The organism is Anaeromyxobacter sp. Red801 (assembly GCF_049201065.2).
In the GTDB taxonomy this organism is placed as follows: Bacteria; Myxococcota; Myxococcia; order Myxococcales; family Anaeromyxobacteraceae; genus Anaeromyxobacter.
The window spans coordinates 674,620-729,522 of record NZ_CM181236.1; the positions used below are offsets into that span (position 1 = coordinate 674,620).

Here is a 54,903-nt window from a genome sequence, read left to right on the forward strand (position 1 = left end):
CCTTGGCCGCGAACGACGCGTAGGCGCCGGTGCCGTCGAGCACCGTCCAGCGGCCCACCACCGGCAGGGCCGCGCCCTTGCGCGCCGTCGTCAGCCGCATCCGCAGCGTGCCGCGCCCGCCCTCCAGCACCCGCTCCACCACGCCGCCGCCCGCGGGGAACCCGCCCATGTCGCGCGCCACGCCCTCGTCCAGCGTGGCGCCCGAGGCGCTGCGCAGCCGGAACGTGCCGGTGTACTGCCAGTCCGGGAACACCACGTCGATCTCGATCCGCTCCGCGCCGGGCGGCGGGAGCTCGGCGGCGGGCGGCGGCTCGCGGCGGCGCTCGGGCGCGTCGGCCCGCGCGCGGACGGGGAGGGTGGCGGCGAGCGCGGCGAGCGCGAGGGCGGCGAGCGCGTGCGGTCGGCGGACGGTCATCGCGGGCTCCCCGGCGCGGCGGGCGGCGGCGGGACGCGGCCGTGCGCGATCTCGCACGCGGCGAAGCGGCGCTCCGCCTCGGCGCGCGCCTCGCCCAGCACCTGGACCCGGTGCGCCACCGGCAGGCAGGCGGAGGTGGCGCCGCGCAGGGCGGCGCGGAGGCGGGACCAGTCCACGGTGGAGACGCGGGCGGTCCCGTCGGCCGAGACGGTGGCGAGCTCGGTGCCGTCGGGGCTGAAGGCGGCGTTGCCCACCGCGCCCTCGTGGGCGCGGAGCACCAGCGGGTCCCCGCTTCCGTCGCGCGGGTACACGCGCACGGTGCCGTCGCTCGAGGCGAGCGCCCAGCGGCGCCCGTCGCGGCTCACCGCCACGGAGAACAGCCCCTCGGGCAGCGCCGGGAAGGGCGCCCGCTCCTCGCCGTCCGGGCCGAACAGGCGCAGCGTCCCGCCCTGCTCCGGGACCACCAGGGTGCCGTCGGGCGCCACCGCAGCGCGGAACACCGGCCGCCCGGCCCGGACCACCCGCGGCGGCGAGCCGTCGAGCGGCCACACGTGGACGGAGGCCTCGTCCTGCGACGACGAGACCACCGCCTTGCCGTCCGGCGTCCAGGTCACCGCCGTGAGCACCGCGCCGTGCCCGCGGAACACGAGCGGCGTCCCGGTGCCGTCGGCGCGCCACACGCGCACCGTCTTGTCCAGCGAGCCGCTCGCGATGAGCGTGCCGTCCGGGCTGAACGCGGCGGACAGCACCGGACCCTCGTGCCCGCGCAGCTCGCGGACGAGCGCGCCGGTCCGGGCGTCCCACACGCGCACGGTGCGATCCTCGGACGAGGTCACGAAGGTGCGCTCGGTGGGATCGAGATCGGCGGAGTGGATCACGTTGCCCGGGTCGCGCACCGTGAGCGCCGCGCCGCCGTGCACCGGCCAGAGCCGGGCGGTGCCGTCGTGGCTGGCCGTCAGCACGCGCGTGCCGTCGCGCGTCCACTCCACCGTGTCCACCAGCGCCTCGTGCCCCACCAGCTGCCCGCGCTGGCGCGGGTCGTCGGTGCGCCACACCCGGATGACGTCGTCGGTGCCGCGCGTGAACAGGCGGCTGCCGTCCGGGGTGGGCACGCCGTCCACGACGGTGTGGCCGCGCAGCACCACCGGCGAGCCCTCACCGTCGGCCGGCCAGATCCGCACCGTGCCGTCGGTCCCGCCGGTGATGACGCGCCGCCCGTCGGGCGCGAACGCGGCGTACGCGACGGCGCCGCGGTGGCCGCGCAGCCGGATCTCCGGCCCGGCGACGCCGAGCCGCCACACGCGCGCCGCCCCGTCCTGCGAGCCGGCCACGACCCGCGTGCCGGCGCGGTCGAACGCGACCGAGGACACCGCCATGCCGGGCGCGCCCAGCGACTGGCGGACGCGGCCGTCGAGCCCGAGCAGGCGCACCACGCCGTCCTCCGAGCCGACCGCGATGACGCGACCGTCCGGCGACCAGGCCACCGACCACACCACCCCGCCCGGCAGCGGCGCCGACGCGAGCACCGCGCCGGTGGGCGACGCGATCACGCGCACGAAGCCGTCCGCGGTGCCGGTGGCGACCCGGGTGCCGTCCGGGGAGAACGCGAGCGCGAGCACGGCGCCGTCGTGCACCACGGGCCGCGGCGGCGCGTCGCCGGCGAGGTCGGCCAGCCAGAGCCGCCCGTCCGGCGCGCCGGCCGCCGCGATCCGGCCCGCCGGGTCGAGCGCCAGCCGGAGCAGCGGCACGTCGCCGGCGGGCAGGCTGCGCGGCGGGGCGCCGCCGTCGAGCGTGAACACCCGCAGCGTCCCCGCGTGATCGGCGGTGACGAGCCGCCGCCCGTCGCGCGTGAAGGCGAGCCCGTCGGTGCGCGCCGGGCCGTCCGCGGCGAGCACGCGCGGCGCCCCGGTCCCGTCGGCGCGCCAGAGCTTCGCGCCGCCACCCTCGCCCCCGGCCGCGACCCAGGCGCCGTCCGGGCTGACCGCGACGCCCTCGCCCTTCGGCACGCCGTCGAGCACGGTCTCCGGGATGGGCTCCGCGAGCAGGCGCTGCGCGATCGCGACCGCGCGCGGGGGCGGGTCGTCGGGCAGCTCGGCCATGAGCAGCGCGGCCACCAGCGGATCCGAGGCGCCGTCGGCCGTGCCGGCCACGCGGGCCGCCCGGAGCGCCCGCTCGGCCCGGGCGCCGCTGCGGATGGCGAGCGCCGCGGCCGCGGCGAGCCCCAGCACCACCAGCCCGGCCACCGCGGTGGCCGTCCGGCGCAGCCGCCGCAGGCGGGCCGCGCGGGCCTGCGCCGCGGCGCGGCCGGCGTAGGCCTGCTCCACGCCGGCGAGCCCGTCGAGCAGGCCGAGCGCGGTCTGCGGGCGTCCGGTGGGCGCCTTCGAGAGCGCCGCCGTGAGCAGCGACGCGAGCGAGGGCGGCGCGTCCTCGAGCGGGAGCCGCGGCGGCGGGCCGGGGTCGAGCACGGTGCTGCGCCCGTCCACGAGCGGGAAGGGCAGCTCGCCGGTGAGCATCTGCCAGAGCACCACGCCCGCGCTGAACACGTCCGCCCGCGCGTCGCCGGGCTCGCCCCGGAGCTGCTCCGGCGCCATGTACGCGGGGGTGCCGCCGGCGAGGCTGGCCCGGTCGAGCAGCCGCGCCAGGCCGAAGTCGAGCAGCTTCACGCCGCCCGCCTCGGTGAGGAACACGTTGCCGGGCTTGAGGTCGCGGTGGAGCACGCCGCGCGAGTGCGCGTGCACGAGGCCGCTCGCCACGTCGCGGGCGATGCGCACCGCCTCCTCGGGCGGCAGCCGGCCGCGCTTGAGCCGCTGCTGGAGCGTCTCGCCGCGGAGCAGCTCGAGGATGAGGTAGGGCGTGCCCTCGTGGATCCCGAAGTCGTGCAGCGTGACGACGTTCGGGTGGTTGAGCCGCGCCGCCGCCTCCGCCTCCTCGCGGAGCGGCTTCTCCAGCGCGGCCGGCTCGGCGCGGGAGGGGCGCATCGCCTTGAACGCGACCAGCCGGCCCAGCTCGCGGTCGCGCGCCTCGAACACCAGGCCGAACCCGCCCCGGCCGATCTCGCGGAGCAGCTCGAAGCGGCCCACCACCATGCCGGCCTCGAGCGGCGCGGCGAGCTGGGACGGATCGCGGGCCGGCGCGGAGGCGAGCTCCAGCAGCAGGTCCGAGAACTCCTGGCTCTCGCCCTCCAGCTCCGGGGGGACCACGCGGGGTGCCTCGCGCATCGGGGTGCGGCCGCTACTCGAGCAGCCCCTCCTCCCGCGCCATGCGCGCGAGCTTCTCCTTCAGGCGCTCGAACCGCTTGCGCAGCGCCGGCTCGTCCACCGCGTCGCCCTCGTCGGCGAGCACGGTCGCGACCTCGCGCCAGGAGAGCCCCCGGTCGAGCCGCAGCACCAGGAGCGTCTGCTCGTCCGGCTGCAGCCGCGCGCGCAGCCGGTCGATGCCGCGCTGCCGGGCCTCGCGCCGGCCGAGCAGCGCCGACGAGCGGACCTCGTCGGCGATGCGCGACAGCTCGTGGGTCTCGAGGCGGCGGCCCCGGCCGCGGTACGGATCGCGGAGGTGCCGCGCCGCGGCGTGCCAGGCGAGCCGGTAGGCCCAGACGCGGACCGGGCACTCGCGGCGGAAGCCGGGGAGGCCGCGCCAGAGGTCCTCGGTGAACTGCGAGAACACCTCGGCCGCGTCGGCGTCGTTGCGGAGGATGGAGGAGAGGTAGCCGAGGAGCTGCGGGCCGTACTCGCGGAGGACCGCCTCGGCGGCCCCCCGGTGATCGCCGGCTTCGAGGAACGGTGCGGCGCGTCCGTGGTCGGTCATCCGGGCGAGGGGCTCCGGGGCGCGGACCGGCCGGACGGCCGGGAACGGGCCGGGAGAGGGCCGACCATAACGGACGGTGCCGTTTGCCGCAATCGGCGTGGCGCGCACGGTGGGGCCCTCCGCGTGGACGTTCCGGACGAGGGAGGGGCGGCGGGCGCGGGCGTGACCGGGGCGGCGCGCCTCAGCGGGACAGCTCGTGCACGCGCTCCCGGAGCCGGTGCGCCTCGTCCCGGACGCGCGCCTCCACGCTGTCGTCCGACCGCAGCCCGACCAGCCAGCCGGCGGCGAACCCGATCGCGGCGGCGAGCAGGAGCGCGGCGAGGGCGGTCCGGGCGCGGAAGGACACGTCAGATCCCGAGCTGCTGCACCTGGTACCCGCGCTCGCGCAGCGCCTGGAGGAGCTCCTGGACGTGCTCGAGGCCGCGGGTCTCCAGGGTGAGCTGCAGGGTGGTGTCGCCGAACCGCGTCGCGAAGGCGCGCGTGTGGTGGACCTCGATCACGTTGGCCCGGTGGTGCGCGATGATCGCCGACACCTTGGCGAGCTGCCCCGGCTTGTCGGTGAGCGCGACGCTCACCCGCACCAGGCGCCCGTCCTTCACCAGGCCCCGCTCGATGATGCGCGCGACCAGGTTCACGTCGATGTTGCCCCCCGAGACGATGGCGGCGGCGCGCCGCCCCTCGAGCCCGGCCGCCCGGCGGTTCATGAGCGCCGCCACCGCGACCGCGCCGGCCCCCTCCGCGACCGTCTTCTCCTTCTCGAGCAGGTACAGGATCGCGCTCGCGATCTCCTCCTCGGAGACGGTCACGATCTCGTCCACCAGGCGCCGGACGTGCTCGAAGGTGAGGTCGCCGGCGCGCTTCACGGCGATGCCGTCCGCGATGGTGCTGGCCGGCTCGAGCGTGACCGGCCGGCCCGCCTCGAGCGCCGCGAGCATGCTGGGAAGGACCTCGGTCTCCACGCCCACGATCCGAACCTCGGGGCGCAGCGCCTTCGCGGCCACGGCCACTCCGGAGGCGAGCCCGCCGCCGCCGATGGGCACCAGGATCGCGTCCACCTCCGGGACCTGGTCGAGGATCTCGAGCCCGACCGTGCCCTGGCCCGCGATGATGCGCGGGTCGTCGAACGGGTGCACGAAGGTGAGCCCCTCGGCCTGCTCGAGCCGCCGCGCCTCGGCGTACGCCTCGTCGTAGTTCGCCCCGTGGAGCACGATGCGCGCGCCGTGGGCCCGGGTGTTCGCCACCTTCATGATGGGCGTGGTCTCGGGCATCACGATGGTGGCCTTCACCCCGAGTCTGCCGGCGTGGTACGCGACCCCCTGCGCGTGGTTCCCGGCGCTCGCCGCGATCAGCCCCCGGGCGCGCTCGGCCTCCCCCACGAGCAGCAGCGTGTTCAGGGCGCCGCGCTCCTTGTAGGAGCCGGTCATCTGCAGGTTCTCGAGCTTGAGGAAGGCGCTGGTGCCGCTCAGGCGGGAGAGGGTCTCGGTGCGGGCACAGGGGGAGAGGTAGATCCGGTCGCGGATCCGGCCGAGCGCGGCCTGGACGTCGGGGAGCGTCACCATGGCGGATCGCGAACGCTACCGCCCCGCGGCCGCGAACGGCAAGCGCCGCCCGCGCGCGTGATCCGGACGAGGAACGGGCGTCGCGGCGGCGCGGGGCGCCGCCGGAGAGGCCCGGCGCGAGCGGCCCGCGGCCGCCCGCCGCTAGTGCTGCACCAGCCTCCGCGCGAGCTCGACGCGATTCCGCACGCCCAGCTTGTCGAAGATGGTCTTGAGGTGGCTCTTCACGGTCTGGGAGGCGATCCCGAGCCGCTCGGCCACCTCGCGGGAGCGGAGCCCGTCGGCCACGAGCAGCGCGACCTCCCGCTCGCGCTGGGTGAGGCCATCGGCCGGCGTGGCGGTGGCGGCCTCGGGACCGGCCTGCAGCGGCTCCGGGAGCGGCTCACGCCAGAGGTGGAGCTGCGTCTTGCCCTTCCCGACGGCGGTCACCTCGATGCGGAGCCGCTCGCCGTGGCCCTCCATGACCAGCGTGCGGCGCACGCCGGGCGGCCCGTTCTGGGCCCCGTCGGTGAGGCCGCGGAGCTCGGACGGCATCAGCGCGCCGTCGGCGGCGTCCGCGAAGAACACCTTCAGCATCTCCTCCGCTTGCCGGTCGGCGCGCAGCAGCCCACCCGCGTCGCAATGAGCGGCAGCCCCGCGCGGAGCGGGAACGCGAACGTTCGCTCGCATCATGGCCAGCACCCCCTTTGCCTCCGTGTGGAGACAGGACCCACATACTACAGCCCTGCGAACGAGTGGTCACTCGCATCCCGAGCGGTCGCGATCTCCTTCGGGGTTCCGGGGGTTTATGACGCATCTGCGTCGGAGGGGGTGGGCGCATCGGGTCCGGTCCTTCCTGGTGCGACGGAGGTGGCAACCCATGCCCTGAAATCGGAGGGATGCACCGCCCGTCCGGTGGCGCGGATCACCCGGAAGACGAGGCAACCCTGATGAGCGCCCCGGCACAGGGACGTTGACGCATCGTGCGGGACCGGTTGGGCCGCTCCGTCCACCCCGCCGCAGCGGGGCGGGTGCGAGCGGCGAAGGAACGGGCAGGACATGCGCGGCGGCTCCGCCCGCAACGTACGCACGCGGGCCGGGCCGGGCCGCGCCCCCGCGCGACGGCGCGACCCGCGCGGTCGGCGCCGCTCAGCGGAGCGCGGCGTGGACCGCGGCCGCGAGCAGCGCGAGCAGCACCACCGAGGAGGCGGCGCCGAAACGGCGTTCACCCACCGCGAAGAAGCCGCCGGCGGCGACGGCGAGCCGGAGCGGCGGCGTGACGAAGAGCGCGATCACGCCCAGCCGCGCGAGGTGGCTCGCCGCCTCGACGTCGAGCGCGTACGCGAGCGTGGCGGCGCCGCAGAGGCCGACGCCGGTGAGCGTGCCGGCCCAGAGCGCGAGCGACACGGAGCGGTTCACGGCAGCCCCCGCAGCACGTCCCACACCATGCGGCCGCCCAGCAGCACCAGCAGCGCGGAGAACGCCGCCTGGAGCCGCGCCGCCGGGATCCGGCCGAGCAGCGTCGCGCCCAGCCGCGCGCCGGCGAACACGCCCACCACCACCGGCGCGGCCACGGCGACCTCGAGATCGCCGCGCGCGTAGTACACGTACGCGCTGGCGGCGGCGGTCACGCCGATCATGAAGTTCGAGGTCGCCACCGCGACCTTGAACGGCAGCTCCATCGCCAGCGTCATCACCGGCACCTTGATGAAGCCGCCGCCCACGCCGATGAGGCCGGAGATGGCGCCCGCCACCGCGCTCGCGCCGAGGCCGGTGCCCCATCGACGCACGGTGTAGGGCGCGCCCTCCGGCGCCTGCGGGCCGGCCGGGCGCCGGCGCCACATCACCAGCGCCGAGTACACCGCCACCGCGGCGAACAGCGCCTTCAGCAGGCCCACCGGCGCGAGGCCGGCGACGGCGCTCCCCAGCATGGCGCCGGCGACCGTCGCGAGCTCCAGCACCACGCCGACGCGCATGTCGGAGAGCTTGCGGTCCACGTAGGAGGCCGCCGCGGAGGAGGAGCTGGCGATGATCACGACCAGCGAGACCGCCACCGCGTGGCGGAACGGGAGGCCGAAGCCGGCCGTGAGGATCGGGACGACGATGATGCCGCCCCCGATGCCCATGAGGGCGCCGAGGGTGCCGGCGCCGAGGCCGACGGCGGCGAGCAGGAGAGCGGTCACGGGGCGGCCACTCTAGCGTACGGACGGGCGCCCGGAAACCGGCCCTTCGACTCCGGCCGCCCATCCCGGCCCTTCGACTCCGGCCGCCCATCCCGACCCTTCGACTCCAGCTCGCTCATCCCGAGCGTAGGACCGCGAAGCGGTCCGGAGTCGAGGGACGCTCAGGGCGAGCGGGTTCGATTCCGGCGCTCATCCCGACCCTTCGACTCCGGCTCGCGCGCTCATCCCGAGCGTAGGACCGCGAAGCGGTCCGGAGTCGAGGGACGCTCAGGGTGAGCGGTGCGTTCCGCTCGGTCGGGGGACGCTCAGCGCAGCTCGACCTCGAAGCCGAGGCGGCGCGCCGACTCGAGCAGCTCGTCGGCGGGCTGCACCTTCAGCGGCACCGCGATGGTGGTCTCGGTCTGCTCGGGGATGACCGCGCGGACCGTCACCGGGCAGCTCCCGGAGAAGCGCCCGAGCAGCGCCTTCAGGTCGCCCGCGCGCGCGGCGGTGAGCCGGTCGGCGTCGATGCGGAGCGCGATCTCGCTGGTCTTCTGGTTGCGGACCGCGGCGAGCGGCTCGATGTCGAGCGCGGTGATCTCCGCCCGCGGGTTCTCCTCCTCGCGGTTGTTGATCCGCACCTCGCCGTGCACCAGCACCGGCTCGTCGCCCTTCACGAAGTGCTCCCAGTCCGACCAGCCCTTCTGCGCGGGGCGGCCGTTCTGGGCCGGCCGCGAGGCCCAGCAGATGACCTCGGTCGTGCCGGTGAGGTCCTCCAGGGTGAGGAAGCCGAAGCGCGTGCCCTTCTCCTTGTTCATGCGCTCGCGAAGCGACGCGACCACGCCGACCACGGTGACCTTGTCGCCGTGCCGCTTGTGCGCGACCGCGGCGCAGGTGGAGGAGGCGTAGCGGCGGACCTCGCGCTCGTAGCCCATCAGCGGGTGGCCGGTCAGGTAGAAGCCGAGCGCCTCCTTCTCGAACGCGAGCCGGACGCGCTCCGGCCACTCCTCCACGCTCACCTCGCCCACGGCGTCGCCGGGCCGAGGGTAGCGCGGCTTCGCCTCGGTCGCCGCGGAGGCCGCGAGCGCACCGAACAGCGAGGCCTGGCCGCTGGCGCGGTCGGCCTGCGCCGACGCGCCCGCCGAGATGGCGGCGTCGATGCCGAAGAAGAGCTGCCAGCGCGGCACGCCCTCGAAGTCGAGCGCGCCGGACTTCACCAGCGCCTCCAGCACCTTCTTGTTGATCTTCTTCGAGTCCACCCGCCCGGCGAGGTCGAACAACGACTTGAACGGGCCCGACGCGCGCGCCTCGACGATGGCCTGCACCGCCGAGTCGCCCACGCCGCGGACCGCGCCCAGGCCGAACCGGATGCGGCCGCGCGACCCCTTGGGCGACTCCGGGCCGGGCGGGAACGCGCCGAACGCGGCGTCCGACTCGTTGACGTCCGGCGGGAGCACCTCGAGCTGGCTGGCGCGCGCCTCCGAGATGTGGAGCACCACCTTGTCGGTGTTGGAGGCCTCGCTCGAGATGAGCGCGGCCATGAACTCCACGGGGTAGTGCGCCTTCAGCCAGGCGGTCTGGACGGTGAGCAGGCCGTACGCGGCGGAGTGCGACTTGTTGAAGCCGTACGCCGCGAACTTCTCCATGAGGTCGAAGATGCCGCCGGCGACCTTCTCGTCCACGCCGTTCGCGACCGCGCCGGCGAGGAAGCCGACGCGCTCCTTGGCCATGACCTCGGCCTTCTTCTTCCCCATGGCGCGGCGGAGCAGGTCGGCCTGTCCCAGCGAGTAGCCCGCCAGGACCTGCGAGATCTGCATCACCTGCTCCTGGTAGACGATCACGCCGTAGGTCGGCTCGAGGACCTGCTCCAGGCTGGGGTGCGGGTACTGCACCTTCTCGCGGCCGTGCTTGCGGTCGATGTAGACGTCCACCATGGTGCGGCCGTCCTCGAGCTTCTGGTCGAGGGGGCCGGGCCGGTAGAGCGCGCCGGCGGCGATGACGTCCTCGAAGCGCGACGGCTTCATCTTCACCACCATCTCGGTGAAGCCGGAGGACTCCATCTGGAACACGCCGCCGGTGTCGCCGCGGCTGATGAGCTCGTACACCGCCGGATCGTCGATGGGGATGTCGCTCGCCGCGAAGTCCTTCATCTCCGGGTGGTTCCGCTTCACCATCCGCAGCGCGTCGTCGATGACGGTGAGCGTCTTCAGCCCGAGGAAGTCGAACTTCACCAGGCCGGCGGCCTCGACCTCCTCCTTCGCGAACTGCGACACCAGCATCTCGGACTTGTCGTCCTTGTACGCCGGCACGTACTCCCACAGCGGCTTGTCCGCGATCACCACGCCGGCCGCGTGCAGGCCGGCCTGGCGGTTGAGGCCCTCCAGCGACATGGCGATGTCGAGCAGGTCCTTGGTGGTGACCTTGTTCTGGACGCCCTTGTCGTCCACCCACTGCGAGATCACGGTGGGCTTGTCGTAGAGCTCCTTCAGGCGCGGCTCGGCCGGCATCTTGTCCGAGCCGAACACCAGCTCCTTGAGCGGCGGCGTCTTGCCCTGCACCGGGTCCGGGACGAGCTTCGCGATCCGGTCGCCCTCGGCGAACGGCAGGCCCATCACGCGCACCACGTCGCGGATCACCGAGCGCGCCTTGAGCGAGCCGAACGTGATGATCTGCCCGACGTTGTCCTGCCCGTACTTGCCGCGGACGTACTGGATGACCTCGTCGCGGCGGTTCTGGCAGAAGTCCACGTCGAAGTCCGGCATCGAGACGCGCTCCGGGTTCAGGAAGCGCTCGAAGAGCAGGTTCCAGCGGAGCGGGTCGAGGTCGGTGATGCGGAGCGACCAGGCCACGATCGAGCCGGCGCCGGAGCCGCGGCCCGGGCCCACCGGGATGCGGTGCTCCTTCGCCCAGTTGATGAAGTCCTGGACGATGAGGAAGTAGCCCGGGAACCCCATCTTCTTGATGACGCCGAGCTCCATCTCGAGGCGCTGGCGGTACAGGTCGCGGTCGTGCGGGTACTTCCCGTCGATCTCGCGGAAGCGCCGGTCGAGCCCCTCCCGCGCGAGCTTCACGATGTACTCGTCCTCGCTCATCCCCTCCGGCAGCGTGAAGGAGGGCAGGAACGTCTTCCCGAGCGGCAGCTCGACGTTGCACATCTCGGCGATGCGCAGCGTGTTGTCGAGCGCCTCGCGGAAGTCGGGCAGCGCCGCCGCCATCTCGTCGGGCCCGGCGACGAACAGGCCGTCGGTGTCGTGGCGGAGCCGCTTCGGATCCTGGAACGTCTTGTTGGAGGCGATGCACATCAGCACCTCGTGCGCCTTCGCCTCCTGCCGGCTCACGTAGTGCGCGTCGGCGGTGCCGACGAGCGGGATGCCCTCGTCGCGGCCGAGCTGGGCGAGCTTGGCGTTGACGTCGAGCTGCTCGCGCATGCCGTTCGACTGGACCTCGAGGAAGAACGAGCCCGGCTCGAAGATGTCGCGGTACTCGCGCGCCACCCGCCGCGCGCCGTCCATGTCGCCCTGCCGCGCCAGCCGCGGCACCTCGCCCGCCAGGCAGGCGGTCAGGCCGACGAGGCCCTTCGAGTGGTCGCGCAGGAGCTGCTTGTCGATGCGCGGGTCGTAGTAGAAGCCCTCGGTGAACGCCTTGGACGAGAGGTAGCGCAGGTTCGCCCAGCCCTCGGCGTTCTTCGCGAGCAGGATGAGGTGGCGGCCGACGCGCTCGGAGCGGTCGGTGCGCCCCTTGTCGCCCGCGACGTACGCCTCCATGCCGAGGATGGGCTTCACCCCGGCTTCCTTGGCCTTCTTGTAGAAGTCCACCGCGCCGAACAGGTTCCCGTGGTCCGTCACGGCCACGGAATTCATGCCCTTCGCCTTGACCGTCTTCAGCAGGTCCTTGATGCGGATCGCGCCGTCGAGGAGGGAGTACAGGGTGTGCAGGTGCAGGTGGACGAAGTCGGGCATCGGGCCCGATGTCTAGCAGGCGGGGGTGACACGCGGAAGGCGCCGGAAGTGGGCAGCGGAAAAGAGGGAATTCCGCGCCGTCGCAGGTGGCGGCGGGCCTCGGCCGGCCCCCGCCGCTCACAGCGGCAGCCGGTAGATCCGCGTCGGCTCCATCCCCGCCGGCGCGAGCTTCCCGTCCTTCCACCCGTCCACGTGGCTGTTGCCGATGTAGACGAACGCGCCGGGCACCAGCGCGCCGGTGGTGGGCACGCGCCAGCCGGGGTTGGCGGTCTCGAGCACCTCGGCCGTCCGCACGCCCGCGGCGCCGGGCTCGAGCTCGAGCCGGATGATGCGCGGGGTGCCGGCGCCGTTCTGGACGGCGACGAGCGTCCGGCCGGCGGCGGAGAGGCCGTCGATGCCGGTCAGCGGGAAGCGGCCGGGGCCGCGCAGGCGGCGGGGCGCGCCGCCGTCGCGCGGCAGGTCCCACAGGCGGTCGCGTCGGCGACGAGGAGCCGGCCGTCGGCGATGGCGATCCCGTTCGCGTAGACCCAGCGCCGCCCGCCGCCGGCCGCCACCAGCGCGGCGGCGCCGGGGTCGAGCCGCCACACCTCGCCGCCCTCGCTGTCGGTCGCGTAGACGGTGCCGTCCTCGCCGACGGCGAGGTCGTTCAGCATGTGGCCCGGGCCGTCCAGCCCGGCGCTCCGGCGCGGCGCGCCGGTGGCGAGGTCGAACGCGAGGAGGCGCGTGCGCGCGGGCGTCCCCGCGGCCGCGTCCGCCCGCGCGAGGGAGGCCGCCCAGAGCAGGCCGCGCGCGGCGTCCACCTTGATCCCCAGCACCTGGTCCAGCCCGGCGCCGGGCGGGACGAGGTCGCGCACCGCCCCGCCCGGATCGACGCGCACGATCTTCCGCAGCCGCATGCTCCCGACGTAGAGCGCGCCGTCCCGCGGGTCGGCCGCGATGCCCTCCGCCACCAGGCCCGGCTCGGCCAGCGTGGCCGCGAGCGGCGCATGGGGCGTCGCCGGCACGCGCGCGGCGAAGCGCGCGGCGAGCGCCTTCAGCTCGGGGCGGTCCGCGAGCGCGGGGAAGTCGGCGGGATCCATCCCGTTCGACCAGCCGGCCTCGTCGAGCGACCGGAGCAGCGCCAGGGCGCCGTCCGCGTCGCCCTGGCTCGCGGCGAGCCAGGCGCGCAGGTAGGGGAGGCCGGGGTCGCCCGGATCCTGGGGCGCGGGCGCGCCGCCGGCGGGCGCGGCCGGGGCCGCGGGCGTGGGCGCGCGCGCCGTCGCCGGGGCGTGGTGGCACGCGACGGCGAGGGCGCTCGCCGCGGCGGCGAGGAGCGCGAGCGGGAGCGGCCGGGCAGGGGGCGGGCGCGCGACGGGGGCCATGGTCACCTCACGTGAAGAGGGCTCCCCGGACCGATGCGCCGGCGCGGGCGATGTGACGGGCGCCGCCACGCCAGGGGCGCGCCGGCGCGGGCTGCGGCCGGGACCGGCGCGTGCTAACTGTGGCGCGTGCCCCACTTCTCCCGCCGCCTCCCTGGCGTCCTGCCGCGCAAGGACCTCGTCCGCCTGCTCGTGCCCACGTACGCCGCCGCGCGCGGCGTGGACGAGGAGGAGGCCGCCGAGCGGCTCTCGCGCGCGCTCGCCGCCCCGGCGGCGCTCGACGAGCTGTACGGCGGCATCTCCGAGGCGCTCCGCGACGCGCAGGGCCCGCGCACCTCGGAGGACGCGCTCATGGACCGGCTCTCCGCGGGCGTGGTGACCCGCGGCGGCCGCGCCAAGCCCGCCCCCTCGACGCCGGCCGTCTCCGCCGCGCTCGTCCGGCTCGACCTCGAGGTCGGCATCGCCCCGGAGTCGATGCGCGCCACGCTCGCGGCCGGACCGGGGCGCGCGCTGCTCGAGGCCGGGCTCCGCGCGCTCGGCGCGCACGTGGTGAAGGAGCTGCTGCGCGGCGCGCGCGGGGGCGCGGCGAAGGGAAGCTAGGGACGCGCCGCCAGGCAGCCCTCGCCCTACAGAAACTCGCAGACGTACGCCGCCGGCGCGGTCGCCTTCACGTCGAAGCCGCTCCGGCCCGGGACCTCGAAGCAGGTGCCGGCGGGGAAGGCGCGGAAGCCGGCCTCGCCCGGCAGGCGCGCCCACAGCTCGCCCGAGACCACGGTCATCCGCTCCGGCGCCTCCGTGCCGAAGTGGAACTCGCCCACGTCCACCACGCCGGCGGTCTGCCGGCGGCCGTTGCGCTCGAACCCGATGCTCTGGACCTGGCCCTCGAAGAACGTCTTGTGCGTGAGCATGGGCCGATGGAAGCACGCGCCGCGCGCGCCGGTCAACGCGCGCCCGCGCCGCGCGCCGCGGGCCGCCGGTGGACGCGCGGGCGATCGCGGCCGAGCAGGAGGCCGGTCGCGAGCACGCCGGCGAACGGCAGCGGGAGGTCCTCGGTCATGCCCAGCTCGAGCGCGGCGGGGATGCCCATCAGCGACCACAGGAACGGGACCACCAGCAGCCGGCGCGGCACCGGCCGGTCGGTGAGCAGCAGCAGTCCCAGGGTGAAGATCGTGTTCGGGCAGGGCGTCACGCCGAACGCGGGCGCGCGCGGGTAGGCGTGCCCGGCGAGCGCGCCGACGAGCGGGTAGACGGCCGCCGCGTAGAGCATGAGCGAGAGCCCCGCGGTGGTGAGCCCGCCGGGCCGGGCGTGGAACGACAGCCACCCGCGCACCGACGCCGTCGCGAACAGCACCGCCTGGACCACGAACGCCGCGGCGAACGCCGGCGCGAGCGAGGACACGCGCGCGAACGCGCTCGCGTGGAAGGCGGCGGCGGCGGCCCAGAGGAACGCGAGCACGAGCGCGGTCCCGGCGCTCGCCCCGCGCCCGCCGCGCACCGCGAGCACGAGCGCGAGGAGCGCGAGCGCGTAGGCGACGAGCGGCATGGGCCACACCGCGCCGTTGAACTGCTCGAACGCGTCGAGGAGCTGCTGCGAGGTGAACGGGACGCCCATGGGCCACCTCCGCCTGCCAGCAGGCGCACCGCCGCGCGCCGGCGTCGAGCGCCCTCGGCGTGGCGACCCGATCGCGGGCGGCACCGGACGCGCCCGCGCGCGCACCGGGATGGTTGCATCACCAACGGTGAAGCGCCCTCCGGGCCGCCCGGGGTTCCCCCGCCCGCCCGCCGGGAGTATGGTGCCCGCCGAACCATGCCGCAGCGCGTCCTCCTCGTCTCCCACCCCGACTGCCAGGCGCACGATCCCGGCCCCGGGCACCCCGAGCGCCTGGCGCGGCTCGAGGCCGCGCTGGAGGCGCTCGCCGCGGATCCCGCGCTCGGGCCGCAGGTGCTGGAGCGCGTCGAGGCGGCGCGGGCGACCGAGCAGGCGCTGCTCCGCGTGCACACGCCCGGGCACCTCGCCCGCGTGCGCGGCCACGTGGAGGCGGCGGCGCGCACCGGGATGCTCGACTGGCTCGAGCCGGAGACGCCGGTGTCGGCGGGCTCCTGGCGGGCGGCGGTGGCCGCGGCCGGCGCGGCCATCGAGGCCGCCGAGCGGGTGGCGCGCGGCGAGGCGCGGGCGGCGTTCGCGCTGGTCCGGCCGCCCGGCCACCACGCCTGGGCCGACCGCGCCGGCGGCTACTGCCTGCTCAACAACGTCGCGATCGCGGCGCGCGCGGTCCAGGCCGCGGGGCTGGCGCGGCGGGTGCTCGTGGTGGACTGGGACGTCCACCACTGCGACGGCACGCAGTCGATCTTCTGGGAGGACCCGGCCGTCTACGTGCTCTCCCTGCACCTGTGGCCGCACTACCCGCACACCGGCGCGCCGGAGGAGCGCGGCGCCGGCGCGGGCGAGGGGACGACGCGCAACGTGGCGGTGCCGCACGGCACGCGCGCGCCCGAGCAGCGGCGCCTGTTCGAGGACGGGCTCGCGGCGGCCCTCGCCGAGTTCCGCCCGGACCTAGTGCTGCTCTCGGCCGGCTTCGACCCGCTGGAGGGCGATCCGGAGGGCGGCCTGCACCTCGAGCCGTCCGACCTGCACGCGATGACGCGGACGCTGGTGGAGCGGTGCGCCGCGGCCGGATGCGAGCGGATCGCGGCGGTGCTGGAGGGCGGGTACGTCCCGCCGCGCCTGGGCCAGGGCGTGGTGCAGGTGGTCCGGGCGCTGGCGGGGCTGCCGGCGGCCGGATAGCGGGCGGGTCAGCCGCGCGGCCGCGCGCCGAAGCGGATGAGGTCGCGCTCGCCGCGCCCGAACGCGCCTAGCAGCGCCGCCGGGCCGTGGGCCTGCGCGTCCGCCAGCTCCTGCGGCGAGAGGAACACGGCCATCGACACCTGCACCAGCTCCGCGTCGAAGCGGATCGCGTCGGGCAGGTCCGGGAACCAGCGGCCGGCGCTGGGCGGCAGCAGCGCCACCCCGGCGCGCCCCGCGTCCACCAGCGCGGGGTCCGCGAGCGGGAGGACGCGGACCGCGTCGCCCGCGGGCGCGGCCCGCTCCACGCGCGCCAGCAGCGCCCCGACCATCATGGGATCCGCGTCGGTGAGCGTCGCGACCACGCGGCGGCCGGACCGCCCGAGCGTGAACACCACCGCCGCGCCCGGGCTGGGGGCGAGCGGCGCGGACGCGAACACGGCCGGCGGGCCGTCCGGATCGAGCGCGAGCTCGACCGCGCGCCCGCCGCCCGCGGCGGGGACGTGCTCCATCACGTACACGAGGACCCGGGCCTCGAGCCGGTTCAGCGCCGCTTCCATGGCGGAAGCTTGCCACGTTCCACGCCGGAGCGGGAACCGCGGCTGCTAGACTCCGCGCCCTATGCCGCTCGCCCGCCGCCGCGCCGCCTGGCCCCCCTGGAAGGAGAACCGCCGCGTCGCGCTGTCCGTGGCCGCCGTCGCGCTGGTGGTGGGCGCGGTGGTGCTCTGGGGGCGCGGCACCGGACGCCCGGACGTCGCGCTCGCGGCGCAGGCCGCCGCGCTCCTCGGCTGGTTCGCCCTGCTCATGGTGGCGGTGCGCCGGCCGCCGCGCGCCCGGGCGCCGCGCGACGCCGCCGGCGCCGCCATCCTGCGCGCGGGCCTGGCCCGCCGGCTCGCGTTCCCGCTCCTGCTCGCGCCCGCGCTCGGCGCGGTCGCCGTGCGCGCGGTGCGCGAGCAGCCGGGCGCCCGCGGCTTCGGCCTGGCCGCGCTGGCCGCGCTGGTGGTGCTCTTCCTGGCGGCGGGCGCGCTCCGGCCGGCCCGCGCCTTCCGGCTCGGCGAGGACGGGCTCGAGCTGCGCCTGCGCGGCCGCCCCGCCGCGCTGCTCCCGTGGGCGCGGGTCCGCGAGGTGCGGGTGGAGCGCTGGCGGGCGCACGCCGGGCTGGTGCTGCTGGGCGAGGAGGGGAGCCCGTCCCTCGGGGTGAGCGCCTGGCTGGACGGGTCGGCCGAGCTGGCCGGCGCGCTGCTCCAGCGCGCCCCGGCGCGCGCGCTCGAGGGCCCGGGGACGCGCGAGGCGCTGCAGGCGCTCGCGGGCGGGCTCGCGCCTGCCCCCTCCGCCGCGCGCTGAGCCCCCGCCCGCCGCCCGGCGACCCGGGCGCCGGCGCGTGGACATCCTCTGCCGTGGAGGTGCGCGCGTGGGGAGCCGGCTGGCGGAGCGGATCCGGGAGAGCGGGGAAGAGGTGCTGGCGGCCTGGGAGGCGGGGGTGCGGACGCTCGCCAGCGCGGCGAGGGCGCCTGAGCCGGCCCTGCTGGATCGCGTCCCGGAGCTGCTCGGCTGGCTGGCCGACCGGCTCGACGACGGGGGCGCGGCGGAGGACGAGCGGGACGCGTTCGGGCACCACCACGCGCTGGAGCGGCTCGCGCAGGGCTTCGACCTCGTGGAGGTCGTCGCCGAGCTCGGGCTGCTGCGCGAGTGCCTGCTGGACGCCTGGGTGGCGGCGCCGGACGGCGTCGCGCCCGCCGACGTCCGCCGCATGGAGGTGGAGCTCGACCACGTGGTGGCGCTGGTGGTGCTGAGGTTCGTGCGCGAGCGGGCGGCCGGCGACGCGGCCGCGCCCGCGGGCGCGTGAGGCGGGCGGCGGCGCGTGGCGGCGGCCCTGGTCCTCGGCACGGTGCTCCTCGCGCTCGTGCTCTTCTGGACGGAGTGGGTCCCGGTGGAGGTCACCTCGCTCCTGGTGGTCTGCCTGCTCGCGGCGACCGGCGTGCTGACGCCGAAGCAGGCGTTCTCCGGGTTCTCCGACGACACCGTGATCTTCATCTTCACCCTGCTCGCCATGACGCAGGGGCTCGCCGCCACCGGCGTGGTGAAGGCGGTCGGCGAGCGGCTCACCGTCCTGGGCCGGTTCGGGCCGACCGCGTTCCTCCTCGCGCTGCTCGTGACGGTGGCGGCCTTCTCCGCGTTCGTCTCGAACACCGTCACCGCCGCGGCGTTCCTGCCGGTGGCGGTGAGCGGCGCCGAGCGCGTCGGCCTGCCCAAGCGCGAGGTGCTGATGCCGATGGCGTACGCCTCGATGCTGGGCGGCACGGTGCTCCTGTTCGGCACCTCCACGAACCTGGTGATGAGCGCCGCCATGGCGCGCTCCGGGCTCGGCCGGATCGGCGTGACCGAGCTGGCGCCGCTCGGCCTGCCCATCGCGGCGCTCGGGATCGCGCTGGTGGTGCTCGTGGCGAGGCCGCTGCTCCGGCGCGGCGAGCGGCCCGCCGAGCCGGAGGCGGTGCCGGAGCGCGCGTACCTCTCGGAGGTGGCGGTGCCGGCCGGCTCGCCGCACGTGGGCCAGCCGCTCTCGGAGGTGGCGCCGACGCTCGGCGCGCGCCCGGTCGCGGTGGTGCGAGACGGCGAGCCGCAGCCCGCCGAGCCCGGTGCGGTGCTGGCGCCGCACGATCGCGTGGTGGTGGAGGGCCGGCGCGAGGAGATCGTCGGGGCCGCCGCCGCGCCCGGCGTGGCGCTCGGCACCGGCGGCGCGCCGCCGCCCGCGCCGGCCGCGCCGGACCCGGCGCCCGGCGCGCCGGACGCGCCGGTGGTGGTGGAGGCGTCGGTCCCGCCCGGCTCGCGGCTGGCCGGCAAGGCGGTGGCCGAGGCGGACCTGGCCGCGCAGCTCGGCCTCGACGTGCTGGGGATCCACCGGCGCCCCGTCGTGCAGCGCCTCACCAAGCTGCAGCTCCTCGCGCCGGGCCGCCGGCGCGGCGGGTCCATCGGCGCGCTCCCCATCGCGGCCGGCGACCTGCTGCTGCTGCGCGGGCCGCGCGAGCGGGTCCGCGCGCTCGCCGACGGCGGGCTGCTCCTCGTGCTGAGCGGCGTGGACGCCGAGCCGCTCCGACGGCGGAAGGCGCTGCTCGCGGCGGCGATCTTCCTCGGGGCGCTGGGCGTCGGGACCGCCGGGCTGCTGCCCCTGGCGGTCGCGGGGCTGGCGGGGCTGCTCGCGATGATCTTCACCGGCTGCGTGGACGCGCGGCGGGCGCTGCGGGTGGACTGGCGCGTGGTGCTGCTGGTCGGGTCGATGCTGGCGCTCGGCCTCGCCATGGAGGAGAGCGGCGCCGGGCGCCTCGTCGGCGAGCGGCTCGCGGCGGCGGGGGCGCTGGCCGGCCCGCACGGCGTGCTGCTCGCGCTGGTGGTGCTCACCATCGTCCTGTCCGCGCCCATGAGCAACCAGGCCGCCGCGCTGGTGATGCTGCCGGTCGCGATCGCCGCCGCGCACCGGCTGGGCGTGGACCCGCGCCCGTTCGCGATCGGGGTGACGCTGGCGGGCTCGTGCTCCTTCGTGACGCCGCTCGAGCCGGCGTCGATGCTGGTCTACGGGGCGGGGCGGTACCGCTTCTCGGACTTCGTGCGCGTGGGGACGCCGCTCACGCTCGGCATCGTGGCGCTGCTCACGCTGGCGGTGCCGCTCGTCTGGCCGTTCGCGCGCTGACGCGGACGCGCCGTCTCAGGGCAGCGACGGCGCCCGGTCGCCCCAGGGCGCGGCGTCCTCCACCTGCGCGGCCAGCCGGAACAGCGCCGCCTCGTCCCCGAACCGCCCCACCACCTGCACGCCGATGGGCAGGCCGTCGCGGCTGAAGTGGAGCGGCAGGCTCATCGCCGGCTGGCCGGTCTGGTTGAACAGCATGGTGTTCCCGGTGGCGTCGAACGAGCGGCTCCCCAGCTCGTCGAAGAGCCGCTCCAGCAGCCGCCGCGAGCCGAGCCGCGCCACGAAGCGCAGCGCCAGCCGCTCGTGCGAGCGCGCCGCGAGCGCCCCGACCCGGACCGGCGGGCGCGCCAGCGTGGGCGTGAGCAGCGCGTCGTGCTGCTCGAAGAACGCCGCCACGCCGCGCGAGGCCCGCTCCAGCTCCACCCGGGCGAGCACCAGGTCCTGCGCCGAGAGCGCGCGGCCGCCGGCGGCGAGCGCGGCCGTCTCCGGCTCGAGGTCCCCGCCGCGCGGGCGGCGCCCCACGTGGCGCGCCGCGAGCTCGACGTCGGCCGCGGTCTGCGCCGCGAGCGTGACCAGGTACGCCCGCGCCAGCGCGTCGCGCGGGAACTCCGGCCGCGCCTCCACCAGCTCGTGGCCGAGGTCGGCGAGGAGCCGCGCGGCCGCGTCCACCGCCGCGGCGCAGTCGGGATCGGTGGAGCGCGCGAACAGGCCCTCGCGCGTGAACGCGATCCGCAGCCGCCCCGGCGGCGCGCCCACCTCGGCGAGGAACGGGCGGGCCTTGGGCGGCGCCGCGTAGGGATCGCCCGGCGCCGGGCCGTCGATCGCGTCGAGCAGCGCGGCCGAGTCGCGCACCGAGCGCGTCAGCACGCCCTCCACGGCGAACCCGCCCAGCGCCTCGCCGAACGCCGGCGCCAGCGTGACGCGCCCGCGCGTCGCCTTCAGCGCGAACAGGCCGCACACCGAGGCGGGGATGCGCAGCGAGCCGCCGCCGTCGTTCCCGTGCGCGGCCGGGACGATCCGGGCCGCCACCGCCGCGGCGCTCCCGCCCGACGAGCCGCCCGACGTGAACGCCGGGTTCCACGGGTTCCGGGTCGGCCCGCGCAGCGCCGGCTCGGTGACGCCCATGACGCCCAGCTCCGGCGTGTTCGTGCCCGAACAGCACCAGCCCCGCCGCCTGGAACCGCCGCACCGTCTCGGCGTCCTCCGGCGCCACGAACCCGGCCAGCAGCCGCGACGAGCACGTGTACGGGTGCCCCTTCCACGCGGCGAGTAGATCCTTCAGCAGGAACGGCACGCCGGAGAGCGGGCCGGCCGGGAGCGGGCCGCGGGCGCGGGCGCGCGCCTCGTCGTCGTAGCGGGCGACGATGGCGTTGATGGGCGGGTTGCGCCGGTCGGCGCGCTCCAGCGCCGCCTCGAGCAGCTCGAGCGCGGTCACCTCGCGGCGCGCGACCAACTCGGCCAGGCCGAGCGCGTCGAGGCGGTCGTACTCCGGCAGTCGCACGGCGTGGCCTCCTGGGGAATCCCAGGATAGCCCCGGGCCGGGGCGCGGGGCGGACGCGGCACGCCCGCACCCCGGCCGGGGCGGGAGCTACGGGATGGGGGGCGCGCCGCAGGCCCAGGCGTGCTCGGTGCCCTGGTGCACCGCGGCGTAGACGGCGTCGCGGAGCCGGTTGGCCTCGTCGTCGGTGAGCGTCCGCCCCAGCGCGCGCAGCACGAGCCGGAGCAGCACGTTCTTCTGCCCCGGGCGCATCCCCAGCCGCGCCCGCGCCGCCTCCGGCAGCGCGTCCCAGGGCGTCTCCGAGCGGACCTCGATGGCCTCGACGTCGCCGGCCCGGGGCCCGAGCGCCTCGCGCACGCGGTCGCCGAGCGCCTCCGCGCCGGCGTCCGCCGCCACCGCCACCGAGAGGTCGCGGCGCACCGGCGGGTGGCGCGAGACCGCCCGCCACGGCGAGAGGTCCTGCATCTGGGCCGCGATGCGCGGGTCGTCGGAGCGGAGCAGGCGGATGTCGTCGAGCCCCTTCGCCAGCATCACGAGGCGGTCCAGCCCGAGCCCCATGGCCAGCCCGCTCGCGTCCGCGGGCAGCCCGGCCTCGGCGAGCACCTCGGGCGCGACCAGGCCGCACTCGCCGATCTCGATCCACTCGCCGCGCACGCGGACGTCGATCTGCCTGCCCTCGCGCGTGTACGGGTGCGGCGACGGCACCACCGAGAGCGTCAGCTCGGGCAGCACCGCCCGGACCGCGGTGGCGATCATCTCGGCCAGCTCGTGCACGCCGAGCGGCGGCCCGCGGCGGATCCGCCACAGGTCCACCTGGTGCGGCTCGCCGGTGTGGAGGCGGTCGATGGCGTCGCGCCGGTACACCAGGCCCGGGCAGACCAGCAGCAGGTCGCGCGGCGGCGCGGCGGCGAGCCTGCGCAGCGCCGGCGGCACCATGGCGGTGGTCTGGGTGCGGAGCAGGTGCGTCTCGGACACGTAGCGGGTGTGCCGCGCGTCGCGGGCCGCGCCGCCGGGCGGGTAGTGGAGCCGGTCGTAGTTGTCGGCGACCGCGACCACCGGGCTGGCGCGCTCCACGGCGACCGGGCAGCGCCAGGTGGCGGAGAGCGCGTCCACCGCCTTGCGCAGCACGAGCTGCACGGCGTGCGGACCCTGCGCAGGGTCGGTGAGATCGCGGATCGCGAGCGCGCGTTTCAGCGCGCCGGGGGAGAGGACGGGGAGCTTCGACATGGTTCGGGCCTCGAGCGCCGGGGGCGCGCCGCGCGGCGGCGCGCCGTTGGAAGGAAGGGTGGAGCGACGACTCCCCCCGCCACGGCCCGAACGATCTCGATGGTGCGGAGCGGCCCCTGCTCACCGCGCGAGCGGGTCCGTCCAGGCACCGGGCCGGGACGGAGGGCCGCTAAATCGACGCGCACACGGGCTCGTCCGGGCACCGGGCCGGGACGAGGGGCCGCAATATCGACGCGCGATCGCGCTCAGGAGGACCACGTCACGAGGATAGCCGCCGGGGCGCGCCGGCGCAACGCCCGCTCACTGCTTGAGCTGCGCGCGGTGCCCGGCCTCCTCGTCGAAGCCGTGCGCGAGGACGAAGTGGTAGACGGGGTACGGCTCGTCGCCGCTGCCCCCGATCAGCTCGAACAGGAACTGCCCGGCGTCGCCGTCCGGGTCGGGGAGCACCTGCACGAACAGCACCTCGCGCGCCTCGATGGCGATCTCGGCCAGGGTCTGCTTGCCGCGGGAAAGCTGGACCACCGGTACGCGCTCCTCGTCCTCCTCGAGGTGCCAGTGCAGGTCCTCCTGATCGTAGAGGAACGTGTCGGGGGTCCCGGCGCGCAGGATGCAGTTGGGGTGGCGCTTGAGCCAGCGCCAGAAGCGATCGAACGTGAGGGTCGAGCCGGTCTCGACGGTGACGGGCATGGGTGGGAATATAGCGTCGAAGGTCCGCGCGCGGGGCCCATCGCGCGCGGGGCGCACGGCGCACGCCGCGCCGGCGCGGGTCGAGGCCGCGATGGATCGCTTCCGCGCAGCCGGGCTGGAGCTCCAGGAGCTGGGCGCGCGCGATCTGGCGCGCATCCAGGACCTGCTGGAGCGGTGCGCCGAGTGGTGGGCGCTCATCCACGGCCGCGCGCCGCGCGACGACGAGGCGGAGTGGCTGCTGCAGGACGTCCCGCCGCGCTTCGACCGCCGGCGGCTGGTGGGGGTGGCCGCGGGCGGCGGCGCGCTGGCGGGGCTGCTCGACGCGACCGACGGCTGGCCGGAGCGCGGCATCACCTGGATCGGCCTGATGCTGTTCGAGCCGGCGTCCCGCTCCCGCGGGCTGGGCGCGGCGCTGCTCGCCGAGCTGGATCGCGAGCTGCGCGCGGCCGGGACGCGGGCGGTGCAGCTCATGGTGCAGGCGCAGAACCCGCGCGCCCGGGCGTTCTGGGAGCGGATGGGCTTCTGGCCGGTGGCGAGCGCGCGGGTGCGGGCCGGGCGGCTCGTGAACGACGTGACCGTGCTCCGGCGCGAGCTCGTCGCGGCGGGCGGCGCCGCCGGGCGCCGGCCCGGGGAGGCGGCGTGAGCGCCCGCGCGGCCGTCGCGGCGGCGATCGCGGCCGCGGCCTGCGCCTCCGCCGGGCCCGCCTCGCCGCCCGGCCCGCCGCCGTTCCAGGGCGTCGCCTCGGTGCTGCTGGTGCGCCCCGCGCCGCGCGATCCGTCCGCGGCGCGCCCGCGCGACGCGCTGGACGCGCTGCAGGAGAGCCTGGAGGGCGCCGGGCGGACGGTCCGGGTGGTGGAGCTCGGGCCGCGGCTCCGCGAGGACCTCGCGCCGCTCGCGCGGCTCCAGGCGCACGTGGAGGCGCGCGCCGGCGCGGGGCCGTTCGGCGCGCCGGCAGGCCGCGGGTCGGCGCGGCTGGATCGCCGCGACGCGGCGGCGATCCGCGAGGCCGGCGTGGACGCGGCGGCGCTGCTCGTCCGCTTCGAGCGGCGGCCGCTCCCGCCGATGGCGCCGCCGGGCGGGCCCATGTTCGCGGAGCCGCCGCGGCCCGCGGCCCGGCCGGCGGGCGCGCTCGCGCTCGTGGATCGCGACGGGCACCTCGTCTGGTTCGAGTGGGGCGCCGGCGCGGGCGCGCCCGGCGACCGCGGGCCGCCGACGGCCGCCGACGCCGTGAACGAGGCGGTGCGGGTGCTGCTGGGCCGGCCGGACGGGGAGGAGTGACGTCGGGCATGCCGCGCGGCGCCCGGCCGGCGCCCGTGCCCCCGCCGGTGCGCGCCGCGGGCAGGCGGCGGCCGCAGCCCATGCGGGTCCGCGACCGCGACCGCCCGGACCGCTAATCCGGGGGCGTGCCCGAGTCCCTCCGGACGCGTCTCGAGCGGCTCGCCTTCGGCCTGTTCCCCGCCTACGCGGGGACGGGCGCGCGGATCCGCTACATCGCCGCGGACTGGCGCGAGGTCCGGGTGGAGCTGCCGCTCGGGTGGCGCACGCGCAACTACGTCGGGACCATCTTCGGCGGCAGCATGTACGCGGCGGTGGACCCCATCTACATGCTGATGCTGATCCGGAACCTCGGGCCGGACTACGTGGTCTGGGACAAGGCCGCGAGCATCCGGTTCCTGAAGCCGGGCCGCGGGACGCTGGCGGCCCGCTTCACGCTCGAGGAGGCCGAGCTGGAGGCGATCCGCGCGACGCTCCGCACCGAGGCGTCGGTGGACCGGAGCTACGCGGTGGAGCTCACCGACGCGGCCGGGACGCCGCACGCCCGGGTGGAGAAGCTCGTCTACGTCCGGCGGCGGAGCCGCGGGCGCGGGGCGCCCGATCGCCGAGCGTCGCCATGATGTCGCGCCAGCCGTCCGCCGCCGCGGGCCCCGCCGCCCGGAACGCGCTCGCGAACAGGCGCCGCTGCGCGCCGGACACGCGGCGCTCCAGCGCCGCGCCGCGCGCGGTGAGCGTGAGCGCGCGCCGCCGGCGATCGTCCGGCACCGCCGCCGAGGCGACCAGCCCGTGCCCGAGCAGCTCGCGCAGCGGCCGCGCCAGCGCCTGCTTCGACACGCGCAGGATGCCCAGCAGGTCGCCGGGGGAGAGGCCCGGGTTCCGCCGCACGAAGTACAGCACGCGGTGGTGCACGCGCGACAGCCCGCGCCCGGCCAGGATCCGGTCCGGCTCCGCGGTGAGGTTGCGGAACGCGAAGAACAGGAGCTGGGACGCGTCGTCGAGCGGGTCCGTCGGGTCGATCATGTTGACGCTCACGGTCCGGGCGGCTGTAATACGTCAACGGCATTGACCTGAGCCGCGCCGGGGCACCAGTGTAGCACCGGGCGAGCGGAGGACACGATGGGCATCCCCGTGGAGCGCACCCGCAGCCCGAAGCCGCACCCCGCCGACGCCGACCTCGGCTTCGGCCGCCACTTCACCGACCACCTGTTCCGGATCGACTGGTCCGAGGGGAAGGGCTGGCACGCGCCGCGGGTCGAGCCGTACCGGCCGCTCTCGCTCGACCCGGCCGCCTCGGTGCTCCACTACGGGCAGGCGATCTTCGAGGGGCTGAAGGCGTTCCGGCACCGCGACGGCGGCATGCGGCTGTTCCGGCCGGCGGCGAACGTGGCGCGGCTCGCGGCGAGCGCGCGCCGGCTCAGCATGCCGGAGCCGGAGCCCGGCGTCGTGCTGGAGGGCATCCGCACGCTGCTCCGCACCGACGCCGACTGGCTGCCGGCGTCGCCGGGCACCGCGCTCTACGTGCGGCCGGTGATGTTCGCCACCGAGGCGTTCCTGGGGGTGCGGCCGTCCAAGACGTACACGCTGCTCGTGATCGTCTCGCCGGTCGGCGCCTACTTCTCGGGCGGCGCGCACGCGCTGCGCATCTGGGTGGAGCGGGCGCGGGCCCGCGCGGCGCAGGGCGGCATCGGCGCGTCCAAGGCGGCCGCGAACTACGTGGCCAGCCTGCTCGCGGGCGAGGAGGCGAAGGCGCACGGGTACGACCAGGTGCTCTGGCTCGACGCGGCCCGGCACGCCGATCTCGAGGAGATCGGGACCATGAACGTGTTCGCGAAGCTGGGCGCGACCGTGGTCACCCCCGCGCTCGAGGGCACCATCCTCGCCGGCATCACCCGCGACTCCGTCATCACGCTGCTGCGCGACTGGAAGGTGCCGGTCGAGGAGCGGCGGGTCTCGCTCGCGGAGCTGGAGCGCGCGCACGCCGCCGGGGCGCTGGAGGAGCTGTTCGGCACCGGCACCGCGGCGGTGGTGGCGCCCATCGGCGAGCTCGCCTGGGAGGGCCGGCAGCTGCTCCTCCCCGCGCCCGGCCCGCAGTCGCTGGGCGAGCGGCTGCGCGCGGCCGTGCACGCCATCCAGCGCGGCGAGGCGCCGGACCCGCACGGCTGGGTCGAGCCCGTCTAGACCGCGACCGGCGCCCGCTCCACCAGCGTGCTCGCCTCCACCGCGCGGCCGCCGCGCAGGTAGAGGCGCGGCACGCGGGCGGAGATGCCGGCCAGGATCTCCCAGGAGATGGTGTCGGCGATGGTGGCGAGATCGTCGGCGTCCACCCGCTCGTCGCCGTCGCGCCCGATGAGCGTCACCACGTCCCCGGCCGTCACGCCCGGCACCGCGGTGACGTCCACCATGCACATGTCCATGGCCACGCGGCCCACCACCGGCGCGCGGCGGCCCCGCACCAGCACCTGGGTCCGGTTGCCGAAGCTGCGCCGGTAGCCGTCGGCGTAGCCGCACATCACCAGCGCCACGCGGGTGGTGCGGCTCGCGGCCCAGGTGCGGCCGTAGCCGACGGTGGCGCCGCGGTCGATCTCCGACACCCGCGCCACGCGGGCGCGGAGCGACATCACCGGGCGCAGGTCGGCGTCGGTGCCGCACCAGGGCGCGGGGCGGTAGCCGTAGAGCGAGAGCCCGCCCCGGACCGCCTCGAGCGCCATCTCGTGGTCGAGCAGGATGCTGGCCGAGGCGGCGCAGTGCCGCTCGGGCACCCACGGCAGGCGGCGCGCGGTGTCGCGCAGCACCTCGAACTGCGCGCGGGTGAAGCGCTGGTCGCCCTCCTCCGCGGCGGCGAAGTGCGTGAACAGGCCCTCGACGCGGAGGCCGGGGAGCGCGCGCGCCCGCTCGGCCAGGGCCACCAGCGCGTCGGGCGGGAGGCCGTGGCGGTTGAGGCCGCTCTCCAGCTCGAGGTGGATGGGGACCTCGGCGCCGCGGAGGCGGGCCTCGGCCGAGAGCGCCTCCACCAGGTCCACGGCGCCGACCGCCGGGCGGAGGCCGAGCGCGACCACCCGGGCCGCGTCGCTCGCCGGGGTGTGGCCGATGACGAGCAGGGGCGCCTCCACGCCGGCGCGGCGCAGCTCCTCCGCCTCGTCCACGCACACCACCGCCAGCCCGTGCGCGCCCGCCTCCAGGGCCGCCCGCCCGCACGCCACCGCGCCGTGCCCGTAGGCGTTCGCCTTCACCACGGCATAGAGGCGGGCCGGCGAAGCACGGGCGGCGAGGAGGCGAACGTTGTGGGCGAGGGCGTCGAGGTCGATCTCGGCCCACACGGGCCGGCCACCCCAGGTAGAGGGGACGATGGACATGGCGCGCATCTTAGCCCCCGCCGGAATTCTGGACAGGAGAAGGCAGCGCGGTGCGTCGGGCGGCCTCGCGCCGGGACGCGCGCGCCGGCGGCCGCGCGTGTTACCCTGCCGGCCCTTCGACCGGGCGTTCGGCCGCCCAAGCACGGGAGGAAGCGCATGAGCCGCAGCCGCTACCAGGATCTCTGTGAGTCGCTCGAGCAGGCGCGCGCCGGGTTCGCCGGCTACCGCTCCGAGTGCGTGCTGTTCGCCGCGACGCTCTCGCGCGGGCTCATCGAGTACTCGGGCTGGCCGCGCGAGCTGGTCGGGTACGAGCCGGTGTCGCCCGGCGCGAACGGCGAGCCCACGCAGAAGATCGAGGACGCCATCCACCTCGGCGAGGACGGCTTCTGGCACGTCGGGCTCCGGCTCGCGCTGGAGGAGCCGAAGGGGCGCGACTCGATCCTGCTCGAGATCCGCTTCAAGAAGCTCGAGACCCGCTACATCATCTCGCTGTTCGGGATGGAGGACTTCGAGATGGCGGAGCCGACCCCCGAGGCGCTCCAGCCGCTCCACGAGTCGATCCTGAACGCGGTGAAGCGCCACTACGACTACGGCCTGCGCCTGTTCCTCGAGAACGGCGGCCGCGGCCTCAAGATCCCGATCTCGACGCAGCGCCTGCTGGAGATGGCGCGCGGCGCCGGCGGCGCCGCCTAGCCGGGCACGCCCCGGACCGCCTCCCGCGAAGCGCAGGCGGGACGACGGTGGTGGCGGGGCCCGTGGACGGGTGCTAGCGTGCCGGGGATCCGGATCCACGCGCAGTGCACCCGTCCCACGGAGAGTCCCGCCATGCGCCTCCTCCTCGCCGCCGCCATCGCAGCCCTCGCCCTCGCCGGCACCGCCCGCGCGCAGGTCCCGTCCATGCCGTCCAGCGCCGACGCCGACGCCGCCAGGGCGAAGGCCGACGCGCACGCAGCCGAGCACGCCACCGCGGCCGCCGCGAAGGCGGACGGCGCGGCGAAGCAGGCCGAGGCGAAGGCCGGCGCGCAGAAGGACGCCGCCGCCGCGAAGGCCAGGGCGCACCGGAGCGCGGCCGAGGCGAAGGCGCTGGAGGCGCAGTCCGCCGCCGAGGCGATGCGCCAGGAGCAGGGGGCCGGCGGCGAGGGGACCGCGCACGTCGGCGAGCCGAAGGGCGTCGCCGAGGGCAAGGCGAAGGCCGACGCCGCCGCCGCGAAGGGGCAGGAGAAGGCCGCCGCGGCCGCCGCGCACGGCAAGAAGAAGGGCCACCAGGCCGCCACGAAGGCGAAGGCGACCGGCGTGAAGGCCGGGCAGGACGCGGACCGCAAGGCGACCGACGCCGCCGCCAAGGCGAAGGCGGCCGCGGCCAAGGGTGACGAGAAGGCCGCCGAGGCCGCGGAGAAGGCCGAGGAGACCCGGAAGGCCGTCGAGGGGAAGTAGTCCCGCCCGCGCCCACCTCATCCGCTCACGGTTCGACGGGCTCACCGTGAGCGGATGATCGGCCCCCGCCCGCGCCCACCCCATCCGCTCACGGTTCGACGGGCTCACCGTGAGCGGATGATCGGCCCCCGCTCGTGCCCACCCCATCCGCTCACGGTTCGACAGGCCGTGAGCGGATGATCGGCCCCCGCCCGCGCCCACCCCATCCGCTCACGGTTCGACGGGCTCACCGTGAGCGGATGATCGGCCCCCCGCCCGCGCCCACCCCATCCGCTCACGGTTCGACAGGCTCACCGTGAGCGGACGCTGGATCCGCCGCTCGCCCTTCGACGGGCGCGGGGCGAGCGGATCACCCGGAACAGGTCCGCTCGTGGTGAGCCCGTCGAACCACGAGCCGCGGCGCGGGCGCTCAGCCGGGCAGCGCGCCGGCCCAGGCGCGCGCCAGGTAGGCGTCGATCCCGCCGCCGCCGGGCGTGAGCACGGTCTCGACGTACGCGTCGCGCTCGGCCGCCACGATCGCGAGATCCCAGACGCAGAGCGACTCGCCCTCGCGCGCCGGCCGCCAGCCCGCGTCGTCGCCCACGATCACGCGGAGCGGCAGCTCGCGCTCGCGGTCCCACCACGCGACCGTGACGCGGTCCAGCTCCGGGAGCTGGTGCTCGACGACGAGCCCCACGCCCGGGCGATCGTGCCGGACGGCGGGCTCCGGGAGCGCCGAGAGCGCCAGCCCGCGCCCGCTCCGGAAGCGCTCCTCCGCGAACGGCGAGCCGGCCTCCACCGAGGCGTAGCGCTTCAGCCGGAAGCCGAGGTGCTCGACGAGGCCGCGGTAGCGGGTGACCGGCGGCGTGGGCGGGCGGACGACGCGGAAGGGCATGCCGGCGCACCATAGCGGATGCGCGGGGCCGCGGGGAGGGGCGGCGGGCGCCGGGGCGCCTCAGCCGACGAAGCTCTCCTGGTAGCCCGGGTCCTCGATGCCGAGCGCGATGGCGGTGGGCTGCAGCGGCAGGTAGCAGTCGAGCATCACCGCCAGCTCGTTCGTGCTCCGCGTGCCGATCGACGCCTCGTACGCGCCGGGGTGGGGGCCGTGCATCGTGCCGGCGGGGTGGTGCGAGATCGAGCCGGGGCCGACGCCGCGGCGGCTGGTGAACTCGCCGCGCACGTAGAACAGGATCTCGTCCACGTCCACCGAGGCGTGCGGGTACGGGCAGGGCACGGCCTCCGGGTGGAAGTCGGTCACCCGCGGCACGAACGAGCAGACCAGCGCGCCGCGCGCCGCGAACGTGCCGTGCCAGGTGGGCGGCAGGTGCACCAGCCCGGCCCGCGGCTGGAAGTTCAGGATGGGGAAGGCGAACGGGTAGAGCGCGCCGTCCCAGCCCACCACGTCGAGCGGCGACGCGTCGTAGCGGAAGCCGTGGAACGCGCCGGCGCGCTTCACCACCAGCTCGCGGAGGCCCTCGTCCACCGGCCCCTTCAGCTCGACCCGCCGGAAGTCGCGGTGGGAGTACGGGGCGTCCATCCGGAGCTGCCCGGTCTCGTTCCGCCACTGCGCCGGCAGGTGCATGCCGCCCGGGAACTCGAGCGAGAGCCAGCGCTGCGGCCCCGCGTCGGGCACGATCCGGTGCAGCAGGCCCTTCGGCACGTAGACGTAGTCGTGCTGCCCGAAGCGCAGGTCGCCCATGGGCGAGCGCAGCAGGCCGCCGCCCTCGGCGACGAAGTAGAGGTCGTCGCCGTCGCCGTTCGCGAAGTAGACCGGATCCTCGGAGGTGGGGGTCACCAGCCCGACCACCACGTCGGCGTTGAACAGCAGCGGGCGCCGCGCGTCCACCGGCGGCCCGCCGCGCGCCGCGAGGTCCTGGGTGCGGTAGTGGCGCTTCAGCAGCGCCCGCGCCGGCGCGGGCTGCGGCAGCGGGAAGCCGTTCCGGGCCTGGGCGGCGTGGACCGCGTGCGGCCGGTTGCGGTGGTAGAGCAGCGCGTAGGGCCCGTCGAAGCCGGCGCGGGTGTACGCCTCCTCGTGGAGCAGCCGGCCCTCCGCGTCGCGGAACGCGAGGTGGTGCTTGCGCGGCACCTCTCCCTGGACGATCCGGTCGAGCATCCGCTCAGGCCCGCCCTTCGCGCACCTGCTCGCGCTCGATGGACTCGAACAGCGCGCGGAAGTTGCCCGCGCCGAAGCCCTGGTCGCCCTTGCGCTGGATGATCTCGAAGAAGAACGGCCCGGCGTCGGGCTCGTGGTACAGGCCGGCGGCGTCGCGCAGGAAGATCTGCAGCAGGTAGGAGTGGTCGCCCGCGCCGTCCACCAGGATCTCGAGCTCCTGCAGGACCTTCGGGTCCTCGTCGATGCGGCCGATGCCGGTGCTGCGGATCCGCTCCGGCAGCGCCTCGTAGTAGGCCGCCGGCGTGGGCATGAACTCGACCCCCCGCGCGCGCATGCCGCGCACCGAGGAGAGGATGTCCTGGACCGTGAGCGCCGCGTGCTGCACGCCGTCGCCGCGGTGGTCCTCGTTGAACACGTTGATCTGGGAGGACTTGAACGCGGGGCGCCACGGCTCGTTGTTCGCGAACTTCACCCCGGAGCGCGGCTCGCGCATCACCACCGAGCGGAGGCCCGAGCCCTTCTGCGCCTCGAGCGCGGCCCGGCGCGCGCCGGCCGCGTCCTTGGTGTGGAACTCCACCTCCCAGAACTCCTCCATCCCCATGACGTGCTCCATCCACAGGAGCGCCGGCTTCATGGTCTGGAAGTTGTTGGTGAGGTGGTCCACGTGGCCGAAGCCGAACGCGTTGCGCCCGCCCTCGGGCGCGGCGAGCCGCTCGATGCCCGGGTAGACGGCGCGGAAGCCGCGGCGCTCCACGAAGCGGAAGGTGGTGTCGCCGAGCGGGGTGGTGATGTTGAACGTGCGCAGCGTCCCGCCGTCGTCCCGGTGCTCCTGCACGTCGGTGACGGGCGTCGCGCCGCGCTCCTCCAGCAGCCGGAAGCAGCGGTCCGCGTCCTCCACCTCGAACACCACCGTCCCCACGCCGTCGGGGTGCTTGCGCAGCCAGCGCCAGGCGCGGCCGCCCTGGCCGACGGGCTCGGAGCACACCACGCGCACGTCGCCCGCCTCGAACACCGCCGAGCGCTGCCGGCCCTCGCGCTCCAGCGCGGGCGTGCTGCGGGCCACCTCCGCGAAGTCCAGCTCTGCCCGTAGAAGCGGCGGCTGCGCTCGAGGTCGTGGACGTAGTAGTGCAGCCCCTCGATGCGGACGATGCCGAGCGGCTCGAGCTGCGTCTTCTGCGAGGTCATGGGCTCCTCCTGTCGGGCGGCGGCGCGTCCGGCTGGCGATCGGGGTGGGCGGCCTGGAACGGCGCGAGCGCCGCGCAGGCCTCGTCCACGCGCCGGAGCGTGGGGTAGGGCTCGAGGTCGAGGCCGAACCGGCGCGCGTTGTAGAGCTGGGGCACGAGGTAGCAGTCGGCGAGCCCGGGCGCGTCGCCGTGCGCGAAGCGGCCGGCGCCGTCCCGCACCGCCGTCTCCAGGGCCGCGAGCCCGCGCGCGATGAAGAACCGGGCCCACTCCCGGTCCCAGCCCGGCACCTTCTCGCGCAGCATCCGGAGCACGAGCGAGTTCTGCATCGGCTGCGTCCCGGAGTTCACGTGCTCGGCGAGGGCGCGCACCCGGGCGCGGCCCCACAGGTCGGGCGGCAGCAGGGCCGGCTCGGGGTGGCGCTCCTCCAGCCACTCCAGGATGGCCATGGACTGCACCAGCAGGCGCGTCCGCCCGTCCTCCTGCACCTCCAGCACCGGCACCTGCGACATCGGGTTGCGGGCCTCGTGCGCGGGCTGGAACTGCTCCTGCGCGAGCAGGTCCACGGCGCGGTACTCGTACGCGAGCCCCTTCAGCGCGAGGCCGAGGCGCACGCGCCAGGCGGAGGAGGAGCGCCAGTAGGAGTAGAGGCGGAGGGTCATGGCGCGCGCACCCGCTGCGAGATGGTGCCGAACACGTTGCGGCCCGCGCCGTCGCGGACCTCGATCTCGACCGTGTCGCCGGCGGCCAGGAACCGCGTGCGCGGCGCGCCGCCGTCGATCATCTCGAGGGCGCGCTGCTCGGCGATGCAGGACCAGCCGCGGGCGCGATCGGCGTTCGAGACCGTGCCGCTGCCGAGGAGGGTGCCGGCGGTGAACCCGCGGGTCCGCGCCACGTGCTCGAGGAGCTGGAAGAAGGAGAAGTGCATCTCCGGACCGGCGTCCACCGTCCCCACCACCTCGCCGTTCCACCGCACCGTCATGCGCAGGTGCAGGCGGCCGTCGCGCCAGGCCGGGCCGACCTCGTCCGGCGTGACCGCGAACGGCGAGAACGCGGTGGCCGGCTTCGACTGGAAGAAGCCGAACCCCTTGGCGAGCTCGCCCGGCACGAGGTTGCGCAGGGTGACGTCGTTCGCGAGGCAGAGCAGCCGGACGTGGCGGCCGGCGTCCGCGGCGCGGGTGCCGCGGGGCACGTCGCCGAGGATGCAGCAGACCTCGCCCTCGAGGTCGAGGCCCCAGCCCGGATCCGGGAGCGGGATGTCCTCGGTGGGCCCGAGGAGCACGCCGGAGCCACCCTGGTACACGAGCGGGTCGGTCTCGAGCGTGGGCGGCGGCTCGGCCCCGCGCGCCTTGCGCACGAGCCGCACGTGGTTGAGGTACGCGGAGCCGTCCACCCACTCGTACGCGCGCGGGAGCGGCGAGTGGAGCGCGCGCGGATCGAGCGGCACGCCGGCGGCGCGTCCCGCGTCGAGCGACTCGGCGAGGGCACGGAGCTTCGGCTCCGCCTCCTCCCACCGGTCGAGCGCGTCCTGCAGCGTCCTGGCCGCGGGGGTGGCATCGAGGAGGGCCTCGCCGTCCCGGCGGACCACCATCAGCCGCCCGTCGCGGCTGCCGTCACGTAGCGTCGCGAGGCGCATTCTGGGTGCAACCTAGTAATGGGTGGCTCGGCGGGTTGCGACCCGAGGATCGGGGCGCCGGCGGGCCCTCTCGGGGCGAGCGCGGCTCGTGGCGCGTTGCGCCGTCGGCGCCGCGGCGGCTATGAACGGCCGGTGTCCGGGCTCACCCTCTCCGTCCACGGCTCCATCACCGAGATCCGCCCCGAGGACTGGGACGCGCTCCTCGAGCACGAGCTCGAGCGCGCCAGCCCGTTCGCCCGCCACGCGTTCCTGGCCGCGTGCGAGGAGAGCGGCTGCGCCACCCCGCGGACCGGGTGGGCGCCGCGGCACCTGGTGGCCCGGCGCGGCGGCCGGGTGGTGGCGGCCGCGTTCGCCTACGCGCGCGAGAGCTCCGACGGCGACTTCGGGCGCGACTGGGAGTGGGCCGCGGCGGCCGCGCGGGCGCGCGTCGCCTGGTACCCGAAGCTCGTGCTGGGGGTCCCGTTCACGCCCGCCACCGGGCGCCGCTTCCTGGTGGCCGCCGGCGAGGACCGGGCCGAGCTGATGCGCGCCCTGCTGGAGCGGGCGCGGCGGCTCTGCGCCGAGGAGGGGCTCCACGGGCTCCACGTGCTGTTCCCCGGCGCGGACGAGGCGCGCGAGCTGGAGGAGGCCGGCCTCGCGCTGCGGGTGGACTTCCAGTACCACTGGCGCAACGCCGGGTACGCCGATCCGGAGGCGTTCCTGGCGGCGTTCCCCTCCAAGCGCCGGAACGCCATCCGGCGCGAGAAGGCCGCGCCGGAGCGGCAGGGCATCGCCGTCCGCACGGTGCGGGGCGAGGAGCTGTCGCGGGACCCGGAGGGCTGGGCGCGCGACTGCTTCGCGCTGCACCGCGCCTCCACCGACCAGATGGCCTGGGGCATGCGCTTCGTGAACCGCGCCTTCTACGCGCGGGTGTTCGGCGGGATGCCGGACGCGGCGGAGGTGGTGGAGGCCCGGCGGGAGGGACGGCTGGTGGGGATGGCCTTCAACCTGGCCAGTGCCGAGGCGCTCTACGGCCGCTACTGGGGCTGCGTCGAGCAGCACCCGTTCCTCCACTTCAACGTGGCGCTGTACCACTCGATCGACGAGTGCATCCGCCGCGGCGTCCGGCGGTTCGAGGGCGGCGCCGGCGGGGAGCACAAGCTCGCCCGCGGCTTCGAGCCGGCCGAGACCTGGAGCGCGCACCTGCTGCTCGACCGGCGGCTCGACGCGCCCATCCGCCGCCACCTGGAGCTGGAGCGCCCGCAGCGCCTGGAGGCGGTGGCGCGCTGGCGGGAGGAGCACCCGCGGCTGGGCGGGTGACCCTTCGATTCCGGCCGCTCATCCCGACCCTTCGACTCCGGCGGCCCTTCGACTCCGGCGAGCCTTCGGCTCGCCTACGCTCAGGGTGAGCGGGGATCGCGGGCCCAGGCCAGCGCGATCTCGCGCCGCCAGGCGGCGCCGCCGTGGGCCGTGGCCAGGGCGCGGGCGTCGGCGAGCAGCGCCTCGAGCGCGGCCGGGCCGAGCGCCGGGCCGACGTACGAGAGCGAGCGCAGCACCGCGTCGAGCGCGTCGGGCCCGAGCCGCACCTCGTCCTCGAACGCCTCGACCGCGGGCGCGGGGAGCCCGGCCACCGAGAAGAACAGCGGCACCGGCGGCGGGCGCGGGCGGGCCTTGAAGTTCGCCTGCGCGATGCGCTCGCCCAGCGCGCGGAGGAACGGCGTGTCCGCCAGGCGCGGGGTCACCACCGCCAGCGCGCCGCCCAGCGCGAGCAGGCGCGCGGCCTCGCGCGCGCCGCGGTCCGGGTCGAGCCAGTGGAGCGCGTCGGCGACGACCACGAGGTCGAAGGCGCCCGCCGGGAGGCCGGTCTCCTCGGCGGCGGCGTGCACCGGCTCGACGGCCGGACCGGTCGGCGCCGGCGCGGCGGCGAGCGCGTCCAGCATGGCGCGCGCGGGCTCGACGGCCCACACGCGCAGCCCGCGACCGGCGAGCGCGCGCGCGAGGTGGCCGGTCCCGGCGCCCAGGTCCGCCACCCGCGCGCTCGGCCCGCCCGCGAGCGCCGCCAGCCGGTCGCAGAGCGGCGCCGGGTAGCCGGGCCGGACGGCGTAGTCCTCCGCCAGGCGGTTGAACACCCAGCGGCGCGGATCGTCGGGGGAGGCGCCTCGCCGGGACACGCCGGCGACGGTACCACGCGACCGGGGCGGCCCTACAGGCGCCACTCCACGCCCGCGATGGCGCGGACGTTCTCGTAGTCGAAGCGGATGTCGTAGCCGGTGTCGGTGACCGGGTCGGGCACGTAGTCCGGGTAGTTCGTGTCGCGCTTCACCCACTCCGCCTCCGCGACCGCCGACACGGCCGGCGTGAGCGCGTACCGGGCGCCGGCGCGGAGCGCCACCCGGCGGTCGTACCGGCGGGAGCCGGAGTCGAGGCGGGCGGGGCTGGTGCCGTTCGCGCCGTACTCGAGCAGCCACGCCTCCACGCGTCCCTCGAGCGTGAGCCGGCCGGTCGCCGCCCAGTCCACGTCGAGGCGCGGGTGCTGGCCGGTGTACGAGTAGTAGCCCTGGAACGGATCGTCCTGGACCACGTAGCCGTAGCGGAGCGCGGCGTCGAGCTGGCCGCCGAGCCGCTTCAGCTCCACCTCCACCGACGGCTCGAGCTTGCTCAGCTTCTGGTCCGGGTTGGTGTAGCCGCTCGTCCCGCCGGTGCCGGCGTTCCGGGCGAGCAGGTCGAGATCGTGACGGTGGGTGTAGCCGAGGCGGAACGCGGCCGCCCAGCTCTCGCCGCCCAGGTACCGCCAGGAGAGGTCGAGCTGGTGCTGGACGTTGTCGCGCGGCGTGAGGTGCATCGGGTTCACGTCGGGCTGGAACGCCGCCTCGCCCTGGTACGCGTAGGAGACGTAGCGGTAGTGGAGCCGCAGGTGGCTCCGCGGCAGCGGCCGCGCCCAGAGCTGGCCGCCGACGTGCCAGGCCAGGTAGCCGAAGCGGTCGGTGGACGCGAGCGCGCCGCCCGGCGCGCGCTGGTACAGGTCGGGCCAGCCGGGCCGGTACGCCCCGGACACGCCGACCTCGGGCCCGGCGCGGAAGCTGCGGGTGAAGCGGCGCTCCGCCGTCAGGTCGAGCGCGCCGGCGGTCTCGGAGAGGTCCGCGCCGAACGTCTGGCGGTGCGCGAGCCGGAGCGGGACGCCGACGGTCCAGTCGCCACCCCGCCACTCCGGCGTGAGCGCGCCCTCCACGATGCCGAGCGCGCCGGAATCGCGCCGCACGCCCATGCCGTCGAACGCGCCGGCGTAGGCGCCGAGGCGGGCGTCGAGGGTCCAGCCGGACGCGTCGCGGCGGGCGGCGTGCCGGAGGCGGGCGGAGTCGGGCGCGTCGGAGGCGTCGGGCGCCTGGGCGGCGAGGGCGAGGCCGGCGGCGAGGGAGAGGAGCAGGTTCATGGGATCACCTCAGGGGCAGGCGCAGCCAGCGGCGGACAGCGCCGACGCGGCGAGCGCGGGGTAGGTGCTGGCGGCGAAGGCCGGGTCGCTCGCGACCAGCGTGGAGAGCGCGCCGGAGGCGGCGCAGGCGCTCGCCGGCGACGCGTCGCCCGGCCGCGCGGCGGAGCAGTAGGGGCCGGGCGCGGGCCAGGCCAGGTAGGCCTTGAGCACGTGGTAGAGCGCGTTGTCGCGCCAGCTGCTCGCGCCCGCGATCACCGCGTGGAAGTCCGCCGACGCCGCGCCCAGCTCGGGCGCCGGGTCGGCCGCGTAGACCGCGAGCGACTGGTGCGCGCGCCCGCGCCAGTACAGCGCGGCGTCGCGGTAGAAGCTGCCCGGGACGGCGAGGACCTGGCCGAACGCCGCGGCGGCGGCGTCCAGCGAGGCGGTCCGGAGCGCCTGCCAGCCGGCGACGGTCGAGTCGGACGGCTCCTCGAAGTGGCTCCGGCCCAGGTAGTAGCGGGCGTTGTCGAAGTAGCTGGACGCGGCGGCGACGGCGGCGAGCTCCGCCTCGGCCCGGTCGAAGCTCGCCACCGCGGCGGCCTGCTCCGGCGTGCCGTCGGCCGGCGCGACCGCGCCCGTCTCGAGCGGGTGGACGGAGAGGTAGCCGAGCTCGTAGTCGGCGCGGCCCAGGTAGTAGGCGGCGTTGTCCGACCAGGTGCCGGTGGCGCTGGCCTGCCGGGAGCGCCGGAACTCGTCCCAGGCGGCGGCGTAGCCGGCCTGGACCGCGGCCGTGGAGGCGCCGGCCGCGGCCTGCGCGAGCGCCGCCAGCTGGAACCGGGCGCGCCCCTCGAAGTAGGCGACCGCGTCCAGCAGCGGCGACCCGGGGAACGCGGCCTCGGCGGCGTCGAGCCGGTCGCGCGCGTCGGCGAAGTCGGCGGGGTCCGCGGAGAGCGTGCCCACTTCGTAGCTGCAGCGGCCGTCGAGGTAGGCCGCGTTGTCGAGCCGGATGGACTGCGGGAACTCCACCGGCAGGCGCTCCAGGTCCGCCTGCGCGAGGCGGTACTCGGCGATCGCCTCCGAGGCCTTCGCGGCGGCGACCGCGGGATCGGTGGCGGCGCGGGAGGCGGCCGCGAGCGCGTTGGCGGCGTCGTAGTGGCCGAGCGCCGAGATGAGCAGCGCGTCGCCGGGGCGCGTCGGGTCGAGCGGCACGCCGCCCGGGCCGCTCGCGCCACCCCCTCCGCCTCCGCCGCAGGCGGCGGCGGCGAGCAGGGCGGCGAGGGCGAGGCGGGCGGCGGGTCCAGCAGGGCGTGGCATGGGGGCTCCGGGGGGCTCGGTGCGGGGGGAGATCAGCGGGCGGCGGCCCGCGGGGCGAGGGTGGCGCAGCGCGCGAGCAGCGGCTGCACGGCGGGATCCTTCGGCGCCTCGGCCAGCAGCGCCCGCGCCCGGGCCTCGCAGCCGGCGCGGTCGCCCTCGCGGGCGGCGACCTCGGCGAGCGCGGCGCGGGCGGGGAGGTCCCCGGGGACGAGGTCGAGCAGCTCCTCGAAGCGGGCCCGGGCGTCGGCGACGCGGCCGGAGGCGAGCTCCAGCTCGGCCGTCTTGCGCCGCGACGGCACGTGGTCCGGGTCGATCGCGGCGGCCTGGCGGAACGCGTCGCCCGCCTGGCGCGGGTCGCCCGCGTCGAGGAGCGCCAGCCCGAGGTCGTACCAGGCGGTGGTCGAGCGCGGCGAGCGGGCCAGCACGCGGCGGTAGGCGGCGATGGCCTCGTCGGTGCGCCCGGCGCGGGCCGCGGTGACGCCCAGCGACAGCTCGGCCGCGTCGTAGCCGGGCCGCGCCTCCAGCGCGCGGCGGAGCGACGCGACCGCCTCGTCGAAGCGGCGCGCGTCGGACTGGAGCTGGCCGAGCGCGAGCCAGCCCGGCGCGTGGCGCGGGTCGGCCTCCACCGCGCGGCGGTACGCGGCCTCCGCGGCCGCGGCGTCGCCGGCGGCCTCCTCCAGCTTGCCCAGGTTCACGAGCGCCGCGCCGTAGCCGGGCCGCAGCTCCAGCGCGCGCCGGTAGGCGGCGCGGGCCGCGGCGAGGTCGCCCTCGCCCTTCTCCAGCACGCCCAGGTTCAGCCAGGCCTCGGGGTAGTCGCCCTTCGCGACGTCGATGGCCCGCCGGTACGCGCGGCGCGCGTCCGCCGCGCGCCCGTCGCGATCCGCCACCAGCGCGGCGAGGAAGTGGTGCTCGGCCACCTCCGGCCCGTCGGTCACCAGCCGGTCGGCCTCGTGCCGCGCCCGGGCGAAGTCGCGGGCCGAGAGCGCGAGGCGCAGCACGCGGCGGCGGGCGTAGCGGTTCGAGGGGTCGAGCCGGAGCGCGCGCTCGTACGCCTCGGCCGCGCCGGCGTCGTCCCCGGTCCGCTCGCGGGCGCGCCCCAGCGCCGCGTGCACGGCCGGCACGTCGGGCGCGAGGTCGGCGGCGCGGGCCAGCACCGCCAGCGCCCGGTCCGCGTCGCCGGCGTCGCCGCCGAGCCAGGCGCGCGCCACGCCCAGGCGGATCTCGACCCGGGCCGGCGCGTAGAGCACCGCCTGCTCGAAGGCGCGCGTCGCCTCGGCGCGGCGCCCCGCGGCGAGGTGCGCGGCGCCGAGCGCCACCAGCGCCCGCGCGCGCTCCTCGTTCGAGCCCGCCGCGGCGGCGGGCTCGAGCAGCGCCACCGCCTCGGCCACCGCGCCGCGCCGGCGCAGCAGCGTCCCGAGCGCGATCCGGACCGCGCCCGACGAGGGCCGCTGGGCCAGCGCGCGCCGGAGGTCCCGCTCGGCGCCCTCCCGGTCCCCGAGGCGGGCGCGGGCCAGCCCGAGGCGCAGCGCGGTGGCCGCCTCGGGACGGAGCTGGTCGGCGCGGGCGAGGTGCGGCAGCGCGCGCTCGGGCTGGCCGGCGGCGAGGAGCCACGCGCCCAGCTCCGCCTCCAGCGCCGGGGCGTCGGGGTGGTCGCGCAGCGCCTGCTCGTAGAGCGGGATGGCGTCCGCGTAGAGCGCCCGGCGCGCGGCGGTGCGGGCGCGCGCGTGCGCGTCGGAGACGGGCGGCGCCTCGGGCCCGTCGGGCGCGTCGCCCGACGGCTCCTCGTCCTCGCCGGCGGGCAGCGCCTCGTCGGTCACCGCGATGCGGAGCGGCTCGTTCCCGCGCCGGCCGGCCCAGGCCTCCAGCGCGAGCGCGCCCGCCACCAGGGCCGCGAGCCCGAGCAGCATCGGCCAGAGCCGGTCCAGGGCGACGCGATCGCCGGGGCTCACGCGGCCCTCCCTTCCGTCGCGGCCGCCAGCGCGGGCCCGAGCCCCCGGCCGTTCACGTTCTGGATCTCCAGCCCGGGCCGGGCGTTGATCTCCAGCACCAGCGGGCGCACCTCGCGGTCCACCACCACGTCCACCCCCAGGTAGCCGAGCGGCACCGCCGCGGCGGCGCGGCGCGCCACGTCCAGCACCGCCGGCCAGGCGGGGAGCTCGAGCCCGAGCAGCGGCGCGCCGGACTCGGGGTGGCGCTCCACCGGGCGGCCGCGGTGCAGCGCGCGGAAGGTCCGGCCGGTGGCGAGGTCCACGGCGATCCCGAGCCCGCCCTGGTGCAGGTTGGCGCGCCCGCCCGACTCGGCGGTCGGGACGCGGATCATCGCCATGACCGGCGACGTCCGGAGCGTGACGACGCGCAGGTCGCACAGGCCGTCGCCCCACAGCCCGGCGAACAGCGGGTGCGGCTCCACGCGCCGCTCCACGAACGCGCGGTCCTCGAGCTGGTTGGAGTGGACGCCGAACACCACGTCGGCGAGGTGGCGCCCGAGCGTGCGCGGCGAGAGCGGCTCGCCGCCCGCCTTGCGCCAGCAGCCGGCCTCCGCGTCCCAGCCGCCGACCACCAGGATGCCGCCGCCGCCCGCGCCGTTCGCAGGCTTCACCACGAACTGCGAGCGCCCGCGCAGCGCCTCCACCACGCCGGGCACGGCGTACAGCCCCTCGCACACCGCCAGCGTCTCCGGCGCCGGCACGCCGGCGGCCTGGAACCGCTCCTTCGCGAGCAGCTTGTCGTCGGCGAGCGGGTAGTGGCGCCGGTCGTTGTTCGGGTAGACGAGCGCCAGGTTGCGCCGGTTGATCCCGTAGACCTCGGCGCGCCGGACGAGCGCGCCCCGGAGCCGCGCCGCCGCCCGCGAGAGGGCGCTCACGCCTCGCCCCCGAGCAGCCCGCGGAAGCGGCGGTACTCGCTGAGCCGCATGCCCACCCAGCGCCCCAGGTACACGTTCGCCGCCACCACCAGCAGCAGCACCTCCGGGAAGCCGATCACGAGCACCTGCAGCGCCAGCGAGCTCATCACCGCGTGGCACGCCAGCATCACCGCCAGCGTGCCGGCCAGCTCCTTCCCGGCCGCGCGCGCGCCGTGCTCGGTGAGCGACAGGTAGAAGCGCTCGGCGCAGATGGCGAGCACGGCGATCGGGAACATGGTGACGCGGGTGAGCGCCGCGATCCCGGCGCGCTCGGCGACCATGGAGGTGGTGAGCAGCGTCAGCACCACCGCGGCGAGCAGGATCGCGAGGGTGGGGGAGTGCAGCAGCTCGAGCCGGGTGAGCCCCCAGCGCACGGCGGCGACCGCCGCCACCACCAGCAGCACCGCCAGCACGCCGTACCCGGCGCCGGTCTCGCCCGCCGAGGCGGCGAGCAGCGCGGGCAGGAAGGTGCCGAACGTGGGCATGCCCACCACGTTCCGGAACAGCACCACCAGGAGCGCGCCCACCGGCAGCATCAGCACGGTGCGGAGCAGCGCGAACGGGAGCCGCAGGCGGTCGAACAGCCCCCAGACGTCGAACAGCGTGAACGTCGCCTTGGCCTGCGGCGACGGCACCAGCGCGCCGTGCGTCTCGAAGCGGTAGTCGAAGTTCACGTCGGCGGTGTGGCGGAACAGCGCCTCGTCGCCCACGTAGAGCGTGAGGTAGCGCTCGGGCAGCTCGGCGAAGTGGCCGTTCGTGGGGCAGAACGGGACCCAGTGCCCGGCCACCCAGGCCTCCACCCACTGGTGCGAGGTCCGCTTCGCGCCGGGCTCGAGGATGAGGCCGCCCACCAGCCGCGCCGGGATCCCGGCCGCCCGCGCCAGCGCCACGAACAGCCGGCTCTTGCCGTTGCAGCTCGACTCGCCCAGGCGCAGCGCGGTGAGCGCGTCGGTGGTCCCCTTGAACGGCCGGGGCTGCAGCGACGCCGCCAGCGCGTGGATGCGCCGGAGCCGCTCCACCACGCCGCCCTGGTCCCCGCCGATGCGCTGCAGGGTGGCGCGGATCTCCGGCGCGTCCACCTGGATCTCCTTCTCCGGCCGGAGCCAGGCGGCCGCCGAGGGCGGGTAGGCGGAGGGCACCTCCAGCCCGGCGGGCAGGTCGTACGACACGCGCCGGGGGAGCACCTTGAACGCGTGCCGGATGCGCGCGCCGTTGGGCACGTCGGCGCCGCTCCAGGTGGCCACCCGGTTCGGCCCCTCCATCGACTGCGAGAGGTGCAGGCCGGAGGTCTGGTCGCGCTCCTCGGAGATGGTCTGGTGCGCGTCGCTCGAGGGCAGGAAGCTGCGGACGCGGACGTCGCCGCCGTGGCCGTCGAGGTCGAGCGCGTAGGTGACCTCGTACTGGCGCACCGGCAGGATGTCGGCGAGGCGGTAGCCGAGCGCGCGGACCTTGTACGCCATGAGGCCGGCGGTGCCGAGGACGAGCGCGAGGACGGTGAGGCCGAGCTTGTGCGGGTGCGAGAGCGCCATGGTCGGTGTGGCGGTTCGACCCGGCGGACGGCCGGCCGGCCACACGCGGAGGTCGCCCGTCTCGGGGCGTCGCCCCGCCGACCGTGCGGCGATGTCGCGGCGGGTGGCAGCGGCACCGCGGCGCTGGGCGCGCGCACGACGCCGGTGTACCAATGGGGACATGGACGCCCCGCGCCGCCCCGTCGCGCGCCTGCTCCGGTCCCGGACCGGCCGCGTCGCCGCGGGCGTCGCGCTGGCGCTCGCGGCGGTGGCCGCGGTGCGCGCGGCGCGCGGGACGGCGGCGCCCGGCTACGCGGTGGAGCGGCGGCCGCTGGTGCAGCGGGTGGTGGCGAGCGGGCGGGTGATGGCCCCGGCGCGCATCCAGGTGGGCGCGGTCGCGACCGGCAAGGTGGCCGCGGTCCGGGTGGACGAGGGCGACGCCGTCCGCGCCGGCGACCTGCTGGTGCAGCTCGACGACGCGGAGGCCCGCGCCGCGCTGGCGCAGGCGCGCGCGCAGGTGCTCCAGGCGGCGGCGCGGCTGGAGCAGTCGCGCGGCCCGGCGGCGCGCGGGGCGAGCGAGGCGCTGCGCCAGGCCGAGCTGCGCGTCGAGCTGGCGGAGCGCGCGCGGGAGCGGGCGCGGAGCCTGGCCCGCGGGAGCGCCAGCGTCGCCCAGCTGGACGACGCGGAGCAGGCGCTCGCGCTGGCCCGGAGCGCGCGGGAGAGCGCGCTCGCGCAGGCCACGGCGGCGGCCGGCGCCGGCCCGGACCAGCGCCTGGCCGAGGCCGCGCTCGCGGCGGCCCGCGGCGCCGAGGAGGTCGCCCGCGCGCGCCTGGAGGACCGGCAGCTCCGCGCGCCGGCCGCGGCGACGGTGATCCTGCGCGACGTCGAGCCCGGCGACACCGTGACCGCCGGCGCGCGCCTGCTCGTGCTGGCGCGCACCGGCGAGACGCGGCTCTCGGTCGAGCCGGACGAGAAGAACCTGGCGCTGCTGCGCGCCGGCCAGCCGGCCCGCGCGGTGGCGGACGCGTTCCCGGACGCGCCCTTCGAGGCGACGGTGTCCTTCCTCGCGCCCTCGGTGGATCCCGCCCGCGGCACGGTCGAGGTGCGCCTCGCCGTCCCCGCGCCGCCGCCGTTCCTGCGCCCGGACATGACCGTCTCGGTGAACGTGGAGGTGGGCCGCAAGGCCGAGGCGCTCGTCCTCCCCGCCGACGCCGTCCGCGACGCCGGCGGCTCGCCGTGGGTGCTGGCGGTCCGCGGCGGCCGGGCGGAGCGGCGCGCGGTGCGCCTCGGGCTGCGGGGCGACGGGCTGGTGGAGATCGCCGAGGGGCTCGCCGCCGGCGACGAGGTGCTGGCGCCGTCCGCCGCGGTGGCCGAGGGGAGCCGGGTGCGGGTGCGCCGCCTGCCCGGGCCGGAGCTGGGCCGTGCCCTTTGAGCTGTTCGTCGCGCTGCGCTTCCTGCGCGAGGGCCGCGCCCAGACCGCGCTGGTGCTGGGCGGCGCCACGGTGGGCGTCGGGGTGATCGTCTTCCTGACGGCGCTCATCGGCGGCCTCCAGGAGACGCTGGTCGAGCAGACGCTCGGGTCGCAGGCGCACGTGGTGCTGCGCCGGCCCGAGCGCGTCCCGACGGTGCTGCCGCCCGGGCCGGGCGAGGCGCTCGCCGCGGTGGTGGAGAAGATCCCGGAGCGCGATCGGTCGGTGGAGCAGTGGCCGGAGGTGCTCGCGCTGGTCCGCGGCGCGCCGGGCGTGGTGTCGGCCACGCCCACCGCGGCGGGCTCGGCCTTCGCGAGCCGGGCAGGGGTGTCGCGCGCCGTGGCGCTGCGCGGGGTCGAGCCCGGGAGCTTCGACCGGGTGATCCCGATGTCGCGGCGCATGAAGGCGGGCGCGTTCCGGGTCGGCGGCGAGGAGGTGGTGATCGGGGCGGTGCTCGCCGACGAGCTGGGGCTCGCGGTGGGCGACAAGCTCCGGATCACCAGCGCCGAGTCGCGCTCCGACCTGTTCACGGTGGCGGGCGTCTTCGACCTGGGCAGCCGGGACGTGAACCAGCGCTGGGTGCTGGTCTCGCTCCGGGCGGCGCAGACGCTGCTCGACCTGCAGGGCGGGATCACCGGCGTCGAGCTGAAGGTGCGGGAGCCGTTCGCCGCCGAGCGCGTCGCGCGCTCGCTGGCCGCGCGGACCGGCCTGCTGGCCGAGAGCTGGATGCAGCTCAACCAGCAGCTCCTCACCGCGCTGCGCTCGCAGAGCGCCTCGTCGCTGCTCATCCAGTCGTTCGTGGTGCTGGCGGTGGCGCTCGGGATCGCGAGCGTGCTGGGCATCTCGGTGATCCAGCGGTCGCGCGAGATCGGGATCCTGAAGGCCACCGGGACCACCACCGGCACCGTGCTCCGCATCTTCCTCATCGAGGGCGCGCTGGTCGGCGGCGCGGGCTCGATCCTCGGCTCCCTGCTCGGCACCGCCATGTCGCTCGCGTTCGCGACGCTGGTGCGCAACCCGTACGGCGAGGCGCTCTTCCCGGTGGAGCTGACCCCGGGGCTGTTCCTGCTGGCGTCGGCGGTGGCGGTGGGCACCGGGCTGGTGGCCGCGGCCTACCCCGCGCGGCGCGCCGCGAAGCTCGATCCGGCGGTGGTGATCCGCTATGGCTGAGCCGGTGGCCACGCCCACGGTGGAGCTCTCCGGCGTCCGCAAGGACTACGTGGCCGGCCCGGTGGTCACGCCGGTGCTGCACGGCGTGGACCTCGAGGTGGGCGCGGGGGAGTTCACCGCGCTCATGGGCCCGTCCGGCTCCGGGAAGTCCACGCTGCTCAACCTCATCGGGCTGCTCGACCGGCCCACCGCGGGCCGGGTGCGGGTGGCGGGCCTCGACACCGCCGCGCTCGACGACGACGCCATGGCGCGCACGCGCGGGCGCACCATCGGGTTCGTGTTCCAGTTCCACCACCTGCTGCCCGCGTTCACCGCCCTCGAGAACGTCATGATCCCGATGATGGCGGCGCGGGGCCGGCCGGCCCCGGACATGGCCGAGTGCGGGGAGCACCTGCTCCGGCAGGTGGGCCTGGGCGCCGTGCTGCACCGCCGCGTCACCCAGCTCTCCGGCGGCCAGCAGCAGCGGGTCGCCATCGCCCGCGCCCTCGCGATGGCCCCGCGGCTGGTGCTGGCCGACGAGCCCACCGGCAACCTCGACACCCACGCCGCGGACGAGGTGTTCGCGCTGCTGCGCGAGTTCAACCGCCGGGCCGGCATCACCTTCCTGATCGTGACGCACGACCCCCGGCTCGCCGACCGCTGCGACCGCATCGTCGAGCTGGTGGACGGGCGCATCGTGGCCGACCGGCCCAACCCGAGGAGCGGAGCATGACGGTGTCCGAGGCGCTGCGGGCGGAGGCCCGCCGGGCGCTCGCGCTCTCCGACGAGGCGCTGCTCGCCGAGTGCGACGAGAGCTTCTTCGTGGGCGGCGGGCCCGGCGGCCAGCACCGCAACAAGACCGAGAGCGGCGTGCGGCTGGTGCACCGGCCCACCGAGCTCACCGTGACCGCCACCGAGCGGCGCAGCCAGCTGCAGAACCGCGGCGCCGCGCTCGAGCGGCTGCGCGCGCGGCTCCAGCCGCTGGCGCACCGGCCCAAGCCGCGGCGGCCCACCAAGCCGACGCGCGGCGCCAAGGAGCGGCGCCTCACCGAGAAGAAGCGGCGCGGGGAGCGGAAGGCGTCGCGGCGCGGCTGGGAGTGACTACCAGCGGCCGGTGACCGGCGGCGCGCGCTGCGCCTCGAGCTGCGAGGCGAGCGGGACCAGCTCGGCGAGGCCGGCGCGGACCAGCCGGTCGAGCGCGGCCCGCACCTCGGCGCCCGGGATCCCGGCGTCCTCGAGCGCATGGCCCAGCTCGGAGAGGCCGCGGGGCTTGCCCTTCAGCTCGCCGAGCAGCACGCCGTCGCCCGGCTCCACCGCGCGTGGGGAGGCCCAGCCCGCCAGCGCCGCGTCCAGCACCGCGCGCCCGGCGCCGCGCGCGCCCAGCACCGCGGCGCGGTACGCCTCCTCGGCGTCGCGCCCGGCGGGCGACAGCGTGAACTTCTGCCCGCGCGCCCAGCGCGGGCCTTCCCGAGGCTTCGGTTGCATGGTCGGAGGACGGGTATCGGCCTTCGGGCCGGTCCTTGTCAACCGCAACGGCTGGGAGGCATCAAGCGCGGGTGCGCGGGGCCGCTCAGCAGGCGCCGCCTTCCCAGGCCGTGTTCCAGGCGACCAGGCCCTCGCGCCCGAACACCTTCTGCACCTCGATGCGGAGGCCCGGGATGAGGTGCTTCTGCCGGTGCTCCGCGAGGAACGTGATCCCGTCCTGCTCGATGAGCGCGTCGCGCTCGGGGTCGGCCGACTCGTCCAGAGTCAGTTGGTAGCTGATGCCACCTCAACCATGGCCGACGTGGATGCGGACGTAGCGGCTGCTGGGGTCGCGGGAGAGGTGCTCGAGCAGCGCGGTGCGCGCCGCGTCGGTCACCTCGATCGTGGGAGTCGTCTCGGTGGAGGCACTCATGGTGGGGTGGGAGCCGGGACCGGGCGGAAGGGTTCCGGCCGGGCAGCGGGCCCCGGAGCCGTGCGCCGGCGCGGCCGCGGCGGCATGCAACCGTCCGTGGTCACGCGGGGATCGGCAGGGTCGGCGGACGCGCCGCGCCGCAGGGCGGCGCCGGGCTGGGGCGGCGTGCGCGTGCTCGCGCTCGGGCACTCCACCCGGCCCATCGACGCGTTCATCGACCTGCTGCGCTCGGTCGGCGCCGTCACCGTGGCCGACATCCGCACCATCCCCCGCTCGCGCGCGAACCCGCAGTACGAGGGGCCGGCGCTCCGCGCCGCGCTCGCGAGGGCCGGGATCGGCTACGCGCACCTCCCGCGGCTCGGCGGGCTGCGCCACGCGCGGCGCGACTCGCCGAACGGCGCCTGGCGCAACGCGAGCTTCCGCGGCTACGCGGACCACATGGCCACGCCGGAGTTCGAGGAGGGGCTGCTCGAGCTGCGCGAGCTGGCGCGCCGCGGGCCGGTGGCGCTGGTCTGCGCCGAGGCGGTCCCCTGGCGCTGCCACCGCTCGCTGGTGGCGGACGCGCTCCTGGCGCGCGGCGTGGGGGTGGAGCACGTCACCGGCGCCGGGCGGACGCGCCCGCACCGGCTCACCCCGTTCGCGCGGGTGGAGGGGCGGCGCGTCACGTACCCTGCGGACGGGCCCGCCGCTGCCGCACCGTGATGGCCACCCCGGCGATCGCGCTCGCCAGGATGAGCGCGTTCGTCACCACGAACACCCAGTTGCCCACGAGCAGGCTGTAGAGCGTGAACCCGGCCGACGCGGTGGTCTGCCCGGCGAAGAGCCAGCGCGACACGCCCGCGCCGGTGCCCTCCCGCCACTGCTTGTGCACCTGGCGGGCGAGCGTGGCGAGCAGCACCGCGGAGCTGAGCCAGCCGAGGAGCTCGGTCACGCCGGATCACGGTGGCCCCGGGCCGCCGCGCGGGCACGCCGCGGTTGCCTTCCGCCCGCCCAGCCACGACACTGGCCGCCGCCCCATCGCCCGATCCGGAGGTCCCCGTGCCCACCGCTGCGCTCGCGCTCGCCGCGCTCGTCCTCGCCGCCGCCCCCTCCCTGCCCGCCGCCGGCGCGCCCGCCGCCCCGGTTGGCGCCCAGCCGGGCGCCGAGGCCCGGGCCGAGGTCCACGCGCTGGTGGAGCGCTGCGTGGCGGCCTACGGCGGCAAGAAGGCGGTGGTGCGGCTCGCCCGCGTCCGGGAGGAGGGGACCGTCACCTCGCTGCTGCACCCGGGGCAGCCCGGGCGCATCACCCGCGTCTACCAGCGGTCGGGCAAGCTGCGGGTGGAGATCGCGTTCCCCGGCGCGCCGGTGGAGGTCCGGGTGCTGGACGGCGGCCGCGGCTGGCGCTTCGGCGAGGAGGTGGGCGGCCCGTTCCTGATGTCGATGATCCTGCAGGCCTCGCGGCTCGACCTGCCGGCGCTGCTCGCCGCCTGGGAGAACAAGCTCGAGGATCGCGGCGCGTGGGAGGCGGACGGGGCGACGCTGCGGGTCCTGGCGCTGGAGGTCGCGCCGGGCGTGGTGGTGGAGGCGGGCATCGACCCGGCCACCGGCCGGATCCTGCGCTCGCGCGGCGCCTCGCGCGGCGGCGGGCCGGTCGAGTTCGTCACCACCTACTCGGACTTCCGGACCGTGGACGGCGTGCTGGTGGCCTTCCACGAGGGCAACTGGGCGAACGGCCAGACCACCGGCGAGACCGTGCTCGAGAAGGTGGAGCTCCCGGCGCGGATCGACCCGGCGGCGTTCCGGCCGTAGCGCCGGACGGCTCAGAGCGCGTGAATCAATCCCCGGACCGAGCCGGGCGGTCGAGACGCGAGCAGCGCGAGGCGCGACGACCGAGCATGCCCCGAGGCATGTGAGGGAGGAGCAACGACGCGATGCGACGCGGATCGGCCGCCGCGGCGACGGGAGGGGATTGGTTCACGTGCTCTCAGGTCCCGACGCGGACGAGCGTGAGCAGCGGCTGGTCGGGATCGCGGGGCGGCTCGGTGAGGTCGAGCTCGCAGGTGATGGCCCAGTCCACCTCGCCGGCCTCGTCCACGATCCGCTGCACCGCCTCCCAGCGCCGCGGGCCCAGCTCCTTCACGAACGTGTTGTGCGGCCGCCGCGCGGCGGGCGTCACGTCGATGCGCGGGTGCGCCTCCCAGTAGGGCGCCATGGCCGCCTCGAGCGCGGCCGGGGTCCACTCCGCGCCGGGCGCGAGCGCCGCCATCGCCGCGGCGTGGTCCTTCCGCGCGAGCGCCACGAGCAGCGCGTGCAGCTCGTTGCGGATGCGCGCCGCGCACGCGCGCGGGTCGGCCCAGACCGGCGGCGGGCCCAGCGTCGCGGCCACCGCCGCGCGGGCGTCCACCGCCGCCGCCTGGTAGGACGGATCGCGCATGCGCTCCCACTCGTCGATGAGCGAGGAGTCCACGCCGCGCACGGTCGCGCGCAGGAACGCGATCACGTCGAGGAGCGCGTCGTCGCGGTAGGTCTCGGGCACGGTCTGGACCAGCGTCTTGTACGTCTCCGAGAGGTAGCGCAGCACCACCCCCTCCGAGCGCTGCAGCTCGTACTCGCGCACGTAGTCCGCGAACGTCATGAACCGCTCGACCATCTCGCGGGCCACCGACTTCGGGCGGATGTTCTCGGCGCCGACCCAGGGGTGCTTCGCGGCGAACTCGTTGAAGGTGGCGTACACGAAGTCGCGGTTGGGCTTCGGGTACTCGACCTTCTCCAGCTCGGCCATGCGCTCGTCGTACTCCATGCCGCGCGCCTTCATCTCGGCGACGGCCTCGCCGCGGGCGCGGTCGAGCTGCTTCCACAGGATGACGTCCGGGTCCTCCAGGATCGACTCCACCATGGAGAGGACGTCGAGCGCGTAGGTCTCGCGCTCGCGCGGGATGGCCGGGAGCGTGTCGAGCAGGTACAGCGCGAGCGTGTGGAACAGCGAGAAGTCGCGCTGCAGCCCGGGCGCGGGCCGCAGGTACGCGCCGCGGTAGCCCTCGATCCGGCGCACCTCGACCAGCCCCGCGGCCCGGAGCGTGCGGAGGCGCTGGGCGGCCACGCGCCGGTGGCGCGCGCGCACGTAGTCGTTCCCGTGGGAGCGGGCGATGATCTCGACCAGCCTGCCGTAGCCGCCGCCCACCCGCGTGGTCTCGCTCTGCAGCAGGTTCACGAGCAGCCCGAAGGTCGGCTCGAAGCGGCTCTCCATCGGCTCCGGCTCCTTCTCCTGGAGCCGCTGGAAGGTGTTCCGGTCGAAGTGCACGTAGCCCTTGGTGGGCGGCTGCTTCTTGACGACCTTCTTCCCGGCGGCGGCCTTCTCGGCGAGCTTCTTGTTCTCGACCACGTGCTCGGGCGCCTGCGCCACCACGTACCCGCGATCGTCGAAGCCCTTCCGGCCGGCGCGCCCGGAGATCTGGTGGAAGTCGCGCGAGGTGAGGATGGCGGTCTTCGTCCCGTCGAACTTGCAGAGCTGCGTGAAGAGCACGGTGCGGATGGGGATGTTGACGCCCATGCCCAGCGTGTCGGTGCCGGAGACCACCTTCAGCAGGCCGCCCTGCGCGAGCTTCTCGACCAGCAGCCGGTAGCGGGGCAGCAGGCCGGCGTGGTGCAGCCCGATCCCGTGGCGCAGGAAGCGCTGCAGCTCCTTGCCGTAGGGCGAGTCGAAGCGGGCCCCGGCCAGCGCCTCGGCGATGCGCGCCTTCTCCTCCTTCGAGGAGAAGTTCGCGCTCATGAGGTTCTGCGCCTGCTCGGCGGCGGCGCGCTGGGTGAAGTTCACGAGGTAGATGGGCGCCCGGCTCGACGTGACCAGCTCCTCGATGGTCTCGTGGAGCGGCGTCTCGCGCCACTCGTGCTCGAGCGGCACCGGCCGCGCCGCGTTCCGGACCGCCGCCACCTCCCGCCCGGTCACCTCGCGCAGCGAGGCCTCGATGGCCCGCGTGTCGCCGAGCGTGGCGGACATGAGCAGGAAGCGGGCCTTCTCGAGCACGAGGAGCGGCACCTGCCACGCCACCCCGCGCTCCCGGTCGCCGTAGTAGTGGAACTCGTCCATCACCACCGCGTCCACGGGCGGCTCGGCCTCGCGCACCGCCAGGTTCATCAGGATCTCGGCGGTGCAGCAGACGATGGGCGCGTCGCGGTTCACCGCGCCGTCGCCGGTCATCATCCCCACGTTCTCGGGGCCGAACAGGCGGCAGAGGTCGAAGAACTTCTCGTTGACGAGCGCCTTGATCGGGCAGGTGTAGAAGGACCGCTGCCCGGCGGCCATCGCCTGGAAGTGGAGGAAGGTCGCGACCAGCGACTTGCCCGAGCCGGTCGGCGTCGAGAGCACGAGGTGGTTGCCGTCCAGGAGCGCGAGGATCGCCTCCTCCTGGTGCGGGTAGAGCGAGAGCCCGGTCGAGGCGACCCACGAGACGAAGCGGTCGAGCACCGCGTCGGCAGGGAGCGGCGGCGCGCCGGCGGGCGGGAGCAGCGCGGCGAGCGGGGCGCGCAGGGGCTCGGGGCCCGGGGCGGGCGCGGGGCTGGGCGTGGACATGCGTGGGCCTTCGTACCGCGTGCGCGCCCGCGGCGCCAGCCGCGCGGAGGCCGCTCGCTGCGGCGCCGCGACCGGTTGCCCGACCCGCCGCCGGCCGGGTATCAGGGAGGGATGAGGAGGAACCGGATGAAGCTGACACCGTGGGTGGCGCTGCTCGCGCCGGCGCTGGCCGCGGCCGCGGACGCGCCGGCGAAGCCGGGGCCGCAGTGGTCGGGCGTGGTGGGCGCGGGGGTGATCGTCCTCACCGGCAACGCCGAGACCACCACCATGAACGGCGCCGCCAGCGCGCAGCGCGAGGCGGGCGGGTGGATCCTGGCCGGGAAGGCCACCGGTGTGTACGGGCGGACGCGCCCGGCCAGCCGGGACGAGCCGGCCCAGACCGTGGCGCTCGGCGCCGCCGGGCAGCTCCGGGCCGACCGCAAGCTCGCCGAGCACGTCACGGTGTTCGCCCTGGGCGGCGCCGAGACCGACCACGTGGCCAGCCTGGAGTACCGGGCCTACGGCGAGGGCGGCGCCGGCTGGCTGTGGCTGGACCGGAAGCAGGACGCCGGGGGCGAGCTGCTCCTGCGCACCGACCTGGGCGTGCGCTACACCTACGACGCGCGCTGGCAGTACTACGGGACCGCGGACGCGCCCGAGGGCGACCTTCCCGACGTCGAGGCGGTGGCGCCGCGCGCGGGCCTCGCGTTCCGCTACGGCTTCTCCGAGCACGTCAAGCTGGTGCAGGAGGCCGAGGTGCTCGCGAACGTCACCGACGGCGAGCGCTGGCAGGTGCGGTCGCTGACGAAGCTCGCCAGCCGCCTGGTGAAGGCGGTGAGCTTCGGCCTGTCCTACCAGGTGGCCTACGACTCGGCGCCGGCGCCCGGCAAGGTCCGCACCGACACCGCCCTCGGCGCGACCGTCGAGGTCGCCTTCTGAACGACAGCTCGCGGCGGGCTCGCTTCGCTCGCCGCTACAGCCACAGGAAGCACGCCAGCACGACCGCGGTGGGCGCGAGCGCCGCGGCGGCGAGCGAGGCGGGCTTCACGCCGTCCGGGAAGTAGCGCGCCAGCGCGGCCTGGCCGGCGGGGTTGGGCGCGTTCGCGATGACGGTGAGGCCGCCGCCCGCCACCGCGCCCGCCACCACCGCGTAGCGCGCCGTCGCGTCGAACGTCGGCACCAGCGAGGCCAGGTAGGTGATGGCGGCGTTGTCGTTGAACGCGGTCAGGCCGGCCGCGCCGAACATGAGCGAGAGCGGGTCGAGGCGCCCCAGCACCGGCGCGATCCACCACTGCTGGAGCGCGCCGTGCACCACCAGGCCCGCCAGGAAGAAGCCGACCAGGATGGGCGCGCGCAGGTCGAGCGGCTGCTGGTGGGGGGCGGTGGCGGTGTGGAACGCCATGAAGAACAGGAACAGCCCCACGAACAGCGGCGGCGTGTGCGCCGCCTTCACCACCAGCGCGAGCAGGACGAGGTGCACCACCACGATCCAGGCGGGCGACCGGGACGCCGGCTCGTCCGGCCGCGCGCCCGCGTCGCGCGCCGCCGCGTCCGCCTCGGCGCGCGCGGCCAGCGCCGCCAGGTCCTTCCGGAAGATCACCGCGTAGAGCAGGTTCGACACGGCGATGGCGACGGCCGCCTTCCAGCCGAAGTTCGCCAGCATGTGCGGCGTGTCCCAGCCGAACCGGGCCGCCACCATCAGCACCGGCGGCGCGGCGAAGTGCGTCAGCGTCCCGCCCACCGAGACGTTCACGAACAGCAGGCCCAGCGTGGCGTAGCGGAGCCGGCGGGTGGGATCCAGGTCGAGCACGCGCCGGCCGAGCAGGAGCGCGCAGATGATCATGGCCGCGGGCTCGGTGATGAGCGAGCCGAGCAGCGGCCCGAGCGTGAGCGTCGAGAGCCACCACGCGAAAGGGGTCCCGCCCCCCAGCCGAGCGACGCGCCCCATCACCGCCTCGGCGAAGGACAGCACCGGCCGGGTGGAGGCGAGGGCCATCACCACCACCACGAACAGCGGCTCGGTGAAGTTCACGTGGCCCAGGAACGCCTCGGCGGTCTTCGAGCCCTTCGCGACGGTGATGGCGATCATGAGCGGCAGCACCAGATGCCGAACACCGCCTCGACCTCGCCCAGGAAGTGCAGCACCTCCACCTTGCCGCTGTGCGCGCCGGGGCCGCGGTCCGCCTCCACCCGCTCGCGCAGGCGGTGCGAGGCTGCGAGGAACCGCGGCGCGAGGAAGGTGTGGAGGATGGCGAGCAGGAACAGCGCCGTGGCGACCGCGTTGAGCGGCTCGGCCTGCACGCGGTGGAGGAGCACCCCCCAGAGCGACAGCCCCTCCTCGCCGACGTAGCTGTCCAGCGGCGGCGGGAAGGGCGCCCCGGCGGGCGGGGCGGCGGCGGCTGCGAGCGCGGCGGGGACGGCGGGCAGGTTCACGTTCGGTGCTCCTCCGGAGCGGGTCGCGAGGAGCGGAGCCTACCACCCGCTGCGCGGTGCCGCGCCCGGGATCGGCCGCCGCACCCCGCCGCGGCGCGTCCGCACCGCCGGGGTGGCGGCCGGGCCGCGGCGGGGGCAGAATCCCGGCGTCCCGCGGCGGCGAGGTGGTGAGGTGGAGCGGATGGCGAGGAAGTTCCGGTACGACTGGTACGGTGCGCTGGCGGGCGTGGGCCT

General features: G+C 76.5%; 52 protein-coding genes and 3 pseudogenes (2 of these 55 cut by a window edge). 20 read left to right on the forward strand and 35 right to left on the reverse strand.

Features of this window, described 5'->3' with window-relative positions; all coding sequences use genetic code 11:
* The 11 genes from ACOQFB_RS03110 to ACOQFB_RS03160 all read right to left on the reverse strand — a co-directional run.
* Positions 1–415: the 5' portion of a hypothetical protein gene (locus tag ACOQFB_RS03110; protein WP_421608612.1), read on the reverse strand. Its footprint begins 83 nt before the window's first position; only the first 415 of its 498 coding nucleotides appear in the window; it begins with the start codon at positions 413–415; the stop codon falls past the left edge of the window.
* On the reverse strand, positions 412–3,633 hold the full coding sequence (locus tag ACOQFB_RS03115; RefSeq protein ID WP_421608613.1) for a protein kinase domain-containing protein: 3,222 nt from the start codon (positions 3,631–3,633) through the stop codon (positions 412–414). The genes ACOQFB_RS03110 and ACOQFB_RS03115 overlap by 4 nt, the downstream gene beginning before the upstream one ends.
* 13 nt (positions 3,634–3,646) lie before the next feature.
* Positions 3,647–4,219: an RNA polymerase sigma factor gene (locus ACOQFB_RS03120; protein WP_012527513.1), complete on the reverse strand. Its 573-nt coding sequence runs from the start codon at positions 4,217–4,219 to the stop codon at positions 3,647–3,649.
* Positions 4,220–4,400: 181 nt separating this feature from the next.
* Positions 4,401–4,565: a DUF1049 domain-containing protein gene (locus ACOQFB_RS03125; protein ID WP_152643377.1), complete on the reverse strand. Its 165-nt coding sequence runs from the start codon at positions 4,563–4,565 to the stop codon at positions 4,401–4,403.
* 1 nt (position 4,566) lies between these two features.
* The gene (locus ACOQFB_RS03130) at positions 4,567–5,778 is read right to left on the reverse strand and encodes a threonine ammonia-lyase (protein WP_421608614.1); all 1,212 of its coding nucleotides are present in this window, start codon (positions 5,776–5,778) and stop codon (positions 4,567–4,569) included.
* Between the two features lie 141 nt (positions 5,779–5,919).
* A complete protein-coding gene (locus ACOQFB_RS03135) occupies positions 5,920–6,351 on the reverse strand; it encodes a helix-turn-helix transcriptional regulator (protein WP_232287323.1) in 432 nt (143 codons plus the stop codon).
* A 552-nt stretch (positions 6,352–6,903) separates the two neighbouring features.
* Entirely contained in the window at positions 6,904–7,173 is a 270-nt protein-coding gene (locus ACOQFB_RS03140) for a DUF1634 domain-containing protein (RefSeq protein WP_059438809.1), read from the reverse strand.
* Positions 7,170–7,937: a sulfite exporter TauE/SafE family protein gene (locus ACOQFB_RS03145; RefSeq protein WP_059438810.1), complete on the reverse strand. Its 768-nt coding sequence runs from the start codon at positions 7,935–7,937 to the stop codon at positions 7,170–7,172. The genes ACOQFB_RS03140 and ACOQFB_RS03145 overlap by 4 nt, the downstream gene beginning before the upstream one ends.
* A 305-nt stretch (positions 7,938–8,242) precedes the next feature.
* Positions 8,243–11,875, reverse strand: coding sequence for a DNA polymerase III subunit alpha (gene dnaE / locus ACOQFB_RS03150; protein ID WP_421608615.1), 3,633 nt, complete (start codon positions 11,873–11,875; stop codon positions 8,243–8,245).
* A 117-nt stretch (positions 11,876–11,992) separates the two neighbouring features.
* Complete coding sequence (locus tag ACOQFB_RS03155; RefSeq protein WP_494492448.1) at positions 11,993–12,169, reverse strand: hypothetical protein; 177 nt, start codon at positions 12,167–12,169, stop codon at positions 11,993–11,995.
* Positions 12,170–12,276: 107 nt separating this feature from the next.
* Positions 12,277–13,236, reverse strand: a complete 960-nt coding sequence (locus tag ACOQFB_RS03160) for an SMP-30/gluconolactonase/LRE family protein (RefSeq protein WP_494492449.1) — start codon at positions 13,234–13,236, stop codon at positions 12,277–12,279.
* A 126-nt stretch (positions 13,237–13,362) separates the two neighbouring features.
* Here ACOQFB_RS03160 and ACOQFB_RS03165 point away from each other — a divergent pair, with 126 nt between their 5' ends.
* Positions 13,363–13,833 carry a hypothetical protein gene (locus ACOQFB_RS03165; protein ID WP_059439522.1) on the forward strand — a complete coding sequence of 157 codons (471 nt, stop codon included), beginning with the start codon at positions 13,363–13,365 and terminating at the stop codon, positions 13,831–13,833.
* A 26-nt stretch (positions 13,834–13,859) separates the two neighbouring features.
* Here ACOQFB_RS03165 and ppnP read toward each other — a convergent pair whose 3' ends face one another.
* Both ppnP and ACOQFB_RS03175 read right to left on the reverse strand, forming a co-directional pair.
* A complete protein-coding gene (gene ppnP / locus ACOQFB_RS03170; protein ID WP_059439521.1) occupies positions 13,860–14,141 on the reverse strand; it encodes a pyrimidine/purine nucleoside phosphorylase in 282 nt (93 codons plus the stop codon).
* Positions 14,142–14,173: 32 nt separating this feature from the next.
* On the reverse strand, positions 14,174–14,845 hold the full coding sequence (locus ACOQFB_RS03175; protein WP_421608617.1) for a DUF6064 family protein: 672 nt from the start codon (positions 14,843–14,845) through the stop codon (positions 14,174–14,176).
* A 195-nt stretch (positions 14,846–15,040) separates the two neighbouring features.
* Here ACOQFB_RS03175 and ACOQFB_RS03180 point away from each other — a divergent pair, with 195 nt between their 5' ends.
* Entirely contained in the window at positions 15,041–16,018 is a 978-nt protein-coding gene (locus ACOQFB_RS03180) for a histone deacetylase family protein (protein WP_421608618.1), read from the forward strand.
* 8 nt (positions 16,019–16,026) lie between these two features.
* Here ACOQFB_RS03180 and ACOQFB_RS03185 read toward each other — a convergent pair whose 3' ends face one another.
* Positions 16,027–16,575, reverse strand: coding sequence for a hypothetical protein (locus ACOQFB_RS03185; RefSeq protein WP_059439518.1), 549 nt, complete (start codon positions 16,573–16,575; stop codon positions 16,027–16,029).
* Between the two features lie 61 nt (positions 16,576–16,636).
* Between ACOQFB_RS03185 and ACOQFB_RS03190 the strand changes: the two genes are divergently transcribed.
* The 3 genes from ACOQFB_RS03190 to ACOQFB_RS03200 all read left to right on the forward strand — a co-directional run bounded on the left by ACOQFB_RS03190 (position 16,637) and on the right by ACOQFB_RS03200 (position 19,700).
* A complete protein-coding gene (locus ACOQFB_RS03190; RefSeq protein WP_421608619.1) occupies positions 16,637–17,359 on the forward strand; it encodes a hypothetical protein in 723 nt (240 codons plus the stop codon).
* Positions 17,360–17,426: 67 nt separating this feature from the next.
* Complete coding sequence (locus tag ACOQFB_RS03195) at positions 17,427–17,861, forward strand: RsbRD N-terminal domain-containing protein (RefSeq protein ID WP_421608620.1); 435 nt, start codon at positions 17,427–17,429, stop codon at positions 17,859–17,861.
* Positions 17,862–17,876: 15 nt separating this feature from the next.
* Positions 17,877–19,700, forward strand: coding sequence for an SLC13 family permease (locus tag ACOQFB_RS03200; protein WP_421608621.1), 1,824 nt, complete (start codon positions 17,877–17,879; stop codon positions 19,698–19,700).
* A 15-nt stretch (positions 19,701–19,715) separates the two neighbouring features.
* Here the strand turns inward: ACOQFB_RS03200 and ACOQFB_RS03205 are convergent.
* The 3 genes and pseudogenes from ACOQFB_RS03205 to ACOQFB_RS03215 all read right to left on the reverse strand — a co-directional run bounded on the left by ACOQFB_RS03205 (position 19,716) and on the right by ACOQFB_RS03215 (position 23,109).
* A pseudogene (locus ACOQFB_RS03205) lies at positions 19,716–21,198 on the reverse strand (amidase).
* Positions 21,199–21,285: 87 nt separating this feature from the next.
* Positions 21,286–22,422: a PheS-related mystery ligase SrmL gene (gene srmL / locus ACOQFB_RS03210; protein ID WP_059439437.1), complete on the reverse strand. Its 1,137-nt coding sequence runs from the start codon at positions 22,420–22,422 to the stop codon at positions 21,286–21,288.
* A 300-nt stretch (positions 22,423–22,722) separates the two neighbouring features.
* Positions 22,723–23,109 (reverse strand): hypothetical protein, encoded by a 387-nt coding sequence (locus ACOQFB_RS03215; RefSeq protein ID WP_011422480.1) that lies wholly within the window; start codon positions 23,107–23,109, stop codon positions 22,723–22,725.
* Between the two features lie 91 nt (positions 23,110–23,200).
* Between ACOQFB_RS03215 and ACOQFB_RS03220 the strand changes: the two genes are divergently transcribed.
* From ACOQFB_RS03220 to ACOQFB_RS03230, 3 genes are all read left to right on the forward strand, one after another.
* A complete protein-coding gene (locus tag ACOQFB_RS03220) occupies positions 23,201–23,752 on the forward strand; it encodes a GNAT family N-acetyltransferase (protein WP_421608623.1) in 552 nt (183 codons plus the stop codon).
* On the forward strand, positions 23,749–24,387 hold the full coding sequence (locus ACOQFB_RS03225; RefSeq protein ID WP_421608624.1) for a hypothetical protein: 639 nt from the start codon (positions 23,749–23,751) through the stop codon (positions 24,385–24,387). The genes ACOQFB_RS03220 and ACOQFB_RS03225 overlap by 4 nt, the downstream gene beginning before the upstream one ends.
* A gap of 125 nt (positions 24,388–24,512) precedes the next feature.
* Positions 24,513–25,004 (forward strand): DUF4442 domain-containing protein, encoded by a 492-nt coding sequence (locus ACOQFB_RS03230; protein ID WP_059438211.1) that lies wholly within the window; start codon positions 24,513–24,515, stop codon positions 25,002–25,004.
* On the opposite strand, the gene ACOQFB_RS03235 is transcribed toward ACOQFB_RS03230, so the two are convergent.
* Positions 24,901–25,416, reverse strand: a complete 516-nt coding sequence (locus tag ACOQFB_RS03235; RefSeq protein ID WP_421608625.1) for a MarR family winged helix-turn-helix transcriptional regulator — start codon at positions 25,414–25,416, stop codon at positions 24,901–24,903. The two genes, ACOQFB_RS03230 and ACOQFB_RS03235, sit on opposite strands and share 104 nt — an antisense overlap.
* 84 nt (positions 25,417–25,500) lie before the next feature.
* On the opposite strand from ACOQFB_RS03235, the gene ACOQFB_RS03240 reads away from it, so the two are divergent.
* Positions 25,501–26,562 (forward strand): branched-chain amino acid aminotransferase, encoded by a 1,062-nt coding sequence (locus ACOQFB_RS03240; protein ID WP_059438213.1) that lies wholly within the window; start codon positions 25,501–25,503, stop codon positions 26,560–26,562.
* On the opposite strand, the gene alr is transcribed toward ACOQFB_RS03240, so the two are convergent.
* Positions 26,559–27,737, reverse strand: coding sequence for an alanine racemase (gene alr, locus ACOQFB_RS03245; protein WP_421608626.1), 1,179 nt, complete (start codon positions 27,735–27,737; stop codon positions 26,559–26,561). The genes ACOQFB_RS03240 and alr overlap by 4 nt on opposite strands.
* Before the next feature lie 156 nt (positions 27,738–27,893).
* Between alr and ACOQFB_RS03250 the strand changes: the two genes are divergently transcribed.
* Together ACOQFB_RS03250 and ACOQFB_RS03255 are read left to right on the forward strand one after the other, a co-directional pair.
* Positions 27,894–28,430, forward strand: coding sequence for a hypothetical protein (locus ACOQFB_RS03250; protein WP_011422475.1), 537 nt, complete (start codon positions 27,894–27,896; stop codon positions 28,428–28,430).
* 132 nt (positions 28,431–28,562) lie between these two features.
* Positions 28,563–29,171: a hypothetical protein gene (locus ACOQFB_RS03255; RefSeq protein WP_421608627.1), complete on the forward strand. Its 609-nt coding sequence runs from the start codon at positions 28,563–28,565 to the stop codon at positions 29,169–29,171.
* A gap of 409 nt (positions 29,172–29,580) precedes the next feature.
* Here ACOQFB_RS03255 and ACOQFB_RS03260 read toward each other — a convergent pair whose 3' ends face one another.
* The 5 genes and pseudogenes from ACOQFB_RS03260 to ACOQFB_RS03280 form a co-directional block, all read right to left on the reverse strand.
* Complete coding sequence (locus tag ACOQFB_RS03260) at positions 29,581–30,045, reverse strand: hypothetical protein (protein ID WP_059438216.1); 465 nt, start codon at positions 30,043–30,045, stop codon at positions 29,581–29,583.
* A 60-nt stretch (positions 30,046–30,105) separates the two neighbouring features.
* Complete coding sequence (locus tag ACOQFB_RS03265) at positions 30,106–31,263, reverse strand: homogentisate 1,2-dioxygenase (protein ID WP_059438217.1); 1,158 nt, start codon at positions 31,261–31,263, stop codon at positions 30,106–30,108.
* 4 nt (positions 31,264–31,267) lie between these two features.
* Positions 31,268–32,448: pseudogene (locus ACOQFB_RS03270) on the reverse strand (4-hydroxyphenylpyruvate dioxygenase family protein).
* The gene (maiA, locus tag ACOQFB_RS03275; protein ID WP_059438219.1) at positions 32,445–33,107 is read right to left on the reverse strand and encodes a maleylacetoacetate isomerase; all 663 of its coding nucleotides are present in this window, start codon (positions 33,105–33,107) and stop codon (positions 32,445–32,447) included. The pseudogene ACOQFB_RS03270 and the gene maiA overlap by 4 nt, the downstream one beginning before the upstream one ends.
* Complete coding sequence (locus ACOQFB_RS03280) at positions 33,104–34,081, reverse strand: fumarylacetoacetate hydrolase family protein (RefSeq protein WP_421608629.1); 978 nt, start codon at positions 34,079–34,081, stop codon at positions 33,104–33,106. Before ACOQFB_RS03280 ends, maiA begins: the two co-directional genes overlap by 4 nt.
* Before the next feature lie 132 nt (positions 34,082–34,213).
* Here ACOQFB_RS03280 and ACOQFB_RS03285 point away from each other — a divergent pair, with 132 nt between their 5' ends.
* Positions 34,214–35,380 (forward strand): GNAT family N-acetyltransferase, encoded by a 1,167-nt coding sequence (locus tag ACOQFB_RS03285; protein ID WP_421608630.1) that lies wholly within the window; start codon positions 34,214–34,216, stop codon positions 35,378–35,380.
* 80 nt (positions 35,381–35,460) lie between these two features.
* On the opposite strand, the gene ACOQFB_RS03290 is transcribed toward ACOQFB_RS03285, so the two are convergent.
* Genes ACOQFB_RS03290 through ACOQFB_RS03315 form a run of 6 tightly spaced genes read right to left on the reverse strand, consistent with a single transcriptional unit; the run spans position 35,461 to position 43,214 of the window.
* The gene (locus ACOQFB_RS03290; protein WP_421608631.1) at positions 35,461–36,231 is read right to left on the reverse strand and encodes a class I SAM-dependent methyltransferase; all 771 of its coding nucleotides are present in this window, start codon (positions 36,229–36,231) and stop codon (positions 35,461–35,463) included.
* A 32-nt stretch (positions 36,232–36,263) separates the two neighbouring features.
* A complete protein-coding gene (locus tag ACOQFB_RS03295; protein ID WP_421608632.1) occupies positions 36,264–37,490 on the reverse strand; it encodes a hypothetical protein in 1,227 nt (408 codons plus the stop codon).
* Positions 37,491–37,499: 9 nt separating this feature from the next.
* A complete protein-coding gene (locus tag ACOQFB_RS03300) occupies positions 37,500–38,783 on the reverse strand; it encodes a hypothetical protein (protein ID WP_421608633.1) in 1,284 nt (427 codons plus the stop codon).
* A gap of 32 nt (positions 38,784–38,815) precedes the next feature.
* A complete protein-coding gene (locus ACOQFB_RS03305; protein ID WP_421608634.1) occupies positions 38,816–40,732 on the reverse strand; it encodes a tetratricopeptide repeat protein in 1,917 nt (638 codons plus the stop codon).
* On the reverse strand, positions 40,729–41,646 hold the full coding sequence (locus ACOQFB_RS03310; RefSeq protein ID WP_059437544.1) for a sugar-transfer associated ATP-grasp domain-containing protein: 918 nt from the start codon (positions 41,644–41,646) through the stop codon (positions 40,729–40,731). Before ACOQFB_RS03310 ends, ACOQFB_RS03305 begins: the two co-directional genes overlap by 4 nt.
* Positions 41,643–43,214 (reverse strand): 7TM domain-containing protein, encoded by a 1,572-nt coding sequence (locus tag ACOQFB_RS03315; RefSeq protein ID WP_059437543.1) that lies wholly within the window; start codon positions 43,212–43,214, stop codon positions 41,643–41,645. The genes ACOQFB_RS03310 and ACOQFB_RS03315 overlap by 4 nt, the downstream gene beginning before the upstream one ends.
* Positions 43,215–43,374: 160 nt before the next feature.
* On the opposite strand from ACOQFB_RS03315, the gene ACOQFB_RS03320 reads away from it, so the two are divergent.
* From ACOQFB_RS03320 to ACOQFB_RS03335, 4 genes are read left to right on the forward strand one after another with little or no spacing between them, the layout of a single operon-like run.
* Complete coding sequence (locus ACOQFB_RS03320; RefSeq protein ID WP_494492450.1) at positions 43,375–44,625, forward strand: efflux RND transporter periplasmic adaptor subunit; 1,251 nt, start codon at positions 43,375–43,377, stop codon at positions 44,623–44,625.
* Complete coding sequence (locus tag ACOQFB_RS03325; protein ID WP_059437541.1) at positions 44,615–45,832, forward strand: ABC transporter permease; 1,218 nt, start codon at positions 44,615–44,617, stop codon at positions 45,830–45,832. The genes ACOQFB_RS03320 and ACOQFB_RS03325 overlap by 11 nt, the downstream gene beginning before the upstream one ends.
* Complete coding sequence (locus ACOQFB_RS03330) at positions 45,825–46,544, forward strand: ABC transporter ATP-binding protein (protein ID WP_059437540.1); 720 nt, start codon at positions 45,825–45,827, stop codon at positions 46,542–46,544. Before ACOQFB_RS03325 ends, ACOQFB_RS03330 begins: the two co-directional genes overlap by 8 nt.
* Complete coding sequence (locus tag ACOQFB_RS03335) at positions 46,541–46,912, forward strand: peptide chain release factor family protein (RefSeq protein WP_059437539.1); 372 nt, start codon at positions 46,541–46,543, stop codon at positions 46,910–46,912. Before ACOQFB_RS03330 ends, ACOQFB_RS03335 begins: the two co-directional genes overlap by 4 nt.
* Here ACOQFB_RS03335 and ACOQFB_RS03340 read toward each other — a convergent pair whose 3' ends face one another.
* Positions 46,913–47,296, reverse strand: coding sequence for a hypothetical protein (locus ACOQFB_RS03340; protein WP_059437538.1), 384 nt, complete (start codon positions 47,294–47,296; stop codon positions 46,913–46,915).
* A gap of 286 nt (positions 47,297–47,582) precedes the next feature.
* Entirely contained in the window at positions 47,583–47,708 is a 126-nt protein-coding gene (locus ACOQFB_RS03345; protein ID WP_272946345.1) for a hypothetical protein, read from the reverse strand.
* 165 nt (positions 47,709–47,873) lie between these two features.
* Between ACOQFB_RS03345 and ACOQFB_RS03350 the strand changes: the two genes are divergently transcribed.
* Entirely contained in the window at positions 47,874–48,410 is a 537-nt protein-coding gene (locus ACOQFB_RS03350) for a DUF488 family protein, N3 subclade (protein WP_494492451.1), read from the forward strand.
* On the opposite strand, the gene ACOQFB_RS03355 is transcribed toward ACOQFB_RS03350, so the two are convergent.
* Entirely contained in the window at positions 48,370–48,639 is a 270-nt protein-coding gene (locus ACOQFB_RS03355; protein WP_011422456.1) for a hypothetical protein, read from the reverse strand. The genes ACOQFB_RS03350 and ACOQFB_RS03355 overlap by 41 nt on opposite strands.
* A 107-nt stretch (positions 48,640–48,746) precedes the next feature.
* On the opposite strand from ACOQFB_RS03355, the gene ACOQFB_RS03360 reads away from it, so the two are divergent.
* The gene (locus ACOQFB_RS03360) at positions 48,747–49,496 is read left to right on the forward strand and encodes a hypothetical protein (RefSeq protein WP_421608636.1); all 750 of its coding nucleotides are present in this window, start codon (positions 48,747–48,749) and stop codon (positions 49,494–49,496) included.
* A gap of 175 nt (positions 49,497–49,671) precedes the next feature.
* Here ACOQFB_RS03360 and ACOQFB_RS03365 read toward each other — a convergent pair whose 3' ends face one another.
* Positions 49,672–52,257 carry a DEAD/DEAH box helicase gene (locus tag ACOQFB_RS03365; protein ID WP_421608637.1) on the reverse strand — a complete coding sequence of 862 codons (2,586 nt, stop codon included), beginning with the start codon at positions 52,255–52,257 and terminating at the stop codon, positions 49,672–49,674.
* A gap of 126 nt (positions 52,258–52,383) precedes the next feature.
* Here ACOQFB_RS03365 and ACOQFB_RS03370 point away from each other — a divergent pair, with 126 nt between their 5' ends.
* Positions 52,384–53,175, forward strand: coding sequence for a DUF481 domain-containing protein (locus ACOQFB_RS03370; RefSeq protein ID WP_059437535.1), 792 nt, complete (start codon positions 52,384–52,386; stop codon positions 53,173–53,175).
* 34 nt (positions 53,176–53,209) lie between these two features.
* Here the strand turns inward: ACOQFB_RS03370 and ACOQFB_RS03375 are convergent.
* A pseudogene (locus ACOQFB_RS03375) lies at positions 53,210–54,669 on the reverse strand (putative Na+/H+ antiporter).
* Positions 54,670–54,850: 181 nt separating this feature from the next.
* Here ACOQFB_RS03375 and ACOQFB_RS03380 point away from each other — a divergent pair.
* Positions 54,851–54,903 carry the start of a hypothetical protein gene (locus tag ACOQFB_RS03380; RefSeq protein WP_059437533.1) on the forward strand. Its footprint extends 724 nt past the window's final position, so the window shows 53 of its 777 coding nt (coding positions 1–53); the start codon lies at positions 54,851–54,853; the stop codon falls past the right edge of the window.

Bases quoted from the DNA above. Each gene is read 5' to 3' on its own strand.
- ACOQFB_RS03160 (WP_494492449.1), bottom strand. From the start codon at position 13,236: ATGGCCCCCGTCGCGCGCCCGCCCCCTGCCCGGCCGCTCCCGCTCGCG.
- ACOQFB_RS03255 (WP_421608627.1), top strand. From the start codon at position 28,563: ATGCGCCTCCTCCTCGCCGCCGCCATCGCAGCCCTCGCCCTCGCCGGC.
- ACOQFB_RS03240 (WP_059438213.1), top strand. From the start codon at position 25,501: ATGGGCATCCCCGTGGAGCGCACCCGCAGCCCGAAGCCGCACCCCGCC.
- ACOQFB_RS03115 (WP_421608613.1), bottom strand. From the start codon at position 3,633: ATGCGCGAGGCACCCCGCGTGGTCCCCCCGGAGCTGGAGGGCGAGAGC.
- ACOQFB_RS03330 (WP_059437540.1), top strand. From the start codon at position 45,825: ATGGCTGAGCCGGTGGCCACGCCCACGGTGGAGCTCTCCGGCGTCCGC.
- ACOQFB_RS03315 (WP_059437543.1), bottom strand. From the start codon at position 43,214: ATGGCGCTCTCGCACCCGCACAAGCTCGGCCTCACCGTCCTCGCGCTC.
- ACOQFB_RS03260 (WP_059438216.1), bottom strand. From the start codon at position 30,045: ATGCCCTTCCGCGTCGTCCGCCCGCCCACGCCGCCGGTCACCCGCTAC.
- ACOQFB_RS03370 (WP_059437535.1), top strand. From the start codon at position 52,384: ATGAAGCTGACACCGTGGGTGGCGCTGCTCGCGCCGGCGCTGGCCGCG.
- ACOQFB_RS03295 (WP_421608632.1), bottom strand. From the start codon at position 37,490: ATGAACCTGCTCCTCTCCCTCGCCGCCGGCCTCGCCCTCGCCGCCCAG.
- srmL (WP_059439437.1), bottom strand. From the start codon at position 22,422: ATGTCGAAGCTCCCCGTCCTCTCCCCCGGCGCGCTGAAACGCGCGCTC.
- ACOQFB_RS03365 (WP_421608637.1), bottom strand. From the start codon at position 52,257: ATGTCCACGCCCAGCCCCGCGCCCGCCCCGGGCCCCGAGCCCCTGCGC.
- ACOQFB_RS03175 (WP_421608617.1), bottom strand. From the start codon at position 14,845: ATGGGCGTCCCGTTCACCTCGCAGCAGCTCCTCGACGCGTTCGAGCAG.
- ACOQFB_RS03280 (WP_421608629.1), bottom strand. From the start codon at position 34,081: ATGCGCCTCGCGACGCTACGTGACGGCAGCCGCGACGGGCGGCTGATG.
- alr (WP_421608626.1), bottom strand. From the start codon at position 27,737: ATGTCCATCGTCCCCTCTACCTGGGGTGGCCGGCCCGTGTGGGCCGAG.
- ACOQFB_RS03335 (WP_059437539.1), top strand. From the start codon at position 46,541: ATGACGGTGTCCGAGGCGCTGCGGGCGGAGGCCCGCCGGGCGCTCGCG.
- ACOQFB_RS03340 (WP_059437538.1), bottom strand. From the start codon at position 47,296: ATGCAACCGAAGCCTCGGGAAGGCCCGCGCTGGGCGCGCGGGCAGAAG.
- ACOQFB_RS03130 (WP_421608614.1), bottom strand. From the start codon at position 5,778: ATGGTGACGCTCCCCGACGTCCAGGCCGCGCTCGGCCGGATCCGCGAC.
- ACOQFB_RS03180 (WP_421608618.1), top strand. From the start codon at position 15,041: ATGCCGCAGCGCGTCCTCCTCGTCTCCCACCCCGACTGCCAGGCGCAC.
- ACOQFB_RS03215 (WP_011422480.1), bottom strand. From the start codon at position 23,109: ATGCCCGTCACCGTCGAGACCGGCTCGACCCTCACGTTCGATCGCTTC.
- ACOQFB_RS03190 (WP_421608619.1), top strand. From the start codon at position 16,637: ATGCCGCTCGCCCGCCGCCGCGCCGCCTGGCCCCCCTGGAAGGAGAAC.
- ACOQFB_RS03120 (WP_012527513.1), bottom strand. From the start codon at position 4,219: ATGACCGACCACGGACGCGCCGCACCGTTCCTCGAAGCCGGCGATCAC.
- ACOQFB_RS03320 (WP_494492450.1), top strand. From the start codon at position 43,375: ATGGACGCCCCGCGCCGCCCCGTCGCGCGCCTGCTCCGGTCCCGGACC.
- ACOQFB_RS03220 (WP_421608623.1), top strand. From the start codon at position 23,201: ATGGATCGCTTCCGCGCAGCCGGGCTGGAGCTCCAGGAGCTGGGCGCG.
- ACOQFB_RS03265 (WP_059438217.1), bottom strand. From the start codon at position 31,263: ATGCTCGACCGGATCGTCCAGGGAGAGGTGCCGCGCAAGCACCACCTC.
- ACOQFB_RS03135 (WP_232287323.1), bottom strand. From the start codon at position 6,351: ATGCTGAAGGTGTTCTTCGCGGACGCCGCCGACGGCGCGCTGATGCCG.
- dnaE (WP_421608615.1), bottom strand. From the start codon at position 11,875: ATGCCCGACTTCGTCCACCTGCACCTGCACACCCTGTACTCCCTCCTC.
- ppnP (WP_059439521.1), bottom strand. From the start codon at position 14,141: ATGCTCACGCACAAGACGTTCTTCGAGGGCCAGGTCCAGAGCATCGGG.
- ACOQFB_RS03185 (WP_059439518.1), bottom strand. From the start codon at position 16,575: ATGGAAGCGGCGCTGAACCGGCTCGAGGCCCGGGTCCTCGTGTACGTG.
- ACOQFB_RS03345 (WP_272946345.1), bottom strand. From the start codon at position 47,708: ATGAGTGCCTCCACCGAGACGACTCCCACGATCGAGGTGACCGACGCG.
- maiA (WP_059438219.1), bottom strand. From the start codon at position 33,107: ATGACCCTCCGCCTCTACTCCTACTGGCGCTCCTCCTCCGCCTGGCGC.
- ACOQFB_RS03250 (WP_011422475.1), top strand. From the start codon at position 27,894: ATGAGCCGCAGCCGCTACCAGGATCTCTGTGAGTCGCTCGAGCAGGCG.
- ACOQFB_RS03300 (WP_421608633.1), bottom strand. From the start codon at position 38,783: ATGCCACGCCCTGCTGGACCCGCCGCCCGCCTCGCCCTCGCCGCCCTG.